Source organism: Mesorhizobium sp. B2-4-12, assembly GCF_006441575.1.
Lineage (GTDB): Bacteria > Pseudomonadota > Alphaproteobacteria > Rhizobiales > Rhizobiaceae > Mesorhizobium.
In genome coordinates, this window is record NZ_VFVC01000016.1 from 55,947 (window position 1) to 106,733 (window position 50,787).

The following is a 50,787-nucleotide window of genomic DNA, read 5'->3' on the forward strand; positions in this document are numbered from 1 at the left end:
GATCTGGCCAAGGCGGCAAAGGCGCTCGAGCAACCGATCTGGTGGCTGCGCGGCCTCATTGTCGCAGCCTTCATCGCCGGCGTGCTGATCTTCCTGTTTGTCGGCACCATCCTGCCGCTGGACCGCATTTCCGGAACCGACGATGCCGTGCAATCCATGCAAGGCATCGAGGCCTCGATCAACACCGTCATCCTCGCCGTGCTTGGTTTTCTGGCCTTGATCCGCACCGAGGAGCGCATCAAGCGCAAGAAGGTCTTTCGCCAGCTGCATGGCCTGCGCTCGCTGATCCACGTCATCGACATGCATCAGCTGACCAAGGATCCGGCGACGCTTTCGGCCAGTTTCAAGCCGACCGCTCACTCCCCGACTCGCCGTCTCACCATCGCCGCCGACCTGGCGCGTTATCTCGACTATTGCTCGGAGATGCTGTCGATCACCGGCAAGGTCGCCGCCCTGTTTGCGCAGTCGGTCAACGACGACGTGGTCATCGACGGCGTCAACGACATCGAGAATCTGAGCTCGAACCTGTCGCGCAAGATCTGGCAGAAGATCACCTTGATCGACGGCCGCCAGCTGCCGCGCTGACCAGCTCCGGCGCCAGGCCCGGCGAGCCGCGCACGCCGGTTTCCGCTTCGTGTACCAAAGCGATGACCCGCTCGACTACCGGCGCCGGCGTGCCGGCCTTTTCAGCCAGACGCAGGATGGCGCCCTGCAGGTCGTCGATCTCCGTCGGACGGCCGCGTTGCAGGTCATCCCACATCGACGACCGCGCTTGCGGGTCGATCGCCAGCATCCGCCGCGCCAGCAGTTTGAACAGCCAGTCCGGCAGCCTCAGCACCATGGGCAAAAGCGCCGGCCGCAAGCCGGCGATCCGCGCCGGCTCGATGCCGCAGGCTCTCATCGCCCGCAGCGCCTCGTCGATCTGGCTGGCCAGAATCAGCCGCCAGCGGCGATCGGCGAGCTCGCTTGCCAGTGGCAGACCCGACAGTGCCACCAGCGCGTTGTTCAGGTTCATCAAAAGCTTGCCCCACAGCACGGCCTTGATGTCGCCACGGGCTTCAACGGTAAACCCTTCGACATCGAGAAGACCGGCAAGACCGGCACCGTCCTCGATCATCACCTTGCCGTCGCTGGCGCGGCGCACCTCGAGCGGCAGTTCGCCATCGGGCGATTGCACGACATTGAACGGCACCATCCCGGCCAGCACCGTCCGCTGGGCAGGCCCGGCGCGCAGCCTGTCGGCATTGTCGACGCCGTTCTGCAGGCTGACCACGATGGCATCTGGGCGAGCATGCGCCCTGATGAGGGCTGCCATCTCCTGCGTCGCGCCGCTTTTGACCGTGACCAGGATCACGTCCGCCTGCGGCAGGGCGGCGGCGGGATCGGCGGTGATTCCAAGCGCCTCCGGCTTGACCAGGCGATCGCGGCCTTCAAGGTCGCTGATGCGCAATCCGCCCTGCCGCAACGCTGCCTCGATGCGTGGCCGGGCGAGCAGGACAACCTGACGCCCGGCAAGCGCCAGGCAGCCTCCGGCGTAGCAGCCGACGCTGCCCGCGCCGGCGACGACGATCCATTTTTCCCCACTTGCCATCCTGCCGCTCCGCGCCTGCCGGTAACGATACGACGTGAATACCATAATGTTGGCGGTATCGTCGGGCATTGGGCTGGCCCCTATGTCTGGCCGTGACAGGCCCTCAGCTTTCGACTATCGCTTTTGCCATGACGCTGCCGACCGATCCCGCCACAAACCTCGCCGCCCTTATCCGTTGCGCTTCGGTGACGCCAGCCGAAGGCGGTGCGCTGACCGCGGTGGAGATGATGCTGAAGCCGCTCGGCTTCGCGGTCGATCGGCCGGTGTTCTCCGAGGACGGCACGCCCGACATCGAGAACCTCTATGCAAGGCGGTCCGGCAACGGCCCGCATCTGATGTTCGCCGGCCATACCGACGTCGTGCCGGTCGGCGACGAAGCCGCCTGGACGCATCCGCCTTTCGGCGCCGAAATCGCCAATGGCGAGATGTTTGGCCGTGGCGCGGTCGACATGAAGGGCGGCATCGCCTGTTTCATCGCCGCCGTGGCGCGTCATGTCGAGACAAATGGCGGCCTTAAGGGCTCGGTCTCGCTGCTGATCACCGGCGACGAGGAAGGGCCCGCCATCAACGGCACGGTCAAGCTGCTCGAATGGGCCGCTTCCAGGGGCGAGACATGGGACGCCTCGATCATCGGCGAGCCGACCAATCCCGATACCCTGGGCGACATGATCAAGATCGGCCGGCGTGGCTCGCTGTCCGGCGCCATAACAGTCAACGGCCGCCAGGGCCACGCCGCCTATCCGCAGCTTGCCGACAATCCGGTGCGTGGGCTCATGAGCCTGGTCGACGCCTTGCTGCACCCTGTCTTCGACAAGGGGACCAGGGATTTCCAGCCGACCAATCTTGAAGTCACCTCCATCGATGTCGGCAACCCGGCCACCAATGTCATCCCGGCCAAAGCGACAGCGACCTTCAACATCCGTTTCAACGACACCTGGACGGCCGAGACCGTCCAGGCCGAAATCCACAACCGCCTCGATCAGGCTGCCAAGCGCAAGAAGTATCGGTCAGGCAAGAAGACGCCGGTCGACTACGATCTTGTCTGGCGCGACCGGCCGAGCCATGTCTTCCTGACCCGCGACGACAGGCTGGTCGAAACGCTGCGCGGCTCGGTCAAGGCTGTGGTCGGCAAGGAACCGGCACTGTCCACCTCGGGCGGCACATCGGATGCGCGCTTCATCAAGGATTATTGCCCGGTGGTCGAGTTCGGCCTGGTCGGCAAGACTATGCATATGGTCGACGAGCGCGTCGCCATTGCCGATCTCGAAACGCTGACCCAAATCTACCAACGCTTTATTGAAGACTGGTTCGGGCAGGGCTGAGCATGCTTTCAGCGGACGAAACCCAAGCTTCGCTGACCGGTGCCTGGCGGCTGATGCTCGGCAAGGCCGATGGCCTGCGACTGCTCGACCTGTCGGCGGACGGGTTTTGGAATTCCTTCTTCGCCATCATTGTCGCGACACCGGCGCTGATCGTCGGCTGGGTCGGCATCGCCAATGAGATCGGTGATCCCGATGCCTTCGCGGGTCGCTTCAGCATGCTGGTGCGCCTGGCGACGGTCGATATAGGCTCCTGGGTGCTGCCGCTGGTCGCGCTCGCTCTGGTCGCGCCGCGTGCCGGCATTGGCGGCCGCTTCGTCCATTATGTCGTCGCCAGCAACTGGGCCTCGGCCATCACCGCCTGGCTGATGCTGCCCTCGGCGCTGATCAGGCTTTTCCTGTCGTCGGCAAACCAGGTATCGAGCCTCGTGTCGCTGCTGTTGTTTTCCCTGTCGATGGTGCTGACCTGGCGCATGACCAATGCGACGATCGGCAGGGGCGCGGCGGTCGGCACCGCCGTTTTCGTCGGCATGTTCACCGCCTCGCTGCTGGTGCTGTTCGGGCTGCAGATGTTGCTTGGCATCACCGTACCGGACGATGTCGGTGCTCAGAGCTTGTCGGGGTTCGTTCCAGGATAGAGCCGACTTTACCCGGGGGTAAAGCCTTCCGATACCCGGGGAGAGAGAGCCTTCCAGACTCAACCGGGGGTAGAGTCTTCCGGACTCTGGTTGGGGTAGTCGACCCCGATCAGGAAAAGCCCGTCGGGCGGCGCCACCTGGCCGCAGGCGGCGCGGTCGCGTGCCTCGAGCGCCGCCTTGAGGTCGCCGACGGTCCAACCGCCCTCGCCGATCCGCTTGAGCGAGCCGACCATGGAGCGCACCTGGTTGTGCAGGAAGGAACGCGCCGAGGCCCGCACCTCGATCAGGTCGCCCGTCCGGCTCACATCGAGCCGCTCCAGCGTCCTGACCGGGCTGTTGGCCTGGCACTGCGTCGAGCGGAAGGTGGTGAAGTCGTGCCGCCCGAGCAGGATCTTCGCTGCTTCGTGCATGGCGCCGGCATCAAGCTGCTTTGGCACCCACCACACCTTGCCCTTTTCCAGCGCCGAAGGCGCACGCCGGTTGAGGATGCGGTAGAGATAGTGACGGCCGGTGGCCGAGAAGCGCGCGTCGAAATCGTCCGAGACGGCCACCGCCCTCAGGATCGCGACACGTGCGCCGGCGGCCTGCAGATGGGCGTTGACGGCATCGCGCACCTTGTCGCCAGGCCATGCCTTGGCGAGGTCGGCATGCGCCACCTGCGCGGTGGCGTGCACGCCGGCATCGGTACGGCCTGCGGCGCGCAGCCGGACTGCCTCGCCACAAAATTTTTCGATCGCCTGCTCGATCGCCTGCTGCACGGAAGGCTGATCGGCCTGGTGCTGCCAGCCGGCAAACCGGCTGCCGTCATATTCGATGTCGAGGCGAAAACGCGGCATTTGTGACCAGAGCTCTCGCCTCGAGCAATTCCAGGAAAAGTGTGAAGCGGTTTTCCGTCCGGGATTGCGTTTGAACAAAAACGCAGAGCAGTTCGCCGTTTCCGTGAAACGGTGGACTGCGCTATGCGGCGAGAGCGGTGAAGGCCGGGGCGTAGACCAGCCTGCCGGCCTCCGGAGCGTCACCCCAGGCCAGCGCCTGCAGCGCCTCGCCCTGATACTCGCTCTCGAACTTCTCGGCGCGGGCGTGGCTGTAGCCGAAACGGCCGTAATAGGCCGGATCGCCCAGCACGACGGCCAGCGTCTCGCCGGCATCCTTGAGCCGGATATGCGCCTCGCGGATCAGCGCGCCGCCAATGCCGCTGCCATGGAACGAAGGTTCCACCGCCAGCGGCGCCAGCGCCACGGCCGCGAAACGCTTGCCGCCGTTCTGGACGAACAGGCGCGAAAACAGGATGTGGCCGATAACTTGGCCATCCTCTTCCGCCACCAGTTCGGCAACGGCATCGCCGCCGGTCACCAGCGCATCGACCAGCCCTGCTTCCGACTGCTGGCCGAAAGCGTGTTCCTCGACGAGGCGGATAGCCTCGCGATCCCGCGGCGTCGCCGCGCGTATCGACATCATGCTCATGAGAACTTCATTCCTTTTTCGATCTTGGCTCCGCGCAGGAATTCCGACGCGGCGGCGGGCCTTCCGCCCGCCCGTTGAACTTCGACCAGCCTGATCGCGCCTGTCCCGCAGGCGACCGTCAGACGGTCATCGAGAATTCCTCCCGACTCGCCCAAATCTTCCGAAAGCGATACGCCTTCAGATAGCGTCGAGCGAAGCAGTTTCAGCCGCTCCGGGCGGCCGCCAATGTCAATCTCGGACCAGGCGCCGGGAAAGGGCGACAGGCCACGAAGGTGGTTGTGGACCTCGGCCGCCGGCCGAGTCCAGTCCATGCGCGTCTCGGATTTATCGATTTTTCTGGCGTAAGTCACCCCTTCCGCCGCTTGCGCGGTAAATGTAAGGGTGTTCTTTTCCAGCCGGGCCAGCGCTCCCACCATCAGGGCAGCACCGACACACATCAACCGATCATGCAGATCGCCGGCTGTCATATCGGGGTCGATGGCGCATTTTTCAACCAATCCCACCGGTCCGGTGTCCAAACCCTCTTCCATACGCATCACCATCATGCCGGTTTCCAGGTCGCCCGCCATGATGGCGCGCTGTATGGGAGCGGCACCCCGCCAGCGCGGCAGAAGCGATGCATGGCCGTTGATGCAACCAAGCCGTGGCGCCTCCAGAACCGCCTTCGGCAGCAGCAATCCATAGGCCACGACCACCGCGACATCGGCCCGCAGGTCACGGAAAGCGGCCTGCTCGGCCTCGCCCTTGAGGGACGTCGGCGTACGCACCGCGATACCCAGCCGCTCGGCCTCGCGCTGCACCGGCGACGGCGTCAACTCCAGCCCACGCCGTCCGGCGGCACGCGGCGGCTGGGTATAGACGGCTGATATTTCATGCCCGGCTTCGGCGATGGCGCGCAGCGTCGGCACCGAGAACTCCGGTGTGCCCATGAAGATGACGCGAAGGGGCATTTCCCCCTATCCCACCAACTTGCCCGGCGCCTTGTCCCTGGCGAGCTTCTTGAACTTTTTCACCACCATATCGCGCTTCAGCTTCGAGATATGGTCGATGAACAGCACGCCGTTGAGGTGGTCGATCTCGTGCTGCAGGCAGGTCGCCATCAGCCCTTCGGCCTCCATCTCCTGCAGCTTGCCGTCGCGGTCGAGATATTTCACCCGCACGGAGGCCGGGCGTTCAACCTCGGCGTAATAGTCGGGGATCGACAGGCAGCCTTCCTCGTAGACCGAGCGCTGATCGGCGCTATCCAGGATCTCTGGGTTGATGAAGACATGCGGCGCCGGCGTTTCGTCTTCCTTGGCCAGATCGATCACCAGCATGCGCAGCGGTTCGCCGACCTGGATTGCCGCCAGTCCGATGCCTGGCGCGTCATACATGGTCGCCAGCATGTCGTCGGCCAGCTTTTGCAGGGGCGCGTCGACGCGTTCCACCGGCTTGGAGACCTGGCGCAGGATCGGATCGGGAAGAATGATGAGCGGCTTGATCGGCATGGCGTTCCACCTAAGACCTCGCAGGAATGGCGTCAACCGGTGCGCCCGAGCCCCGTTCACGTTTTGATCTGTGCTATCAGGCCGAATCGGCTATGCTGTCCACATGAATGACCTGAGCACCACCCTTTCGGAGCCCGTCGCACGGCTTGGCGCCTCGACAATCACGCTCAGCCACGCGCTGGCCTTCAGCGCGTTGCTGTTTTTCGGCCTGTTCGTGGCGCTCGTCGTCGCGCTGTGGCGGTCGGCCAAGGCGCGCGCGGTCGCCGCCGCAGAAGCCGCCGACCACGCCCGCGACGCCGAGGCGCGCATGGCCGGCATATTGCAGGCCCAGGCCGAAATGCAGGGGCGCATGGGCGCCATCGCCGAAGTGTTCGGCGCGCGCCAGGCGGAGCTGACGCAGTCGATCGGCCAGAGGCTTGACGCCATGACCGGCCGCCTCGGCCAGACCATGACCGAGCAGACCAAATCAACGCATGAGAGCCTGGCGAAGCTGCAGGAGCGGCTGGCCGTCATCGACACCGCGCAAGGCAATATCCAGTCGCTCGCCGGCCAGGTCGTGCAGTTGCAGGCCATCCTCTCCAACAAGCAGACGCGCGGCGCCTTCGGCCAGTCGCGCATGGAGGCGATCGTCGCCGACGGCCTGCCGCACGGCGCCTATGAATTCCAGGCGACGCTGTCGAACGGCAGCCGGCCGGACTGCCTGGTGAAGATGCCGAACGGCGCGCCGTCGCTTGCCATCGATGCCAAATTTCCGCTGGAGGCGTGGAATGCCATCCGCGCCGCCGATGGCGCCGATTTGCAGAAGGTCGCGGCGCAGGCCTTCCGCCGCGATATCGAGATCCATGTCCGCGATATATCGGAAAAATACCTGATCCAGGGCGAGACGCAGGACACAGCCTTCATGTTCGTGCCGTCGGAATCGGTATTCGCCGAGATCCACGAGAATTTCGAGGCGATCGTCCACAAGGCGCACCGCGCCCGCGTCGTCATCGTTTCGCCGTCCCTGCTGATGCTGTCGATCCAGGTCATCCAGGCGATCCTCAAGGATGCCCGCATGCGCGAACAGGCGCATCTGATCCAGGGCGAAGTGATCCGCCTGATGGAGGATGTCGCGCGTGTCGACGAGCGCGTGCGCAAGCTGCAGGTCCATTTCGGCCAATCTGCCAAGGACATAGACGATATCCTCGTCTCGACCTCGAAAGTGACCAAACGTGGCCAGAAGATCGAGGCGCTGGAGTTCGGCGCGCAGGCCGATGGCGATGCCGGCCAGGAGACGCCGTCACGGGCGCCGGCCGCAAAACTCGACTCCGGTCCGCGCGTCGCCGATTCAAAGACCGGACAGCTCAGGCTGCGGGTCGTCGAAGGCGACGACTAAAAGCAATTCCAGGAAAAGTGCGTAGCGGTTTTCAGTCCGGAATTGCGCAAGAACACAGAGCTAAAGCAATTCCAGGAAAAGTGCATGGCGGTTGTCCGTCCCGAATTGCGTAAGAACTCGGAGCCAGAGCGGGTCAACGATTGCAGTGAACGCTGAACCGCTCGACGGCTTCATCCCGAAGTGGCGTACGGATAATTCCCGATACCTAAACCACAGCCATGACGATGTGTGCCTGGATTTTGGCGGCGACCTCGCCGCTGCCATGCCTGTCGGCAATCGCCGATGCAGCGTAATCCGTGGCGGCGTCCAGTTTTCCTGGATCCCGGGCCTCGATTTCGGTGCGAAGAACGGTTCCCTGACAATAGGCGACGGCCGGGATGCGCGGCGAGGATGCGCGGCTTTGTTCGGCTCGCGTCTCGATCACCACTTGGGAGAAACCGGCGTCCTCCAGCTCACTGCGGATCAATGCCTTATCGTGATAGCCGTGTGGCGTGCGTGCCAGAAAGCGCGGCGGATCGTCCGGAAAAATCCTTGCCAGCGCATTGGTCACATCATCGGCAAACACATTTTCCTCGATGCGATCCCAGACGTTGAACAGAAAATACCCACCGGGTTTCAGGACCCGCTTCGCCTCACGATAGGCGGACAGGCGGTTGGGAAAGAACATCGCCCCAAACTGGCAACAAACGAGATCGAAAGCCGCATTTTCAAACGGCAGCGCCAGCGCATCGGCCTGGCGCCATTGGATACGGCCGTCGGGAGCCTGTCGCGAAGCGGCATAGTCGAGCATCGGCTGGTTGAGGTCCGTCACGACATAACTGGCGCCAGGGGGCAGTTTTGGCGCCAATGCGCGGGTGACGACCCCGGTGCCCGCCGCGACTTCCAAAACGGCGCTGGGCGACAAGGCCCCCGCTCGCCGTGCAAGATCCGTGGCAAACGGCTCGAAAACCAACGGCACCATGTAGCGGTCGTAGTTTTCCGGAATCGAGCCGGAAAAAACCTTGTCGGTTTCGAGCATGACGATCACCCACCATGTCCATGGCGCACAGCCTAGCACATGCTTGCAGGTCCTTGGATACGATTTTCGAAAAGAGCGGCTACCGCTCTTCCGCGATCGTGGTCACCTTGAATTCCGGCAGCCACCGCAGGGCCGAGCGATGCCATATCTGTTGTGTCGGGACGAGATCCTCGCGTTGCCGCGCGGTTCCCACCCTGATCCCGTACACCTTCGGACCGTCGCCGACCGACGTCGCATAAAGATGCGAACCGCAGTCGCCGCAAAAGGCCTGGGCGCGCTTGGCGCCACTTGCTCCGGTCTTGATATAGATTCTTGGCGTGCCCCGAGTGATCCGGTAGTGATCCTCGGGCGCGGGAACGGTAACGCGAAAGGCGGTCCCGGTCAGTTGCTGGCAGTCCGTGCAGTGACAGATCGATGTCTTCTCCGGGTCGACCTCCGCTTCATAGGTGATGGCGCCGCAATGGCACCCGCCGTCGATCCTCATCGTCGCTCCTCCAAAGTTCAGTGATCTTAGCGGAGGAAGGTGGCGGGGCAATGGCGGAATGCTGGTGCAAGGCCAACGCACGTCGCCTAAAAGTGACCTCGCTTCTGGGAAAACGATAGGCAGGAAAGCAAAGAATCTAAAACCCGCCGCACGAATTCGTTCAACGCGACGCGCCTTAGTCGGACGCCGCCTCGATCGCCTGGCGCCGCTGCTCCCAGGTGCCGGTGGTCTGGGGTTTTACGAACAGCCGCGTGATCTCCGGCATCTCCTTCTTCAGCCGCGCCTCGATGCGTTCGACACAGGCTTCGATCTCGGGTGCGGTCAGATGGTCCTCGAACTCGATGCTGAGGCCGGCAACGATCTCTTCCGGCCCCATGTGGACGGTCAGGACTCCGTTCGCCCGTTGCACCGCGGGGTCCTGCTGGACGATCTCCAGCACGCGTCTCTGCACTTCGGGTGAAGCCGGCTCGCCGATGAGCAGCCCCTTGCTTTCACGGGCCAGGAAAATCGCCGTCGCGCCGAGGATAAGCGCGATGCCGATCGAAGCCACGCCGTCGAGTTCCGGCATCTCCAGCAGCTCCGCGGCCAATATGCCGGCAAAGGCGACGGTCAGGCCGAGAAGGGCAGCGCTGTCCTCGAACAGAACGGTATAGACGCTCGGATCCTTGCTCGATTGCGCGGCCTCCAGCCAGCCTTCTCCGCCCTTCTGCCGGCGGAATTCCCTCAGCGCCACCAGCCAGGAGCTACCCTCGAACAGGAAGGACAGGCCGAGAACGATATAGTTCACCTTGACGTTGGCGGCAGGCTCGGGCGCCATGATGTGGGTGATGCCCTCGTAGAGCGAAACGCCGGCGCCCAGCGCGAAGACCAGAAGAGCGACGATGAAGCTCCAGAAATAGAGTTCGCGGCCATGTCCGAGCGGATGCGTGCGGTCGGCCGGGCGCGCGGCACGGTGCATGCCGTAGAGCAGAAGGCTGCCATTGCCGGTATCGACCAGCGAATGCACGCCTTCCGATAGCATCGCCGAACTGCCGGTGAACAAGGCGGCGCCGAATTTGGTCAGCGCGATGGCCAGATTGCCGGCGAGCGCTGCATAGATGACCGTTTTTGAGCCGCCGTGCCCGGCCATCGTTTCCTCACCGTTGCCGATGCCTGAGCTTAGCCCCCCGTCCGCCCAAGCTCCACACCTATCCTGAACGCACGAACAGCCAATGCGTTCAGGTCCCGTCGCGGACCCTCTCAAACCGATTGAGGCATCCGCGGAGCGCAAGGCCGCAAACAGCCCTCTTGCTTAGAGGCGTTTCTCTTGTTTCACTTCACTTCCCACAATTGGAGGAACGAATCATGGCTAAAGGTGCGATGAAGGCTGGCAAGGAAGCCCGCAAGCCGAAAAAGGACGCCAAGAAACCCGCAGCCGCTCCGGCCCTCAAGGCGCCGCCGGTCAAGGCGATGCGGATCAAGGAAAAGTAGTCTCGGCTAACCGGCGCGGCGAGATCTCGCCGGCGGTATTCGACGATGCCGCCGGGCAGGTGTGATCGGGCGTCTGGACAACCCTATGTTTCCGGCGTGGGGACGACCCCGCGCCTTTCCGAAAATTCGGTCGGGACGACCCGCCCACTGTTGATCACGCATCGGCGGATCGGATCTGTTCCGGTCCGGTGCGGGATGGAGCGTCTCCGATGTCCTGGACTTTTCTGTTTTTCGCCGGCCTGTTCGAAATCGGTTGGGCGATCGGCCTCAAATACACCGACGGCTTCACAAGGCTCGTTCCGACCGTGCTCACGGTCGCGTCGATGATCGTCAGCCTCACCCTGCTCGGCCTGGCGTTGAAGGCGCTGCCCGTCGGCACCGCCTATGCGGTGTGGACCGGCATCGGCACCGTCGGCACGGCGCTGCTCGGCATCTGGCTGCTCGGCGAGCCGGCCACCGCGATCCGGCTCGCCTGCATCGCGCTGATCGTCTGCGGCATCATGGGGCTGAAATTCGCGGCCTGAGGGTGTTCCCCCGCCTCAAGGCCTGGCTCGAAAGTGAGCTCGCCTGACGGCGATGCCGGGCATCGTCCAATGACAGGGACCGACTAGCGCAAAAAAGGCCGCGCCTTGGCGCGTCCCTTTGTCCACTGCCTTCGAGGCGAATGCCGCGCTTAGCGGCCGGTAAAGCCGGGCGGGGCCCTGCCGTTGCGCGCCTTGCGCGCCGCGTAACGCGCGTCGCGCTTGGCCTTGCGTTCGGCCTCGTCGGCGAGCAGTCGGGCGATGCGCTCGGTCTCCTCGGCTTCGCGGATCTTCGCTTCAGCCGCGGCGGCTTCCTCGGCGGCGATGCGCGCCGTTTCGGCGGCGGCCTCGCGTTCAGCCTTCTCGGCCGCTTCGCGCGCCAGCTTTTCCTGCTTCAACCGGGCCTTCTCGGCCTCGCGTATTTCACGGGCCGCAAGGATCGCCTTGCGTTCGGCCTGTCGCGCCAGCACTGCGGGATCGTCTGCTGCCGGCTTTGACTTGAAGCGCTCCAGAAGCGCCTTCTTTGCCTCGTTCGCGGCATTGCGCCGCTCGAAAATGTCTTTTTCCCTGTAGATAGCCAAGTCCACTTCCCTGAAGTCAATTCGCGAGGCTTACATACGCGCGAAAACCGAGAGTTCAAGCGCCAAAACGGTATGGCAGCCATGAATTTCTGGGCTGTTGCGCGCGGGAGACGCCTTTCCTTCGGAAATCGGCATGCACTGTTCACCGTCCGCCCTCTGGCGACGGGGCTGGCGGATCGCTACCTCTGAAGCGAAACGCAAAGCGGCGCGGCGGTTCTGTCCCCGCGCCGCTTTGCACCCTCGCGAACTCCGAATTCGCCGAAAACCAGGATGACATTGACATGGAACTCGGTCTCTACACTTTTGCCGACGTCAGTCCGCAGCCCGGCCCGGGCGCCATCGGACCACATGAGCGCTTGCGCAATCTGATCGAGGAGGTCGAACTGGCCGACCAGGTCGGTCTCGACGTGTTTGGTCTTGGCGAGCATCACCGGCCTGACTACGCCGCGTCCGCGCCGGTCGTCGCCCTGGCGGCGGCAGCCGAGCACTCCAAACGCATCAAGCTCACCAGCGCGGTCACGGTGCTGTCTTCCGATGATCCGGTGCGCGTCTTTCAGCAATTTGCCACGCTCGATCTTCTCTCGGGCGGCCGCGCCGAGATCATGGCCGGGCGCGGTTCCTTCATCGAATCCTTCCCGCTGTTCGGCTACAATCTGGAGGATTATGACGAGCTCTTCGCCGAAAAGCTCGGTCTGCTGCTTGCCATCCGCGATCAGGTGAAGGTCACCTGGTCCGGCAATCTGCGCGCGCCGATCAACGATCGCGGCGTCTACCCACGGCCCTTTCAGGACAAATTGCCCGTGTGGATCGCCATCGGCGGCACGCCGCAGTCCGCCGCCCGCGCGGGCGCGCTCGGCCTGCCCCTGGCGCTCGCCATCATCGGTGGCGAGCCGGCGCGGTTCGCGCCGCTGTTCGACCTCTACCGTGAGGCTGCCAGGCGTGCCGGCAGTGATCCGGCGGGCCTTGCCACCAGCATCAACGTGCATGGCTTCATCGCGGACACGACCGAGCAGGCGGCCGATGATTTTTACGGCCCGCAGGCCGAAGTCATGAACCGCATCGGCCGCGAGCGCGGCTGGGGCCCGACATCGCGGGCGCATTTCGACCAGTCGCGCGGTCCGAACGGCGCGCTCTTCGTCGGCGATCCCGAGCAGGTAGCCGAGAAGATCGTCGCCCAGCACAAGATCTTCAACAATGACCGCTTCTTGTTGCAGATGGCGATCGGCACCATGCCGCATGCCAAGATCATGAAGGCGATCGAGCTCTACGGCACCAGGGTGGCGCCAATCGTGCGCAAGGAAACGGCGAAATCAACACCGGCGGTGGCGTCGCCCGTCGCCTGAACCGCGCCGACTCTCGCCCGGGCGGCGCCTCGCTCCGCTTGGACCCTATGTGGTTGTCGCGCGACGATCTCGAGGCTTCCGAAGCCGGCTTATGGAACCTTGCCCGTAACTCCGCGTTTTGGCAGCGCCCGCCATGCGTCCATTGCCGGGTGGCAGGCAAGGGGAAGTATGAAGACCGAGTCCGCCGCTTCGGGCGCAGGCACAGCCGCATCGGACGATCCGCGCGTCGAGGCCCGCGCCGACACGCATCTGATGCGATTGCTGCTTGTCGGCATCTTCACGTTCATGACCGTCTATGCGCTCTATTTCGCCCGCGCCTTCTTCATGCCCGTCATTCTGGCCTTCCTGCTGGCGCTGACACTGACGCCGATCGTCCGGCTTTTGCGCAAGCACGGCATTCCCGAGGTGGCCTCGGCGACCCTTCTGGTGCTGCTCTCGATCTGCGTCTTCGCCAGCGCCGGTTACCTGCTCGCCAGTCCGATCATCGACCTCATCAACAACACCTCGTCCATCGGCCAGCAACTCACCGAACGGCTGGCGCAGTTGCGCCGTCCATTCGAAAAAGTCATGCAGATCTCGCATCAGATCGAGCAATTGACCGAGACTTCCCAGGAACCCGACATACAGAAGGTCGCGGTCGCCCAGTCCGGCATTCTGTCGTCCGCCGCCAGCAACATCCTGTCGGCGGGAACCAGCCTCACCATCATCTTCGTGCTGTCGTTGTTCCTGCTCGCCTCGGGGACGATGTTCTACGAGAAGATCATCCAGTCGTTCGCCAGCCTCACCGAGAAGAAGCGGGCGCTGCGCGTCGTCTATGACGTCGAGCGCGAAATCTCGCACTATCTGCTCACCGTCACCATGATCAACGCGGGTCTCGGCACCGTCATCGGCCTTGGCCTGTGGGCACTCGGCATGCCCAACCCGCTGGTCTGGGGCGTCGCGGCGGCGCTGCTCAACTTCCTGCCCTATGTCGGCGCGCTGCTGACCATCGTGCTGGTCGCGGTGATGGCGCTGATCAGCTTCGACAGCATTTCCTACGCGCTTCTGGCGCCGGCCTTCGTGCTGCTCTGCGACATCGTCGAAGGCCAGTTCGTGACGCCGATGGTGGTCGGCCGGCGCCTGGAGATCAACGCGGTGGCGATCTTCATCGCGATCGCCTTCTGGTCGTGGCTGTGGGGCTTCGTTGGCGCCCTGATGGCTGTACCGCTGCTGGTGGTCATCAAGGTGTTCTGCGATCATTTCGAGGGGCTCGGTCATGTCGGCAATTTTCTCGCCGCGCAACAGACCGCCGTGGTGGAGGACGAACCCGTCGAGGAGGACAGCAAGGCCGCCGCATGAGCGGCGCGCCGTGTTTGCGGCATCCTGACTGAATGCCTATATCCGCTCGGACAATGGCCGGTGCCCTTCCGATGAGTGATGTTCCCTTCGACCTCGACGCCTATTTCGCACGCATCGGCCATGCCGGGTCCAGGGATGTTTCGCTGGACACGCTGAAGACGCTCCATTTCCTCCACCCGCAGGCAATCCCCTTCGAGAACATCGATCCGTTTCTTGGCCGCCCGGTCCGTCTGGATCTTGCAGCGCTGCAGGACAAGATCGTCATTGGCGGGCGCGGCGGCTATTGTTTCGAGCACAATCTCCTCTTCATGCATGCCCTGAAGGCGCTGGGTTTCGAGGTCGGCGGGCTAGCCGCGCGCGTGCTCTGGGGTCAGGACGAGGACGCCATCACGGCGCGCGGCCATATGCTTTTGCGGGTCCAGCTTGCTGGCAAGACCTACATCGCCGATGTCGGCTTCGGTGGCCTGACCCTGACGGCCCCCCTGCTGCTGGATCCCGGCACGGAACAGAAAACCCCGCATGAGACGTTCCGCATCGTCGAAGCGGACGATCATTTCCGATTGCAGGCCGCCATCGGCGGCGACTGGCGCTCGCTCTACCGCTTCGATCTGCAGCCGCAATACGAGGTCGACTATTCCGTCACCAATTACTTCCTGTCGACCAATCCGGCATCGCATTTCCTCACCTCCGTCATGGCGGCGCGCGCCGCGCCCGACCGACGTTTCGCGTTGCGCGGTGCCAAGCTGTCGATCCATCACATTGACGGCCGCAGCGAGCAGAAGGACATCGCCACCGCCGCCGAACTCGCCGACACGCTGGAAGGCCAGCTCGGCATCATCATTCCCGACCGCGAGGCCTTCGAGGCCAGGGTGCGTAAGAAGAAGATCGTGGAGATCACTGCATGACCGAACTGTCCGTTCTCGACCTGTCTCCGATCGTCGAAGGCAGCGATGCCTCGCACTCGCTGGCCAACTCGCTCGATCTCGCCCGCCATGCCGAGCGGCTGGGCTACAAGCGCTACTGGCTGGCGGAACATCACAACATGCCGGGCATCGCCAGTGCCGCCACCGCCGTGGTCATCGCCCATGTCGCCGGCGGCACCCGGACCATCCGCGTCGGCGCCGGCGGCATCATGCTGCCCAACCATGCGCCACTGGTCATCGCCGAGCAGTTCGGCACGCTGGCGGCCTTGTTTCCCGGCCGTATCGATCTCGGTCTCGGCCGGGCACCCGGCACCGACATGAATACGGCGCGCGCCTTGCGCCGCAACCTCGAGGCCGGCGTCGACAATTTCCCCCAGGATGTCGTCGAGCTTATGGGCTATTTCCTGCCCGCCGAGGAAGGCCAGCGCCTCAGGGCCGTGCCTGGCGAAGGCCAGAACGTGCCGATCTGGATTCTTGGATCGAGTCTCTACGGCGCGCAACTCGCCGCCATGCTCGGCCTGCCCTACGCCTTCGCTTCGCATTTCGCGCCGGCGGAGCTCGATCACGCACTGGACATCTACCGTTCGCGCTTCCAGCCGTCGGAGCAGCTCGACAAGCCGCATGTCATGCTCGGCCTCAATGTCTTTGCAGCACCCACCGACGCCGAGGCACGATTGCTGTTCACCTCGCTGCAGCAGGCCTTCGTCAATCTGCGCACCGGCCGGCCGGGAAGATTGCCGCCGCCGGTCGAGAACTATGACCGCGATCTCGATCCGATGGCCAAGACCATGCTCGGCCAGGCGCTGTCCTGCGCCGTCGTCGGATCTCCCGAAACGGTCCGGCAAGGCATCGATGCGTTCGTGCGTCGCACCGGCGCCGACGAACTGATGGTCACCGCGCAGATCTTCGATCATGCCGCCCGCCTGCGGTCGTTCGAAATCCTGGCCGAGGCCCACAAGTCCCTGGCGGCAGCAGCCTAACTCCTTGTTTCCGCGCAATTCCGGACGGGAGCAATTGCACTGTTTTCCCGGAACTGTTCTTGGGCACTTTTGCGGACGGCATCCTTTTGCTAAGGCAGGCTGTCTCCCTCAGGATCGAGCGCCGCCCCGTGAAAAATGACCATGACGCGCGAATGCAATTCGCCATCGAGTTGGCACGTCGCGCGGGCGAACTCGGACTGAAATACTTCCGCGATCTGGAAAGCCTGACCATCGAGAGCAAGGGCCATCAGGACCTGGTCTCGCAAGCCGACCGCGAGGTCGAGCTATTCATCCGCGCCGCCATTGCCGCCGACTATCCGCAAGACGGCATCGTCGGCGAGGAGCATGCCCCGGTCGCCGGCGCGACAGGCTACGTCTGGGTGATCGACCCCATCGACGGTACCGCCAATTTCGTGCGCGGCATTCCGGCCTGGTGCGTGGTGATCGCCTGCGCCCGCGACGGAGAGACGGTTGCCGGCGTCATCCACGAGCCTTCGACCGGCGAGACGTTTCACGGAAGCCTCGGCGGCGGCGCCTTCGTCAACGGCAGGCCGATCAAGGCCAGTGCGGCCACTAGCCTCGAAGAGGGGTCGGTGGGGACCGGATTCTCGAATCGGGCCGAGGCCGAGAACATCGCCGTGCTGATCAAGAAGATCCTCGCCGAAGGCGGCGTCTTCTTCCGCAATGCGTCCGGCGCCCTGATGCTTGCCTATGTGGCGTCGGGCCGGCTGCTTGGCTATGTGGAAGAACACATGAATGCCTGGGACTGTCTGGCCGGCATGCTGTTGATCGAGGAGGCCGGCGGCACGGCTCTGAAGGCGGATCCGAAGACGGTGCTGCGGAGCGGAACAAAGATCATCACGGGCGGCAAGGACGTCTTTTCGAAGTTGCAGGCGCTTTGTTCCGATACCTGGCCCTGATTTGCCATCGGCCGTTCAGGCACTCACGCTCTGCACAACCGCCCCCAGCGGCCGGCACGAATTGCGGATCATCAACCGGCCCTTGAGCACCAGTTTGCGCGGTGGCGCATCACGGTTGCCGGCGAGACGATCAAGCAGCAGATTGGCCGCCTGTTCGCCGATCGCCTGCACGGGTTGCGCCACCGTGGTCAGCTGCGGCTGGAACACATCGGACCACGGAAAATCGTCAAAGCAGGCAACCGAAATGTCTTCCGGGCAGGAGAGGCCGATGTCGCGGATCGCCTTCATGGTGCCGATCACCATCGGGTTGTTGGCCGAGAAGATCGCGCTTGGCCGGTCGTGCAGCGAAAGCAGCTGCATTGTCGCGTTATAGCCGTCGATCTCGTGGAAATTGCCGGAGCGGACCAGCTCTTCGGCCACAGGCAGTCCGGCGGCTTGGAGCGCCTCACGGTATCCCGTCATGCGGTCATGCATGGGCGAAATGTCCGAGGTGCCGGTGATGTAGCCGATGCGCCGGTGACCGAGATTGATCAGATAGGTGATGGCATCGAACACGGCACGCTGGTTGTCGAGAACCACCGTATCGGTGTCGACGCCCTCGCAGATGCGGTCCAGAAGCACCACCGGCACCTTGGCGTCATCGACGATCCCCTTGAGGATCGCGCCGTCGCCGACGCGCGCCACGATCAGCCCGTCGACCATGCGGTCGAGCAACAGTCTGATCTGGTCGTCCTGGGTGTTCAAATCCTCATCGGTGCAGCATAGCATGACCGCATAGCCGGCGCGGTCGAACGCCTGCTGGATGACCGAGACGACATCGGTGAAGAACGGGTTGGTGATGTGCGGCACGGTCAGCCCGATGGTGCGTGTCGTGCCCATCTTGAGGCTGCGGGCGATCGCATTGCGCTTGTAGCCGATATCACGGATCGCCTGTTCGATGCGCTGGCTGAGCTCCGGGCTGACGGTCGCCGTGCCGTTGATCAGTGCCGAAACGGTGGCGACCGAGACACGCGCGGCTTCCGCCACATGCAGCATCGTCGGTGCCGTGGATTTCCGCTGCCGCGTCCGCTTGGATGATGCCATTTTTCGAAACGTTTCGCCCGTGCCAGTTCGCTATACCTACGGAGTATCAAGGTTTTTCGCAAGAATTGAAAAGAGTCAATCCTGCCTTGTTCAGATAGCGGCTTGACATGATCGAAACGTTTAGATTAGCGTTCGGTTCGAATTTGACGAAGACGGAAGGGAGGCCGCCATTGTCATGGAGCACAGCAATTCCCTTTCCCCGGGGCATAACGCGCCAGCGGACCAGCCAGATACGGTTCTGAGCGCGGAGCATATTTCCAAGAGCTTCGGCGGCATCGCAGCGCTTAGCGATGTTCGCTTCGACCTGCGCGGCGGCGAGGTCCACGCCTTGATGGGCGAAAACGGCGCCGGCAAGTCGACGCTGATGAAAATCCTCTCCGGCGTTTATACCGGCTATGAAGGCACGGTCAGCGTCGATGGCCGGCCGGTCAGCTTCGCCGGCGTGCGCGACGCCGAGGATGCCGGCATCGCCATCATCCACCAGGAGCTCAACCTGGTGCCGGAGCTTAGCGTCGCCGACAACATCTTTCTCGGCCGCGAGAAGCTGATCGCCGGGCTGATCGTCGACCGCAAGGCGAGCAGCCGTGCCGCCGGCGCCCTGTTGCAGCGGCTCGGCATCGAACTCGATCCCGAAGCCCGCGTCGGCGCCTTGCGCGTCGGTGAACAGCAGCTGGTCGAGATCGCCAAGGCGCTGTCGATGTCGGCGCGCATCCTGATCATGGACGAGCCGACCTCCGCGCTGTCGCCGGCCGAATGCCAGCGGCTGTTCCGCATCGTCCGCCAGCTTGCCGACAGCGGTGTCGCCATCGTCTACATCTCGCACCGTATCGACGAGGTCATGCATCTGGCCAGCCGGGTCACCGTCTTCCGCGACGGGCGCCATGTGCTGACGCGACCGATGGCCGAGCTTGACGAGAATGCCATCATTTCGGCGATGGTCGGCAGGGACCTGCTCGCATCCTCCCAAGGCGAGCGGGATATCGGCGGCGGGACTGTGCTTTCGGTCAGCGATCTGTCGCTGTCGAAGCCCGACCGCCAGGGCTGGCGGCAGGTGATCGACGGCGTCAGCTTCGATCTTGCCGCTGGCGAAATCCTCGGCATTGGCGGCCTGCTGGGCTCGGGCCGCACCGAGATCATGGAGGCGATTTTTGGTTCCGGGGATGGCCGGACCGGCGGCGAGATCCGGCTCGACGGCGCTCCCGTGAACATCCGCTCGCCGCGCGACGCAAGGCGGCTGGGCATCGCGCTGGTGACCGAGGATCGCAAGACGCAAGGCCTGCACCTGCAGGCCTCGATCACTGACAATGTGGCGCTGCCGCTGGTCGGATCGCTGGCGCGCTTCGGCATCCGCTCTCTGGCCGGCGAACAGGGGCTGGCGCGGCAGGCGGTCAAGGCGCTCGGCATACGCTGCCAGGACATCGACCAGCCGGCCGGCACGCTGTCGGGCGGCAACCAGCAGAAGGTCGTCATCGGCAAGTGGCTGGCGACGAGGCCACGCGTGCTGTTGCTGGACGAACCGACGCGCGGCATCGATGTCGGCGCCAAGCGCGAAATCTACGACCTGATCTTCAGGCTGGCGCACGATGGCCTGGCCATCGCCGTCATCAGCTCCGAGCTGCCGGAACTGCTGCATCTCTCGGATCGTATCCTGGTGATGGCCGACGGCCGCCAGACCGGCATTCTTTCCCGCGAGGCGGCAAGCGAGGAGGCCATCATGCGTCTCGCTGCGCCGCGCCGTACCATTTCGAGACCAGCCGCATGACTGCCCTGAAGCTCCTGTCCCGGACCAAGCTCTACTGGGGCCTGATCGCCATCTTCCTGATCGGCGTGCTGGGCTCGCCGGTGAGTTCCAAGGGCAACAACATCTTCCTGTCCTACGGCAACCTGCTCGACGTCCTGCGCCAGGTGTCGACCACCGGGCTGATCGCCACCGGCATGACGGCGGTGATCATCACCGGCGGCATCGATCTTTCCGTTGGCTCGCTGATGGCCATCTGCTCGGTGGTCTGCGCCATGCTGCTGACGGTTCCGGGCGTGACGCCGGGTGTCGTGCTGGGCGTGCCGACCGTTGCCCTGGTGGCGCTTTGCCTTGGCTTCGTCATCACCCGCTTCATCTTCCTCAACCTGGAAAAGTCCCGCGCCGGTCCGGATGCCGCCGCGCGCGATGTCAGGCTGGACAGCGCTCGGGGGCTGATTACGCCGGCCATCGTCGGCGTGGTCCTGTGCTGCCTGTCCCTGTGGTATCTGCTGCCGCAGATCGAACCCAAATTCGGCGTGCTCGGCGTGCTGCTGGTGGCGCCCTGCGTCGGCCTGCTGTTTGGCGCCGTCAATGGCTTCATCATCGTTGGCGGGCGCCTGCAGCCCTTCATCGTCACCCTGGCGATGATGGTGACGGCACTCGGCATCGCCCGGCTCACCGCCGGCCAGAACAATGCCGTACTGCCGGTCTATACCGGCTCGAACGCCACTGCGGATTTCGAAATGCTGCGCTCGCTGGTGTTCGGCGTCATCCCGATGCCCGGGCTGTTCTTCCTCGGCGCCATCCTGATCTACGGCGCGGTGCTGCGCTTCACCCCGTTCGGCCGCTACGTCTATGCCATCGGCGGCAATGAGGAGGCGGCCCGCCTGTCGGGCATCGCCGCGGGCCGCGTCAAGATCGCCACCTATGCCGTCTCCGGCCTGCTCGCCGGCATAGCCGCCGTGCTCTACGTGGCGCAGTACCGGCAAGGCAAGCCGGATGCCGGCGCCGGGCTGGAACTCGACGCCATCGCCGCCGTGGTCATCGGCGGCACCAGCCTGATGGGCGGGCGCGGCAGCCTGACCGGCACCTTCTGCGGTGTGCTGATCTTCGGGCTGCTCTCCAATATCCTGCAACTCCACAACATCAACTCGAACCTTCAGCTGGTGCTGAAGGGGATGATCATCATCGGCACCGTGCTCGTGCAGGAGCGCAACGCCGGTGATCTCCTGGCCTATCTGCGCCTGGTACCTGCATCTGTCTGGGGCGGGCAAGCGGCGCGCAAGGAAACGGCCGCGGTCAAGCGGCCGTCGCAAGAGACCCCGTCTCTCAATCTCGGAGGAAACAAGAAATGAAACGACGTGACATTCTGAAGCTTGCCGCCCTTGGCGCGGCAATGCTGACCACCACCGCGCTGCTCTCCACCGGCCATGCCTTCGCCCAGGACAAGAAGTGGAAAATCGGCTTCTCGCAGGTGACGACCATCGAGCCCTGGCGCGCCCAGTTCAACAAGGACATCCTGGCCGAAGCCGCCAAGCACCCGGATGTCGAGCTGATCGTCACCGACGGCGAGGACAAGACCGAGAAGCAGGTCGCCGACGTCGAGAACCTGATCCGCCAGGAGGTCGACGCGCTGCTGGTGTCGCCGAAGGAATCCGCCGGCCTGACCGGCGTAGTGCAGCAGGCCATCGACGCCAAGATTCCGGTCTTCGTGCTCGACCGCAATGTCGACACCAAGGACTACACCCAGTTCGTCGGCGGCGACAATAAGCTGATCGGCCGCGCGGCCGGCGAATATGCCGTCGAACTGCTCGGCGGCAAGGGCAAGGCGGCGGGCAATGTCGTCGAGATCTGGGGCGGCATGGGCACCCAGCCGGCGCATGACCGCCATGACGGCTTCCACGAATTCACCGACAAGGAGCCGGGCATCAAGTATCTGCTCGACCAGCAGTCGGGCGACTGGAAGCAGGACCAGGCCTACAACATCATGGCGACCGCGCTACGCAACAACGAGAAGATCGACCTCGTCTACGGTCACAACGATCCGATGGCCTACGGCGCCTATCTCGCCGCCAAGGATGCCGGCCGCGAGAAGGACATCAAGTTCATCGGCATTGACGGTCTGCCCAATGAAGGCGTGCAGCTGGTCAACAAGGGCGAGCTGACCGCGACCTTCACCTATGTGACTCCCGGCGCCGAAGGCCTGCGCCAGGCGATCAAGTTCCTCAAAGGCGAGAAGGTCGAAAAGACCATCACGCTGCCCACCGAGAAGATCACCAAGGAAAACGCCGCCAAGGTGCTGAAGGACAACGGCCTGTGAGGTCGTGAGGGCTTGTGGGATGGGTTGGCGCTGCCCTCATCCTCCCGCCGGGCGTTTATCGTTCGAAAAGCCAAGCAATTGGCTTTTCGTCCGCTGCGCGGACCACTTTCTCAACTCCCCGTCACCATACGGGGAGAAGTGTCCGGTGTCCGACCGGAAATATAGGTAACAGAATAGACCGATTGCATGGGTGCACGGACGCCGACAGCATGACGCGGATGCGCCAACTGCCTCGTCCAACCAACCTCTGCAGTCTGTAAGTCTGCTCTCATGCCAGTTTCGCCAGCAGCTTCATGAAGGTGGCGATCTCCTTGGCCGAGAGCGGCGCCAGCGTTTCCCTGGTGATCTCGCGGGCCAGCGGGATCAGGCGATCGATCGCGTCGCGCCCTTCGGCGGTCAGGTTGACCAGTAGCCGCCTTTTGTCGACGTCATGCCTGGAGAGTTCGACCAGGCCGCGTGCCTTCAGCCGGTCGATGACACCCTTCACCGTCGCCGCATCCATGGCGATCAGTGTGCCGAGCTGGTTCTGCGAGGTCTCGCCGACATCGCGCAACTTGGCCAGTGCCGCGAATTGCGGCGGCGTCAGGTCTGCGATATGCGCGGCGAAGATCGAGACGTGCCGCTGATGCGCCTTGCGCAGGATGAAGCCGACCTGCTCCTGCAGGCGGTAATCGTGATCATCGGCCTCTTCGACCTCGACCAGCTTGAGCAGATTGTCCTCGCCGCTCACCGCAGCCCGTCCCAGGCCTTGATGTCTTCGGCCGCCAGGCCCCCCATACGATTGTGGACGCGCGGACCGCAGGTCATGGCGAGGCAGAACAGGATTTCGTCGGGGCGCGGCCCGTCGCTGATGCCCACTTCCATGGCGTCGAAATGGCTGCGCACATAGGCGGCGTTGATATGGCCGAGCGGCACGTCGAGCCTTGAACCGAAGGCGCCGACCTTCTTCGCCGACGGCACGATCGCCTTGGCGTCGCCGAGCCGCTCGCGCATGGCGTAGCCGCCCGGCACATGCCAGAGCGCGCCGTGCTCCAGTTCGCCCGCGGTGCCGACAATCGCCCCCTTGCCGTAGCCGTCGATCTGTTTCACGTCGCCGCCGAGGGCTGCGATCAGCCGATCGGCGAGCAGCAGCCCAAGCGGCTTCAGATCGTCCATGGCGCTCTGCAAATCCTCGACATAACGCCCGGCGAACGGGTTCTTGACCACGGCCATTGCCGCGGCACGCCGGCGCGGCACTTCGGCCACCGGGCCGCCATCATGAAAGATCTCCTCGCTCAGCACCGCGATCTTGCGGACTGGAAACTCAGGCATGGGCAACTTCCTTCCGTTCATCCTTGTTGGGTGCGGCGAGCGCGACCGAGCCACCGATACGGGCGTCACCGCCAAGAAAAAGCGCCGATCCGGCAATCAGACCGCGCCGGCGAAAATCTTCGGCGACGGCAAGACCATTGTCCAGCGCCCGCGCCACCTCGCCAGGTGCAAGCGCGCCGACGCCTTGCGTCACCAGCCGCGCGCCAAGATCGCTGTCGGGCGACAGTTCACGTGCGGGCATGCGGCTGATGGCAGGATTGCCCGGCAGGTCCACCGCGTTGGCAATGAGCGTCGCCGCCGCATCGGCCTCGGCGCCGGACCGCGCGAGCACTGTGACGGCGTCGGCAATGCCAAGCGAGAAGGAACGACCGCGCCAGCCACTGGTGGCGACGCCGTGAACGCCATCTTCCGCGCGAATGGTGATCCGGTCGGCCATGCCATTGCCGGTGCCGGCGACGGCCAAGCCTATAGACCGGCCCTTGCCTAGGTGGAGAGCGCTGTCCCCGCCATTGTTGACATAGGCGCGATCGAGCCTGCGGCCGGCAAGCAGTGCGGCGAGCATTTCGTCGGCTACCGATCCTGCAACGGCCGCCATCGGTGTTATGAAGCACTCCGCCAAGGGTATCACGGCCGCTTCCATGCGGCGTGCCGTCGGACCGTCAAAGGCGCGCGGCCGCAGGAAGAATGCTGGAAGCCGCAATTCGGGAAGCTCTCTGACCAGCTCGATCAGGATCGTCTGGAAGCGCGCGACGGCCTGCTCATAGGCCAGGCGGCATTCCTGCGCCTCACCAAACGCCTCGACGATCAGGTCGATCGGCCCGTGGTGGAGATGCAGCCGCTTGCCGTCCTGCAGCCAATGCGCTTGCGGGCCGTCCATCATCCGGTCCCGTTCGACGCGGCGCGGCGCAATTGCGCCAGCAGCGGCGGCCATGGATTGCCGGCGGGCGCGCCCGCGCCTTGGCGGGGATTGAGATATTCGCCGCCCCTGGCGACGATGTCCTCGACGCTGCGGATTTCGGCCTCGTAGCCGCCGAGCCTGATGTAATCGTCACGGCGCAAGGTGAACTCGATCGGCGCCACCAGCGCCGGCGTCGGCACATAGCCGAAGGCGCCTTCCGGCACTCTGGTGACATCGACCATCAGCGTGATGCCGCCGCCAGGCCAGACATAGACCGGCGCGCCGCCGACCGTCACATAGGTCTTCAGGCCTTGCACCGAGCGGGTGAGATTGACCGGGTTTTCGGTGACGCCGGCGCGCAGCGAACCGCCGGCGCCGCCAATGAACAGCACGGTGCACAGCGCCGGTTCGCAATTGTCCTCGATCAGTTCGACCGACTTCCGCAGTCGCTCCGGAAAGGGCTTTTCGACCGGCTTCAGATCGTCGTCGAGTTCGTAATAGGCGAACTGCTCGCCGGTGGTCGAAACCATCAGCAGCGACAGGCCGGGCCGGGCGCCCTTCCCGGCGTTCCACGCGCCGAGGATCGACAGCGGGTCGGAAATGCTGGTGCCGCCCCAGCCGAGGCCGGGCTCGGAGACCTTGAAGTAGCGGCCGGGCGTCGAACGGCGACCGATGATCTTTATCCCGGTATCCTGCCAGCCCAGCACTTTGCCGGCCTGATGCTCGGAAACGACGCCGGTGATGTGATCGTCGACCACCACAACCTCGTCGACCAGCCCGCGCCACTGCGTGGCGAACATGCCGATGGTGGCCGAGCCGCAGCCGACGCGCATGCGGTGTTCCTGCTTGCCGTCGATGACAGGTGGTCTGCCGGCTTCGACGATGATGGTGGCGCCGCCGTCGATGGTGAGTTCCACCGGTTTGCGGTTGCACAGATTGAGCAGCGCGTCACACGTGGCGCGGCCTTCCGCTTTGGAGCCGCCGGTCAAATGATGCACGCCGCCCAGCGACAGCATCTGCGAGCCGTATTCGCCCGTGGTGACATGGCCGATCGCTTCGCCTTCGGCCCGAACAGTCGCGGTTTCCGGCCCGATATGCCGGTCGGTGTCGATCTTCACCTTGACGCCGCAGTACGAAAAAATGCCTTCGGTGACGACGGTGACAAGGTCGACGCCATCGACCTCCTGGCTGACGATGAAGGGGGCCGGCTTGTAGTCGGGATAGGTGGTGCCGGCGCCGATCGCGGTGACGAAGCGGCGGCCGGTGTTGAGCAACTCGCCGTTCCATGTTTCGCCCTCGGCGACGAACGGAACCATGGCGCCGCCGGTCTCCGCCGCATGGTCGAGAATGGTCAGCGGGTCCATGCGCACGATCCGGCCGCCGACATTGCCGTAGCGATCGCAGGCGCCGGTGCGGCCCTCCGCGATGTAGCACATGACCGGGCAGGCATCACAGCGGATCTTCTCCGCCACCAGCTTCTCGCCGGGATCATGGGTTTCGAAGCGTTCGGCAAGCTCGCTCATGGGCGTGCCTCCTTTTCGCGGATGGCGGCGCGGATACGCGTCGGCGTCGCCGGAATTTTTGTGACCAGAACGCCGGTGGCGTGACGGATGGCGTTGAGGATCGCCGGCGCCGTCGGGATCAGCACATGCTCGCCCAGCCCCTTGGCGCCGAACGGCCCTTCGGGATCGGGGACCTCGACCAGGATGGTTTCGATCGGCGGCACGTCGCCGATCGTCGGGATGAGGTAATCGTGCAGATTCTCGGTGCGGCCGGGAATGTATTCCTCCATCAGCGCCATGCCGATGCCTTGCGCGATGCCGCCCTCGATCTGGCCTTCGACCAGCAGCGGGTTGATCGCCTTGCCGACATCGTGCGCGGCGGTGATCTTGATCAGCTTCACCGTACCGAGCTTGAGGTCGACCTCGAGTTCGGCGATCTGCGCGCCATAGCCGTAGACGGCGTAGGGCTTGCCCTGGCCCTTGGCATCCAGCGGCAGCGTCGGCGGATCGTAAGTTTCCTCGGCGCGGAAGACGAAGCCGTCGGCATCGACGTCGAGGGAGGCGAGGTCGATACGGCGGGCGGCGTCACCCTCGAGGATGAGGATGGCGGAACCATCCAACTGGAGCGAAGCGTTTTCGGAGACATTGGCGTAGCGCAAAATGGTTTCGCGCAAGGCGCGGCCGGCCTTTTCGGCCGCCTTGCCGGTGACGAAAGTCTGGCGCGAGGCTGAAGTCTTGCCGGCGTCGGGGCTGATCGCCGTGTCGGCGCTCTTCAGCCGGAAATTTTCCAATGGCAGGCCAAGCGCGTCGGCGCAGATCTGGGTGACGACGGTGTTCGAGCCCTGGCCGATGTCGACGGCGCCCTGGTGCAGGATGACATCGCCCGAAGCCGCGATGCCGACCCGGATGGTCGACGGATTGGGCAGCGAGGTGTTGCCGCAGCCATACCAGCAGGACGCCAAGCCAACGCCGCGCTTAATGTCCGCGTGGGTGCTGTTGAAAACGTCCGCATCAGCCTCCGCTCGCACCCAATGCGGCCGCAAGGCCTCGAGACATTCGGCAATGCCGACACCGGACTCCAGATGCTGCCCGGTAACCGTTTCGGAGCCGTTCCGAAGGCAGTTTCTCAGACGAAAATCGAGCCGGTCCATGCCGAGCTTGTCGGCCAGCTCATCATAGAGCGTCTCCTGCATGATGGTCGCCTGCGGCACGCCGAAGCCACGGAAGGCGCCGGAGATCGGGCCATGGGTGTGGATGGCACGGCCCTCGGCGCGGTAGTTGGGCGTCGTATAGGGGCCGGACGCATGCACTGGCACTCGGTTGGCCACCGTCGGCCCCCAGCTTGCATAAGGGCCGGTGTTGAAGTCGCCTTCAAAAACCATGCCGGTGACGCGGCCGTCGGCATCCGCGCCGATGGTCGCTTTCATCTCGGCCGGATGGCGCTTGGTGGTCGACATCATCGATTCGCTACGGGTGTAGGCAAGGGCTGCCGGCCGGCCCGTCCTCAGCGCCACCAGGCCGATCAGCGGCTGCAGCGAAACGTCGAGTTTCGAGCCGAAGCCACCGCCGGTCGCGGTCGGCACGATGCGCACCTTGTCGACGGCAAGGCCGAGCACCTTCGCCGTGTCGTCGCGGTCCATGTACGGCGCCTGCGTGCAGGCGACGACGACCAGCGTGTCGCCGTCCATGTAGGCATGGCCGGCCTCCGGCTCGATATAGGCGTGCTCGACATAGGAGGTGTCGATCGCGCCCGACACTGTGACCGCTGCACTGGCGAGCGCGGCTTCGGGATCGCCGCGTTCGACGAAGCCCTTGGTCAACAGGTTGGTCGGGCGGTTGTCATGGATCAACACCGCACCTTCGGCCTGCGCTTCGCCGACATCCAGCACATGCGGCAGCTCGGTCCAACGGATGGGGAAATCCGACAGGTCGAGATCGAGGATCGCCTCGCGCTCGCCCGCGACCAGCGCCACCGCCTCGCCGCGCAGCCGGGCAAAGCCTTCGGCGAGTGCCGGTTGGTCGGCGAAGGGACCAATGACGCCGAAACAGTTCTTGCCCGGAATGTCGGCTGCGGTGAAGACGCCTGATATGCCTGGATGTTTCTTCACCCAGCCATCGATGTCGCCGAAGATGAAACCGGCGTGATAGTGCGGCGAACGGACCACCAGCACGGCAAGCGCGTCGGAAGGAAAAGAATCGCCGCCGAATTTTTCGTCGCCGGTCACCTTCGGCAGGCCGTCGAGCCGGATCGGCGAGGAGCCGACGGCATGGCCCGAGACTGGCATTCTGCGATCGAGGGCGAGATCCAACGATTGATGTTGGCGCTGCCCTTCACCCTTACCCTCTCCCCGTGAAGGACGGGGAGAGGGGGTTGCCAGCGTTGCGGCTAATCCCTTCTCCCCGCCACTTAACGGGGAGGTGAGGAGTGGTCCGCGCAGCGGACGAAAGCCAATTGCTTGGCTTTCCGAGTGACGAACGCCGGCAGGCGGATGAGGGGCAGCGCCTGCATTCGAAAACTGTTCAGCATTCATCACCGCCGCGATGATCTTCCGGTAGCCGGTGCAGCGGCACAGAATGCCGCCCAGCGCATCCTGCACCTCGGTCTCGGTCGGGCTGGGTCTTTTCTCCAGCAGTGCTGTCGCCGCGACCAGCAGCGCCGGCGTGCAGATGCCGCACTGCGCCGCGCCATGCGCGAGGAAAGATGATTGCAGCGCCGACAGCCGGCCATTGGCCAGTCCTTCGACCGTCGTCACCGATGCGCCAGCGACGGATGCCGCCGGCATCAGGCAGGCGCAGACGGGATCGCCGTCGACCAGCACCGTGCAGGCGCCGCAATCGCCTGCGTCGCAGCCGACCTTTGTGCCGGTAAGCCGCAATTCGTCACGCAAAACCTGCGACAGCCGGCGCAGTGGCGGCACATTGACCGAGACGGCGGCGCCATTGACCTTGAAAGCAATGTCGGCGCGCTCAAGGCCAAGGCCGGGTGGGATAATATCCAGATCGGGCAGAGCTTCGCTGACTTGAGGCAGCACCGGGCTCATGTCAGGCTGAGCTTGTCTCATGCCGCCGCCACCGTCAGGTCGGTCATCGGTCCGGCGGCCGTCAGCACGGCCCGCGCGACGATCTCGCGCACCGCGTCGAGCCGGTACTCGGCGCTGCCGCGCACATCGGCGATTGGTGAGAGCTCGGTCATCGGCGCGGACTTGACCGCAGCCGCAAGCCCGTCATCGGCCCGTCGACCACGCAAGGCCCGCTCGACACCGGCAAGGCGCTTGGCAACCGCTGAACAGGACCCAACGGCGACCGCTGCTTCCGTGACCGTACCGTTTTCAACGACCAGGCGCGCCGCCGCCATGGCAATGGAAATGACGAGATAGCGCCGTGCGCCCAGCTTGACGAAAGCTGACGTGCCGGCCGGTTTCGGCACGCGGATGGCCGTCACCATTTCGCCGGGCTTTAGCGCCGTGCGGCGGTTGCCGAGGATGAAATCCGGCAGGGGCAGATGACGCGTCGCGGCTGTCGAACTGAGCTCGACCTCGGCGTCGAGGATCAGCAGGCCGGGTACGCCGTCGGCGGCCGGCGAGGCGTTGCAGAGATTGCCGGCGACGGAGGCAACATTCTGGATCTGCGGCGAGCCGACCTCGCGCGCGGCCTGTTTCAGCGCGTCGAAGGCCGGCGGTAAGGGATGCCTGATGATGTCGGTCCATGTCGTGCGGGCGCCGATGACAAAGTGGTCATCCGTTTCAAGGATACCGCGCAATGAAGTGAGACCGTTGATGTCGAGGACATTGTCGCGGAACGGTTTGGCGCCCTGTGCCGGATAGAAATCCGTGCCACCGGCCAGGATGCGCCACGCGCCCTCGCCAAGCAGTGCGAGAGCCTCGTCGACCGTGGTGGGTTTCGCGTAACGGATCACGCTTTGCCTTCCCAGAGAATGAGCCTTCCCGAATTTGGCCCGCCCAGGGCGTCTTGCCTGGAATTTCTTGCCGGTTCCCGAAACCGGAAAATTCATTCGTATGCAAATGATATCAAGCCGGTGGAAATTGTCAAAGCCAGAGTTTGCACCGTTGCCGGCAGCGGGTGAGCCGAAACGCATTTGTTATGGCATGGGAGGTTGACGCGGCCGGCCTTCTGGTCAAGTTTCTGCGTCCGGTCGCGTCAGCGGCATCTTTCTGCTGTAGCCTGAGCCACATGACAGAGAAGAAGGAGGCCTCATGGCCGACGAAGCGCTTGTTGTCATCGACCTGCAGAATGACTTTTGCCCGGGCGGCGCGCTGGCCGTGACCGGCGGCGACGAGATCGTGCCGCTGGTCAACGACATGATCCGGCGAGCCGACCACGTCGTGCTGACGCAGGACTGGCATCCCGCCGGCCATTCGAGCTTCGCCTCCAGCCATCCGGGCGCACAGCCCTTCACGATGATCGACATGCCCTACGGGCCGCAGACGCTGTGGCCCGACCATTGCATCCAGGGCAGCCTGGGTTCGGATTTCCACTCCGGCCTTGCCTGGACCAAGGCCGAACTCGTCATCCGCAAGGGATTTCGCCCTGACATCGACAGCTATTCGGCCTTCTTCGAGAATGACCATACGACGCCTACCGGTCTCGCCGGCTATCTCAGGGAGCGCGGCATCGACACGCTGACCCTGGTCGGCCTGGCGACCGATTTCTGTGTCGGCTTCTCGGCCCTGGATGCTGTCAGCCAGGGGTTCAAGACCACCGTCCGGCTCGATGCCTGTCGCGGTATCGACCTCGACGGATCCCTCGACGCGATGCTGCAGCGCATGCGCGATGCCGGCGTGGCGCTTGAAGACAGTTTGACGGACTGAACGGTGGGGTATCGGGGAGGCTTTTTGCGGATCACCGCAGGCGTGATGGCGGTTGCGGTGATCGCCATAGCGGTGATGATCCCGGGCGCGGCCTTCGCGGCCGAGGAACACGGGCTGCCGGGCGAAGCGATGTCGTTGTGGTGGGCGCTGCCATTCGCTGGTCTGCTTTTGTCGATTGCCACCGGGCCGCTGCTGTTCCACCATGTCTGGGACCCACATTACGGCAAGATCGCCGCCCTCTGGGCCGCCCTTGCGGTCGTACCGCTGGCGCTGGCCTTCGGCGTCCCATCGGCGACCGAGGCAGTCCTGCATGCGCTGCTCACCGAATACATGTCGTTCATCATCCTGCTGTTCGCGCTGTTCACCATTTCGGGCGGCATTCTGGTCGCCGGCAACATCCACGGCACGCCGCTGGTCAATGCCGGATTGCTGCTCACCGGCGCGCTGCTCGCTTCGGTCATCGGCACGACGGGCGCCTCGATGATCCTGATCCGGCCGGTCATCCGCGCCAACGACGCCAGGCCATTCAACGCCCATGTCGTCGTCTTCTTCATCTTCCTGGTGTCCAACATCGGCGGCTCGCTGACGCCGCTCGGCGACCCGCCGCTGTTCGTCGGCTTCCTGCGCGGCGTCGATTTCTTCTGGACGACCACGAACCTCTACCGGGAGACGCTGTTTACCGGCGGTGTCGTGCTTGCGGTATTTCTCGCCATCGACATCGTCCTGCATCGGCGCGAGGCCGGGGCGCCGAAAATCAAGGATCCGACACCGGATTCGAAAGTGCGCATTCGCGGCCTGCCCAACGTTCCGCTGCTGGCCGGCGTCATCGGTGCCATCCTGCTGTCGGCCAGCTGGAATCCTGGAGTGAGCATCTCCATTCAAGGGGTGACTCTTGAACTGCAGAACCTGGTCCGCGACGCGATCATCCTGATCCTCGCCTTCGTTTCCCTTGCCGTCTCGCGCAAGGAATACCGCCAAGCGAACGGCTTCAACTGGGGGCCGATCACGGAGGTGGCGAAATTGTTTGCCGGCATCTTCATCTGCATCGTGCCGGTCGTCGCCATCCTGAGAGCCGGCCATGACGGCGCGCTGGCGCCGTTGGTCGCGCTCGTCACCTCGGGCCATGGCACGCCCAACGATCTCGCCTATTTCTGGCTGACCGGAGCATTGTCGTCCTTCCTGGACAATGCGCCGACCTATCTGGTGTTCTTCGAGCTTGCCGGCGGCGATCCACGGCACCTGATGACCGAGCTTGCCTCTACGCTCGCCGCGATTTCGGCCGGCGCGGTGTTCATGGGCGCCAACACCTATGTCGGCAATGCACCCAACTTCATGGTCTATGCCATCGCCCGGCAGTACGGTGTGAAGATGCCTGGCTTTTTCGGTTACATACTTTGGTCCGGGCTGGTGTTGATCCCGATCTTTTTGGCTGCGGGCTTTTTGTTCTTTGGTGGGTGAATTGGTGCTTTTGAATTGGTACCGTTTGCGCCGCCCCTCATCGCCCTGTCGGGCACTTCTCCCCGTATAGTGACGGGGAGAAGAACGCCTTTGCCAATGGTTTCGCCAATCATCAACGTTGTCGAATGGGCGCCGTCGTCGCTGCCCTCTGCCTTCTCCCCGTCACTATACGGGGAGAAGGCAGGCGGATGAGGGACGGCGGCATCGTCTGGAAAGTGTTATTGCCGTTGCAGTCGCGGCAATCTCAGCCCACGCCCACATAGCGCCTGACCGCCGACCGATCGGCGCGCAGGTGCTCGACATCCACTGTCTCGCGGTTGCGGCCGTTCTCGATGAAAGAGACGCGGTCGGCCACCGACAGCACCGCATCGACGCGCTGCTCGACCAGGATGGTTGAGACGCCCAACTCGCGCAGCGTCGACACGGTCTCGCGGATTTTCGCGATCATCGACGGCATCAGGCCTTCGGTCGGTTCGTCGAGCAGCAGCACCCGCGGTTCGAGGCACAGCGCGCGCGCCATGGCCAGCATCTGCTGTTCGCCGCCGGACAAGGTGCCCGAGCGCTGCCTCAGCCGTTGGCGCAGCAAGGGAAAGAGGTCGAGCACGCGCTCTCGCGTCGCCTTGCCCTTGCCGCGCGCCATCAGCCCGATCTCGATGTTTTCCGCCACCGTCATTTCGGCGAACAGCCGCCTTCCCTGCGGCACATAGGCGACGCCGGTCTTCGGCACCTCATGCGCCGGCAGACCGGTCAATTCCCGGTCCCCAAGCCGGATCGAGCCGGCACTGGCTGGAACCAGGCCCATGATCGCCTTCAGCGTCGTCGTCTTGCCGGCGCCGTTGCGGCCGAACAGGCAGAGCACCTCGCCCTTGTTCAGCACGAGGTCGAGCCCGTAGAGCACCTGGACCTCGCCATGGAAGCAGTCCAGCCCCGAGATCACCAGGGCTTGCGTCTTGCCGGTGTCCGTCATGGGGCCGTCCCCAGATAGGCGTCCTGCACCGCCGCATTGTCGCGGATCGCCTCGGGCGTGCCTTCGGCCAGGATCTTGCCGGCATTGAAGACGGTGATGCGGTCGGCAAGCTGCATGACGACAGGCATGTTGTGCTCGATCAAAAGCACCGTGGCGTTCGTGGCGATGTCACGCACCAGCTCGACGAAATTGTCGATCTCGCTATCGGCCAACCCCTGCGTCGGCTCGTCGAGGATCAGCAAGCGTGGTTTCAGCGCCAAGCCCATCGCCACTTCCAGCAGACGCTGGTGGCCATAGGACAATTGCCCGGCCGGCATATGGGCGCGGTCGGCTAGGCCGGTGCGTTCGAGCGCCGCCATAACCGCGGCCTGTATCGCGCTCTTGGAATGGCCATGCCGCAGCGTCAGCTGCACGGGCAGCGCGACGTTGGCGTAGACGGTAAGGTTGGCATAGATGCTGGTGATCTGGAACGTATAGGCTATACCCTGGCGGACGCGGGCATAGGCGGGCAGGTCAGTGATGTCGGCGCCGTCGAAGATGATCGTGCCGGATGTCGGCTGGATGCGCCCGCTGACCAGGCTGACGAAAGTTGTCTTGCCGGCGCCGTTCGGGCCGATGAGCGCGCGGATCTCGCCCGCCATCAGGCCGAAGTCGACATTGTCGACGGCGCGCAGGCCGCCGAAATGGCGCGACAGGCCCCTGGTCGTCAGAAGCGGCGTCATGGCAGCCAGCCGAGCCAGCGCTGCCGGGCGCTGCCGAGAATGCCCTTCGGAAAAAACAGCACCAAAAGGATGAGTGCGCCCCCGACGATCAGTAGATAGGCCGATGTGTAGCCGCTGGTGGCGTCGATGACATAGTACATGAACAGCGTGCCGAGCAGCGGCCCGAGCGTCGTGGCGGCACCCCCGAGCAGCACCCACAGCAGCGGCAGGATCGAATATTGCACCGATGCAAAGCTCGAGCCGACATAGCCGAACAGCAGCGCATAGGCGGCGCCCGAGGCCGCGCAGATCGTGCCGGAGACGACGACTGCCAGGAGTTTGTTGGAGAAGGTGTCGTAACCCAGCATCTTGGTCCGCTCCTCATTCTCGCGGATGGCGACCAGCACGCGGCCATATCGGGAGCGGACGACGGCCAAAGTGATCAGCAGCACGATCGTGAATAGCGCCAGCGCACTCATGTAGCGCACGGTCGGGTTGGTGAGGTCGAGCGAGGTCGCGCCGAAATTGAGGACGCGCGCCGGCTGCGGCACGACCTGGCCCTGATCGCCCCCGGTCCACGCCGCGAAGTAGAGGATGAGCAGATAAAAGACCTGCGCGAACATCATGGTGACGATCATGAAGGCAACGCCAGTGGTGCGCAACGCCAGCAGGCCGATGATCAGGGAAACAACGACACCGCAGCCGAGGCCAGCGGCGAAAGCCGCCGGCACGCTCCAGCCGAGCTGGATGATTGCGAGCCCGGCGCCATAGAGGCCGGCGCCGAAGAACATGGCGTGGCCGAGGCTGAGCAGGCCGGCATAGCCGAACAGCATGTTGTAGCCCATGGCGAACACCGCCAGCACCATGATGCGGGCGAGCAGGCCGTGATAATAGTCCGGCAGCAGGAAGCTCAGCGCGAGAAGCAGCGCGATGACGCCGAGATGCAGCGCGTAGGCCTTTGCCGGCGAAGCTTCGCTCATCGTGATGCCGTTCCGAACAGGCCCTGCGGCCGGAACACCAGCACCATGGCGACCAGCAGCGTGGCGATGATCTTGGCCAAGGTCGGCGAGAAGAACATCGAAATGATGCCGTCCGACAGGCCGATCAGCACGGCGGCGACGACGGTGCCGCGCAGCGAGCCGAGGCCGCCGATGATAACGACGATGAAGGAGAGCAGCAGCGGATCCTGCCCCATCAGATAGTGCGCCTGGCTGATCGGTACGATCAGCACCGCGGCGATGGCCGCCAGCATGGCGCCGAGCGCGAAGACGCCGCCATAGACGCGGTCGACGGGGATGCCGAAGGCCTGCGCCGTTTCGCTGTCATACTGCGTGGCGCGCATGATGAGGCCGGTTTTCGTGCGCGTCAGCACCAGCCACGTGGCGATCAGCAGCAGCGCGGAGGCGGCGATGATGGACAGCTTGTAGCCGGAATAGCCGAACCAGGGTAGCAGGATGCGGTAGCTGAACGGCGGCTCGACGGGCCGTGCCCCGGGGCCGTAGAAGGTCAGTGCCAGCTGCTGGATGATGTAGAGCATACCGATAGTGGCGACGATCGTGGCTTCCGGATTGTAATCGAGCCGGCGCAGCACCAGCCGCTCGGCGACCAAGGCAATGGCGCCGACGATCAGCGGCCCGATCACCAGCGCCGCCAGGAAGCCGAGCGCCGGATGGCCCGGTATCGCCGTCGAGATCGCCCACGCCAGCACCGCGCCAAGCATGAAGAATTCGCCATGCGCGACGTTGACGACGCGCATGACGCCAAACACCAGCGATAGGCCGAGAGCCGTCAGCGCCAGCACGGCCGAGGTGACGAGGCCTTCGAGGGTGGCAAGGAGGAGGTGGGGACCGAAGTGCATGGACTAGACGCCTGCGGATGCGCGAGGCACCCCCCTCTGTCCTGCCGGACATCTCCCCCGCAAGGGGGGAGATTGGCGGTGCCTGCGGCGGCGCTTTTCTGACGTTGGCAGCTGGCGAAACCCGTCGCGAGATCCGATCTCCCCCCTTGCGGGGGAGATGTCCGGCAGGACAGAGGGGGTGGCTGGGCGCTCACGCTGCTAAGCTAAAGCGCCTGCGTCGTGTAATCCCCTTCGGGCTCGTAAAGCCCGTCCTCGATCTTGGTCTTGTGCACGACGTTGAGCTTGCCGCCCTCGACCTTGGAGATGTTCTGGATGCCGAAACACTGGTGGATCTTGCCGTTGAAGGTTTTTGCACCCTGCGGGTGCTCAGGGCCTTCGGCGAAGGCGGTCAGCGCCTCGGTCGCCTCGACCAGCTTGGCGCGGTCGTCCGGCCCATTGTAGCCGGCGTCTTCCATCGCCTTCTTGACGACGTAGAGTGTTTCCCAGCAGCCGAACATATGCGCGGCGGTGGACACGTCCTTGGGGTCGCCGACCGCAGCGCCATTGTCGTCGATGCCGACGGCGGCGCGGTAGGCTTTCTGCGCGGCGGAATCGTCGGGTTGTGCGTAGCGCGGCGAACCTTCCCAGAAATGGCTGCCGTCGAGGAATTCGAGCCCTGGGCTGTTGATGTCGACGGCTTCCAGCGAATCGATGAAGCCGAACAGCTGCGGTCGGTTGGAGCCGTAGAACTCGCCGAGTTCCTTGACGAAGGTGAGCACCGCCGGGCCGACCATGACGTGGTAGATCACCTCGGTCTCGGCCGGGATCTGCGGAAAGTATTTGGTGAAGGAGGATTCCGTCGGCGGGATGGCGATCTGCGCGATCACCTCGGCGCCCTGCGCCTTCAGCGCCGGCGGCAGGTAGTCCCGATGGTCGTAGCCGAAGGCGAAATCGGGGAAGATCTGCGTCACCTTCTTGCCGGCATTGGCCGCGATCCACGGCGCCATCGACTGGATCTGGCTCTTCACATCGGTGATGCCGGGCTGGAAGACGTAGCGATTGAGCTTGGTCGAGGCGACGTGGTGGCCTTCGCTGACGACGAAATAGGGCATCTTGTTTTCGCCGGCGGCAGGCGCCGAGCCGATGACGACATGCGAGAACAGCGTGCCGAAGACGATTTCGGTCTTGTGCTGGGTGGCGAACTTGCCGACCACTTCGGCGCCGCGGCCGGGATCGGTGCCGTCATCCTCGATAATGACCTCGACCGGACGGCCATTGATGCCACCGGCGGCGTTGATCGCCTTGATTGCCGCGGCGGTGGTCTTTTCGTACCAGCGGCCATAGGCAGCGCCAATGCCGGTGCGGTGCGACTGGAAGCCGATCTTGATCGGCGCCGAACTCTGCGCCTGGGAATAGCGGACGAAACCGGGCGCCATGGCGAGGCCGGCGCCGGCGGCCAGACCTTTCAGCGCCGTGCGGCGGCTGAGACCGGTTTTCGGGAGGTTGAAGCTCTTGCTCTTGTCCATGATGCCGTTCCCCTTGTTCAGCGTTAGGAGCGCAAAGTCCGCTCATGTCCGGAAGTCGAAAAATTGCATGTGTACAAACTAAATCACCAAAGTCTGGACACGGCAATGCCGCTTCCCTAGGGGAATCCCGGTTTATTTTCCAGCGCCAATGGCCTCAAGGCATGTCGCCCGAAGGTGGTACGCACCTTAACCGACCGTCGGCGTCGCGAGCAGCCAGAGGCCGAAGACGGTGTAGGCGATCATCAGCACGGTCAGCGGGAACTGGCTGAGCGCGGCGCGGGCAGGTCGCGGATGCAGGCGCCAGGCAAATCCATGCGCGACGAGAACCGCAAGCACATGGCCTGCTATGATGGTGCCGGCCTGGACGTTCCACAGCCACCATGCCGACTCCGCGCCGGCAACGATCCCGGCCTCGATCTGCATGTCGGCGGTGCCGAACAGGTTCCAGCCCAGCGCGAACGGATCGGAAAGGGAGGCCAGCGCATACTGGCCGTCGACCAGCAGCGCCGTCAGATAGTGGGCGACATGATAGGCGAGCGCGATCGGCACGATCGACCACACCAGAAGGCCAATTGGCTGGCTGAGGCGCTGATCGCCACCGGCAAGGCGCTGGCCGAGGAAAACGGCAAAAAGAAACACCGCCGCGAGCAGCACGAATGTCAGAATCAGTCCGAAGGTGCCGCTGCCGATCACCGCCGTGCGTCCCGGGAAATCGAGCGGATTGACGCCGAACAGGCCGAGCCAGAAAAAGGTTTTCGACAGGCCGTCGAAGGAAACCGAGGACAGCGCCAGCAGCAGGAAGGCCACGCCGCTTGGCGGCAACGGCTCGGCCGCCAGCAGCTTGGCCCCTGGCCAGCACAGAGCAAGCCGGCCTTCGCCGTCGCGCTCGACCGGCGCGAAGCGCGCCACCATCGAGAAGAAGATGCTGAGGAACTCGCCGCTCCGGCTCCACTGGGGATAGCCGAACCCCAACATGGCGAGGAAGGTGAGCAGCCAGTACAAACCGGCGGCCCAAGCGAGACGAGCCGGGTCGTCGGGAGCCGGATCGATGAGTTCGAACCAGGCAAAGACGAGGAACAGGATGACGGCCGGCCAGCGGCCGAGCCATCCAGGGAGGCGCCACGATCCCTCATCCCTTGCGCCGAGCAGCCGCGAAACCAGACGCCAAGGCCCATACCAGGGGTTGAGCCCTGACCAGAGGTCGCCGAAGACGCCTTGCAGCAGCGTGACGCCGGCCCATAGCAGCGTCCAGATCACGAGCGGCAAAGGGTTGGAGAGTGGGTCGCGGCTGCCAAAAAGGCCGGCGGCGATGAGGATTGCAAAGCCGGCAAAGGAGATCAGGCTGATGGCCGTGCGAGCGCCGTCGCCGAAGGCGAAAAGCGGCAGGCGCCGGCGCCAGAATTTATCCAGAGCCGCCGGCGGCAGCAGCGCCAGCACGAGGAAGCTGACAGCCACAGCGAAAGCGCCGCCAATCAGATAGTAGCCGGTCGGGAGAAGCAGGACGTGGCCGCGGTCGGAGGCGTGGGCGTAGGTGGGGGTGGGCGAGGCGCAGATGAGGGCCAAAAGAATGAAGACGGGAGCACATTTTCGCCAGTCGAGATCCTTCCCACCCCCCTCTGTCCTGTCGGACATCTCCCCCGCAAGGGGGGAGATCGGATGTCGCCGCGGCTTTCGCCAAACTTCTACACCGCAGAAAAACGCGGAGCGGCAGAAGCTGCCAATCTCCCCCCTTGCGGGGGAGATGTCCGGCAGGACAGAGGGGGGCGCGAAGGAACTCGAACTATCCAAGAGCCCCGCCACCTCTCACACCTTGACCAGCTGCTCCACGCGATCCTTCTCGCCAAAGATCCGCAGATAACGCTGGATCTCCTTCTCGTCGCCGGTCGCCTTGGCCGGATTGTCGGATAGCTTGACCGCCGGCCGGCCATTGGCCTCGGTGACCTTGCAGACCAGCGATATGGCATCCAGGCTGTTGGTTTCCGTTGGCGCGCAGCCTTCGAAGTCGTTGGTCAGATTGGTGCCCCAGCCGAAGGACATGCGCACCTTGCCTTCGAAGTGGCGGTAGGTCTCCTCGATGGTTTCAACTTCGAGCCCGTCGGAAAAGATCAGCAACTTCTGCTTGGGATCCTTGCCCTTCTCGCGCCACCAGGACAGGATCTTTTCGCCGCCCTCGATCGGCGGCGCGCTGTCGGGGCGGAAGCCGGTCCAGTCGGCCACCCAGTCCGGCGCGTCGCGCAGGAACGACGCCGTTCCGAAAGCATCGGGCAGCACGATCAGCAGATTGCCGCCATAGTAGCGCTGCCAGTCCTGCAGCACTTTATAGGGCGCTTGCCGCAATTCCTTTTCCGAGTTGGCGAGGGCCGCGAACACCATCGGCAATTCATGTGCGTTGGTGCCGAGCGCTTCGAGGTCATTGTCCATGGCCAGCAGCACGTTGGAGGTGCCGGTGAAGGCCTCGCCAATGCCTTCCTTCAAGGCTTCGACGCACCAGCGCTGCCACAGGAAGGAATGCCGCCGGCGCGTGCCGAAGTCGGATATGCGGATGCCGGGCAGCGCCTTCAGCCGCTCGGTCTTATCCCACATCTTGGCTTTGGCGCGGGCATAGAGCACGTCGAGCGTGAACGGCCCGAACGCCCGCATCGCGGCCCGCGAACGCAATTCGTTGATGATGGCGAGCGCGGGAATTTCCCACAGCGTCGTGTACATCCAGGGACCGGGGAAGGTCAGTTCGTACTGTCCGTCGTGCTTGGCAAGCTCGTAGTCGGGCAACCTGAAGCCTTCCAGCCAGGCGAGGAATTCCGGCTCGAAGATCTGCTTGCGGCCATAGAAATTGTTGCCGCCGAGCCAGATCATCTCCTTCTTGGAGAAGCGCAAGGTGCGGGCATGATCGAGCTGTTCGCGCAACTCGCCCTCGTCGATCTCGTCGGCAAGCCGCACCGAGGTGGTGCGGTTGATCAGCGAGAAGGTGGCGTCGACCTTGGGGTACATGCCCCAGATCATCTGCAACATCAGAAGCTTGTAGAAGTCGGTGTCGAGCAGGCTGCGCACGATCGGGTCGAGCTTCCAGGTATGGTTATAGACGCGCCGCGCAATATCGGTCCTGGCCATGTCTCGTTGTCGCCTTCGCTGCCTGCCATCCACAATCGCGACAGGCCTCATAGCATCGAATCAGCCAAAACGCTGCCCGCTTTCAGGCTGGCCCGACAAAAAGAAGGGCCTGAATGCGGCCGGGCCTAGGCTGCATCAGCTCGCGGGTTTGCCGCCCATCACCTTGAGCGCCGGACGTTTGCGTCGGGTCACGAGGCGGCCCGCGACCGGGGCGTCGGCGCGGCTGTCATCCCCGGCCTTCTCGGCGAACAGCCAGTCGATAAACACCTGTACGATCGGCGTCGCCCGCATCTCGTTGCGGCAGACGACGTAGAAATCATCGACCGCCGGCACCGACAGGCTGAACGGCGCAACCAGCATGCCCCTGGCCAGCAGCGCGCTTGCCGTCACAGAATCGCCCAGCGCCACGCCGTGACCGTGCACCGCGGCCTCGGCCGCCATGCGCGCATCACCCAGATGATGGCGACGGCCGCGTTCTAGGTCCAGCGCATCGGCTGCCGCCAGCCAGGTGTGCCATTCGCGGCCGTCGTCGCCATGCAGGAACACATGGTCGGCGAGGTCGCGAACAGTGCGGATCGGGCGGTTGTTGATCAGTGTCGGGCTGACCACCGGGAACAGTTCGAGGCCCGACCATTTGCGCATCCAGCAATCGGCCCAGCTGCCATTGCCATAGTGCACACAGACATCGATATGCGGCGCCCGGATATCCCTGGGGTCGTTGGAAGGGATGAGCGTCAGCTGGATGTCGGGATACTGCGCGGTGAAGCTGCCGAGCCTTGGCGTCATCCACAAAAGCAGCAACGCCGGCACGCAGGACACCGACAGCGCGCCGCTGCTTGCCGGCCGCGTCAGCCGCTGCGTGGCGGCGGCGATGCCGTCGAAAGCCGTCGACACCGCCGGCAAAAGCTCGGCGCCGTGCGGCGTCAGCTTGACCCGCTGGCCTGATCGTTCGAACAGCTTGACCCCAAGCGACTGCTCGAGCGCCTTGATCTGGTGGCTGACGGCGCCATGCGTGACATTGAGCTCACTCGCCGCCTTGGTCAGCGAGCCATGGCGCGCGGTTGCCTCGAAGGCACGCAGCGGGTTGAGAGGGGGCAGGCGCTTGGCCATGGATGCTCGGCTCATTGTGAGATTTTCTCACAGAAAACACCTTAACAATATCAATTGCTTTTTCAATGCGGCTGCCGGACACTTTGCCGCAATCGCATCAAGACCTGAAATCTGCGGGCAGCGAGCGGGGCAAGCGACCCGGCCGGATGATGGTCGGTTCGCCCGAGGTCCCACTGGTCGGCGGCACCAATCGAGGAGGAATGGATATGGGTTATAACAGCGGCAAGCTCGACACGTTGCGTCGCAAATATGGCGAGAGCCATGGCGGCGAGATGTTCGACCCGAAATTCCGCAAGGTCGCCGACAAGATCTTCTCCAAGAGTGGCACGCGGCTGGCGCCCTATTCGGGCATCCCGACCTTCCTCGCCGCGCCCTACCGCGAAATATCAGCGGAGAACCCGGATTTCGGCGACCTGCAGGTGGCCATGATCGGCGTGCCGATGGACCTCGGCGTCACCAACCGGCCGGGCTCGCGCTTTGGGCCGAGGGCGCTGCGCGCCATCGAGCGCATCGGCCCCTACAATCACGTGCTGGAATGCGCGCCGACGCACGAGCTGCGCGTGGCCGACATCGGCGACACGCCGTTCCGCAGCCGCTACCGGCTGGAGGCCAGCCATGAGGACATCGAGCGCCGCACCAACCAGATGGTCGATGCCGGTGTCATCCCTCTATCGGTCGGCGGCGACCATTCGATCAGCCACCCGATCCTGAAGGCCGTCGGCAAGAAGGCTCCGGTCGGCCTGATCCACATCGATGCCCATTGCGACACCAGCGGTCTGTTCGACATGACCAAATTCCACCACGGCGGGCCGTTCCGCAACGCGGTGCTCGATGGCGTGCTCGACCCGACGCGCACCATCCAGATCGGCATCCGCGGCTCGGCCGAATATCTCTGGGAGTTCACCTACGAGTCCGGCATGACCGTGGTGCATGCCGAAGAGGTGACCGGGCTCGGCATTCCCGCCATCATCGAGAAGGCGCGCAAAATCGTCGGCGACGGCCCGACCTATGTGTCCTTCGACATCGACAGCGTCGATCCGGCCTTCGCGCCCGGCACAGGCACGCCAGAAGTCGGCGGCCTGACCACGCGCGAAGTGCTTGAACTGCTGCGCGGCCTCAAGGGCCTCAACATCGTCGGCGGCGACGTCGTCGAGGTGGCGCCGCAATATGACGCGACCACCAACACCGCGCATGCCGGCGCCCAGGTGCTGTTCGAGATCCTGAGCCTGATGGTGTTCAGCCCGGCCGTGATCAGCAAGGGAGCCTGACGCCTGAAATCCAAGGCGACCGCCGTGCTGGAGCCGGCGGCCGCCTCAAACAACCAAAAGCTTCCAGAAGGGGAATGACAATGACAATCCACTCGACACTGAAATCATCCATCGCCGCCGTCCTGATGCTGGGCGCCAGCCTTGGTATCGCCACGCAGCAAGCCAACGCCGACGCGCTCGCCGATATCACCAAGGCCGGCACCATCAATGTCGGCGTCTTCGCCGACTTCCCGCCCTTCTCCTCGGCCAGCGCCGATATGAGCCTCAAGGGCTACGATATGGATGTCGCGCAGTACATTGCCGACACGCTCAAGGTGAAGCTCAATCCCGTCGCCGTCACCGGCCAGAACCGCATTCCCTATCTGAACGACCATCGCGTCGATATCCTGATGAGCGTCGGCTACTCGAAGGAGCGCGAACAGGTGATCGACTTCGCCGCCGCCTACGCGCCCTACTACATCGCGGTAATCGGCCCCGCCGCAATGTCGGTCAAAGGCAAGGAAGACCTTGCCGGTAAGTCGATCGCCGTCAATCGCGGCACGCTCGAGGATACCTCGCTCACCGAGGCGGCACCGGCGTCGGCCGACATCAAGCGCTTCGACAACTACAATGCCGTGATCCAGGCCTTCATCTCCGGCCAGACGCAGCTGATGGTCGTCGGCAATGATGTCGGCGCGCAGGTGCTGGCGCGCCAGGAAGCGCTCAAGCCCGAGCAGAAGTTCCAGCTTCTGACCTCGCCCTCGCATATCGGCCTCAACAAGAATGAGGATGCCCTCAAGAAAGCGGTCAATGACGCTGTCGCCAAGATGCTGGCTGACGGCAAGCTCGACGAAAGCTCGAAGGCCTGGCTGAAGACGCCGCTCAACCCCGACAACCTCAAGGATTGAGCCTCCGTGGCCTTCAGCTGGCTTCCGGGTGCCCTGGGCGATATCGCGCACGGCGCGGCCACGACGATCCTGCTGATCGCCGTGACCACGCTGGCGGGAACGCTGCTCAGCATCCTGGGTGCCGCCGGACGGCGAAACGGCCCTGTGCTGCTTCGCCGGGCCATCGCCTGGTATGTCGAGGTGATGCGCAACACGCCGTTCCTGGTGCAGCTGTTCTTCATCTTCTTCGGCCTGCCGAGCCTCGGCATCAGGCTCGACCCGATCCTGGCCGCCATGCTGGCGATGACGCTCAACATGGCGGCCTATACGATCGAGATCGTCGGCGCCGGGCTTGATGCCGTCCCGCTCGGGCAGACGGAAGCAGCGCTCGCGCTTGGTCTGCGGCCCCGCCAGGTGTTCATTAAGATCGTGCTGCCGCAGGCGCTCAAGATTATCTATCCCGCGCTCACCAGCCAGATCGTCATCATGATGCTGGAGTCCGCCGTGGTCTCGCAGATCGCGGTGCGCGAGCTCACCTATGAGGCCGACATGCTGCAGGCGCGCACCTTTCGTTCCTTCGAGACCTATTTCGTCGTGACGCTGGTCTATCTCCTGATGTCGATGGCCTTGCGCCGGCTTCTGGTCACCGGCGGGCGCCGCGTCCTCGGGGCTGGCGTGTCATGATCGAATTCACCCTCTGGGATATCGTGCGCAACCTCCTGCTGGCCACACGCTGGACAGTGCTGTTGTCGTTGGCCGCCTTCGTCGGCGGCGCCGCGGTTGGAATGGCGGTGCTGTTCTTCAGGATCGCTAAGAATAAATGGAGCCGGCGCCTTGCCTCCGGCTACATCGCCCTGTTCCAGGGAACGCCGCTGTTGATGCAGCTCTTCCTGATGTTCTTCGGCCTGCCGATGCTGGGCATGCGTATCGAGCCCTGGACCGCGGCGGTGCTCGGCCTCACCTTCTTCGCCAGCGCCTACCTCGCCGAGATATGGCGCTCCGGCGTCGACGCCTTGCCGTTAGGCCAATGGGATGCCGGCGCCAGCCTCGGCCTGCACTATCTGCAGGAGCTGCGGCTGATCATCCTGCCGCAGGCGTTCTCGATCACCCGCGCGCCGACGGTCGGCTTCCTGGTGCAGCTCATCAAGTCGACCGCGCTGACCTCGATCATCGGCTTCGAGGAACTGGTGCGGACCTCCAACGCCATCAACAACGCCACCTTCGAGCCTTTCAAGGTCTACGGGTTGGTAGCGCTGATCTTCTTCCTCATGTGCTTCCCGCTGACGCAATACGCCCGCCGGCTGGAGAAGCGCACGGCGACGCGCTGACAGCTAAGAAACAACGGCTCCCGGAGGCCGTGTGGTTTTAATGCCCGAAGGCGAGCGGCGGTGCCAGGCGGTCCCGTCGCAGCCAGCGTGCCAAAAGCAGCGCTGCCACCACCGCCAGCCCGCTGGACAGACCCATCCAGATGCCGACGCCGTGGAAGCCGAAATGGAAGGCGAGCAGCACGCCGAGCGGCAGGCCGACGCCCCAATAGCCGATCGCGGCATAGATCATCGGCACCTTGGTGTCGTGCAGGCCGCGCAGCATGCCGGCCGCAACCGCCTGGGCGCCGTCGAAGACCTGGAACAGGGCGGCAAAAACCAGGAACGACACGGCAAGCGCGATCACCCTGGCATTGGCCGGGTTGGCGAGATCGATGAAAGCGCTGATCAGGAGATGCGGCCACAGGGTCATAACCAGCCCCATCAGTGCCATGAATGAGACGCCGATGACGAAGGCGGTCCAGCCGGCACGCGACACCCCCTCCGGATCGCCCGCGCCATGCGCAAGCCCGACGCGCACCGTCACCGCCTGGTTGAGGCCGAGCGGCACCATAAAGGAGATCGAGGCGATCTGGATGGCAATGGCGTGTGCCGCCAGCGAATCCGCGTCGATCAGGCCCATCAGCAGCGCCGCGGCATTAAAGATCGTCACCTCGAAGGCCAGGATGCCGGCAATCGGCAGGCCGAGCCGCAGCAGGCCCTTGAAGCGCGGCCAGTCGGACCGCCAGAAGCGGCCGAACAGGCGGTAGCGCCGGAACTTCTTCTCCCACATCACTACTACGGCCATGCCGACGAACATCAGCGTGCTGGAGAGCGTCGTGGCAAGGCCGGAGCCGGCGATGCCCATGGCAGGAACGCCGAGATTGCCGAACATGAACACCCAGTTGAAGACGGCGTTGCAGGCGACGGCGACGAAGACGATGATCAACGCCCAGCCGGGCCGCTCCAGCGCCGAGATGAACGAGCGCAGCACGATATAGCCGTAGAAGGGCAGCACCGCCCACTCCAGCCAGCGCAGATAGATGCCTGCCTGGTGCGCCAGTGCAGGCTCCTGGCCCATGGCCAGCAGAATGGCCTCGCCGTGCCACAGCACGAGCCAGATCGGGATCGAGATCAGGATCGCCAGCCACAGGCCCTGGCGCACGGTGCGGCGCAAATCGCGCACGGAATAGCGGCGGCGGCCAAGCTCGGTCGCCATCATCGGCGAGGTCGCCAGCATCAGGCCGAGACCAAAGATGAGCGGCATGAAATAGAGGTTGGCGCCAAGCGCGCCGCTGGCCAGCGTATCGGCCCCCAGCCGTCCCATCATCATGACGTCGGTTGCCGTCATCGCGGTCTGGCCGAGATTTGTCAGCACCATCGGCCAGGCGAGCGCCAGCGTCGCCCTGATCTCCTGACGCCAAAGATTTTCCGGCGCGCGAGCGCTGGCTTCGATCGCAGACATTGTTCCGCTCTTTCCAGGCGCGGCACGTCGGCGAAAAGCCGGAAGCCGCATGTCAAACCGCAAAACCTTTGGTTTCGCTGTGTTTGCGTCGTCTATTGAACGAAATGCGACATGAAGGCAAGGGAGGAGGTGCCGGAACAGATTGAGCCAGGCAGTTGGCCTTCTATCCAATCGCGTCGAGCGCTTGCCGCTGCCGGTGCATCTCCAGGAAAATCCGGTAGTCGCGATCGAAGCGCGCGCTGGCGGCCGGGTTGGCGGCGCGTGTCTTGCCGCCCTGCTGCATGGCAAGACAGGCGGCGTTGAGATCGGGGAAAAGCCCTGCGGCGGTGGCGGCGACCATGCCGGTGCCGAGCAGCACCGCCTCGTCGGCCAGCGGCTCGACCATCGTGCAGCCGGTCGCGTCGGCATAGAGCTCCATCAGAAGCGGGTTCTTGGTGTGGCCGCCGGTGACATGCAGCGTGTCGATCAGATAGCCGTTCTCGTTCAACGCCTCCAGCACGTGGCGCACGCCGAGCGCGACGCCGACGGCGGTGCGCCAGTAGAGCTTGCACAGGCTGTCGAAGGAGGAATCCAGCGTCAGCCCGCTGATGACGCCGACAGCGTGCGGGTCTGCCAGCGGCGAGCGGTTGCCGTGGAAATCCGGCAAAACGTGCAGCCTTTCGGCCAGCTTCTCGCCCTCGGCGGCGCGCAATTCGGCGACACGCTTGGCGATCCTGGCGTGCATGGCGGCGTCCGGCTCGCCTCCGGCCCCGTGCCAGCGGATGATGTGGTCGAGCAGCGCGCCGGTGGCCGACTGGCCGCCTTCCGACAGCCACAGCTTCGGCAGCGCCGCGCCATAATAGGGGCCCCAGACGCCGGCGAAAGGCTGTGGATCGGGCGACATCGCCATGACGCAGCTCGACGTGCCGGCGATCAGCGCCAGATGCCGGCCGATATCCTGCTCGTCGCCGGCAAAGCCACCGAGCACGCCAAGCGCGCCGGCATAGGCGTCGATGACCCCGGCGCCGACACGGCATTTTTCCGTCAGGCCGAGCTCGGCCGCCGCTTGCGGTGTCAGCTGGCCGATATCCGCGCCGACCGGGCTTGCCTTTTCAGGGAGATTGCCGTGGTCGAAAAGATCGTCGAGGCCGACGATTTCAAAGAAATCGCGCTGCCATGCGATTTCCTCATGCGCCAGATAGGTCCATTTGGCTGTCAGCGTGCATTGCGAGCGGGCCAGCGAGCCCGTCGCCTGCCATGTGAGGAAATCGGTCAGGTCGAATAGATAGCCGGCTTCATTCCATGTCCTGGGCAGGTTGCGCTTCAGCCACATCAGCTTCGGCGTGGCCATTTCCGGCGACATGACACCGCCAATATAGTTGAGCACCTCGTGGCCGCTCGCCGTGCATTCGTCCGCTTCGGCGATGGCGCGGTGGTCGAGCCAGACGATGGTGTCCCAGCGCCTGTCGCCCGACACCGAGGCACTGAGCTGTTCGCCCTGACGGTCGCGCACGACCAGCGAACAAGTCGCATCAAAGGAGATGCCGACGACATCTTCAGCCGCAACGCCGGCTTTTTGCCGGGCGGCGTGCACGGCGGTGCAGACGGCGGACCAGATATCGCGCGAATCATGTTCGGCGTGATCGGGCTTTGGCTGGTTCATGGCGATCGGCCGTTCGGCGCGGCCAAGCAAGGTGCCACTGGTGTCGAGAATGCCCGCGCGAGCGCTCCCGGTGCCGACATCGACCGCGCAGATAAACTGTTTCGTCAAGATGCTCTAACTCTCGCTCCCAGGCCTGCAATCAGATCGGGCAATTGCAGCATGTCAGCGAATATAAAGTCAGGTTCGGTCGACGCAAGCCGCGCTTTCAGGGCCGGGTTGCCGGCATGCGAGCCGCCGGTGAAGGCGAAGACATGCATATCAGCCGCGCGCGCCGCCGCGATGCCGGCCGGACTGTCCTCGATGACGAGGCATTTGCGCGGCTGCGCCCGCATGCTGGCGGCGGCATGCAGGAAAAGATCGGGCGCCGGCTTGCCCCTGGCGACCATGGCAGCGCTGAACAGATGCGGCTCCATGAACCCGAGCAGGCCGGTGACGTCCAGCGCATAACGGATCCGTTCCAGCGTGCCGGAGGACGCGACACAGAATGGTTGGCCGAGCTTGGGCAGCATCTCCTTGACGCCGGGGATCGGTTTCAGCTCTTCACGGAACTTGCGCATGAGATCGACACGCATGGCGGTGAGATGCTGATCGGTGATCTCAAGCCCGAAGTCGCGGCCGAGGATCTCGCGCACGCTTTTCATGCTCTTGCCGAGGAAATGCTCGTAGGCGGCATCCTCGCCGATGCTTCCGCCGGCAAGTTCGATCATGCCGAGCAGCGCCGAGACGGAGAGCGCTTCGCTGTCGACCAGCACGCCATCGCAGTCGAAGATGACCAGTTCAGGCGTCATGGCATCGAATGGCTCTCAGAGCTTGCCATCGAGATAGCGTGTCAGCGTGGCGCGGGCGCCATTCGCCCACAGCACGTTGAGCGCATGGGCAAACGCCTCGACGAATGCCGTGGCGCGGCCGACATCGCCATAGATGTCGTCCATGGCCAGCCAGGCGGCGGGTGCGTCCTTTGCCGCCTTTGCCGTCGCCTGCAGCCGGTCCCAACTCGGGTCGTTCGGCTCGATGACGGCGCCGCTATCGGTCGTGCCGAAGCAGTAGCGGCACCAGAGCGCCGATTCCAGCGCCAGGCCGGCGACGCTTTTTCCCGCCTTCAGGCGGTCGGCGATGGTCGGGATGATGAATTTCGGCTGGCGGTTGGAGCCGTCCAGGCAAAGCCGGCGCACCGTGTCGCCGATCTTGGGGTTGGAAAAGCGCTTCTCGATGAGTTGATAGTAATCCTCCAGCACCGTGTCCGGCACCGGCGGCACGGTCGGAATGATCTCGTCATGTTCGAGCTTGTCGAGAAAGGCGCGAACCAGCGGCTCCTGCATCGCCTCATGAACGAAATGGATGTCCATCAGCCCGGCGGGATAGGCAATGGTGGCATGGCCGCCATTGAGGATGCGGATCTTCATCAATTCATAGGGAGCGACATCCCTGACGAACTGCACGCCGACCTTCTCCAGCGCTGGGCGACCGGCGGTGAAATGATCCTCCAGCACCCATTGCTTGAACGGTTCGCAGAATACCGGCCAATTGTCCTCTACGCCAAAGTCCTTGGCCAGGATGTCGCGCTCGCGATCCGTGGTGGCCGGCGTGATGCGGTCGACCATGGCGTTCGGAAAGGCGACATTGTCGCTGACCCAGGTCGCCAGGTCCTCGTCGATCAGGCGGGCGAGCCCAATGACCCCATCCGAGGTGACATGGCCGTTGTGAGGGATGTTGTCGCAGGACATCACGGTGAACGGCACGATGCCGTCGCCGCGGCGGCGCATCAGGCCGGCGATGATGATGCCGAACACCGTCTTCGGCACAGCGCCCGGCTGGGCGTCGGCGATGATGTCGGGATGGGTCGGATTGAAGACGCCGGAGGCCGGATCGATGAAATAGCCGCCTTCGGTGATGGTCAGCGAAACGATCTTGATCGCCGGGTCGGCCAGCCGTTCGATGATTCCGGCCGCATCGCCCGGCATCAGGAAATCGATCATCGCGCCGGTGACGCGGGCGCTCATATGGCCTTCATCCTGCTCGACCACGGTGGTCAGCCAGTCCTGCTCTTCCAGCTTACCGCGGCCGATCTTCTCGCCGGCGAAAACGCCGGCGCCGACCAGCGCCCAATCTTGGCCGAGCCCCGCATTGAACAGGTCGTCGAGATAGACGGCCTGATGCGAGCGATGAAAGTTGCCGACGCCGAAATGCACGATGCCGGCCTTCAATTTGGAACGGTCGTATTTCGGTCCCGCGACATTGGCGGGAAGCTTGGCGAGATTGGAAGAAGAGAGTTTCACGGTCATCTGCTTTACCCTTCGGCCGGGCTGCGGCCTTGATCATTCTCCCTCTCCCCGTCCTTCACGGGAGAGGATGCCGGCAGGCAGATGAGGGGCATCGCAGCCATCGGAAGCGTTGGCGCTGCC

General features: G+C 64.3%; 48 protein-coding genes (1 of these 48 cut by a window edge). 20 read left to right on the forward strand and 28 right to left on the reverse strand.

Annotated elements, in window-relative coordinates:
* Positions 1-585, forward strand: the 3' portion of a protein-coding gene (locus tag FJ934_RS12200) for a hypothetical protein (protein ID WP_140609872.1). It extends 129 nt beyond the left edge of the window; only the last 585 of its 714 coding nucleotides appear in the window; the start codon falls outside the window, past its left edge; its stop codon occupies positions 583-585.
* On the opposite strand, the gene FJ934_RS12205 is transcribed toward FJ934_RS12200, so the two are convergent.
* The gene (locus FJ934_RS12205; protein WP_140609873.1) at positions 551-1,591 is read right to left on the reverse strand and encodes a 2-dehydropantoate 2-reductase; all 1,041 of its coding nucleotides are present in this window, start codon (positions 1,589-1,591) and stop codon (positions 551-553) included. The two genes, FJ934_RS12200 and FJ934_RS12205, sit on opposite strands and share 35 nt — an antisense overlap.
* A 128-nt stretch (positions 1,592-1,719) precedes the next feature.
* Here FJ934_RS12205 and dapE point away from each other — a divergent pair, with 128 nt between their 5' ends.
* Positions 1,720-2,913, forward strand: a complete 1,194-nt coding sequence (gene dapE, locus FJ934_RS12210) for a succinyl-diaminopimelate desuccinylase (RefSeq protein ID WP_140609874.1) — start codon at positions 1,720-1,722, stop codon at positions 2,911-2,913.
* Between the two features lie 2 nt (positions 2,914-2,915).
* Positions 2,916-3,548 (forward strand): transporter, encoded by a 633-nt coding sequence (locus tag FJ934_RS12215; protein WP_140609875.1) that lies wholly within the window; start codon positions 2,916-2,918, stop codon positions 3,546-3,548.
* A gap of 59 nt (positions 3,549-3,607) precedes the next feature.
* On the opposite strand, the gene truA is transcribed toward FJ934_RS12215, so the two are convergent.
* The 4 genes from truA to def all read right to left on the reverse strand — a co-directional run bounded on the left by truA (position 3,608) and on the right by def (position 6,499).
* On the reverse strand, positions 3,608-4,384 hold the full coding sequence (gene truA / locus FJ934_RS12220) for a tRNA pseudouridine(38-40) synthase TruA (protein ID WP_140609876.1): 777 nt from the start codon (positions 4,382-4,384) through the stop codon (positions 3,608-3,610).
* A 121-nt stretch (positions 4,385-4,505) separates the two neighbouring features.
* On the reverse strand, positions 4,506-5,012 hold the full coding sequence (locus tag FJ934_RS12225) for an N-acetyltransferase (RefSeq protein WP_140609877.1): 507 nt from the start codon (positions 5,010-5,012) through the stop codon (positions 4,506-4,508).
* Positions 5,009-5,962 carry a methionyl-tRNA formyltransferase gene (fmt, locus tag FJ934_RS12230; RefSeq protein WP_140609878.1) on the reverse strand — a complete coding sequence of 318 codons (954 nt, stop codon included), beginning with the start codon at positions 5,960-5,962 and terminating at the stop codon, positions 5,009-5,011. Before fmt ends, FJ934_RS12225 begins: the two co-directional genes overlap by 4 nt.
* Positions 5,963-5,968: 6 nt before the next feature.
* Positions 5,969-6,499 carry a peptide deformylase gene (gene def, locus FJ934_RS12235; protein ID WP_140609879.1) on the reverse strand — a complete coding sequence of 177 codons (531 nt, stop codon included), beginning with the start codon at positions 6,497-6,499 and terminating at the stop codon, positions 5,969-5,971.
* Positions 6,500-6,602: 103 nt separating this feature from the next.
* On the opposite strand from def, the gene FJ934_RS12240 reads away from it, so the two are divergent.
* A complete protein-coding gene (locus FJ934_RS12240) occupies positions 6,603-7,874 on the forward strand; it encodes a DNA recombination protein RmuC (RefSeq protein ID WP_140609880.1) in 1,272 nt (423 codons plus the stop codon).
* 205 nt (positions 7,875-8,079) lie between these two features.
* Here the strand turns inward: FJ934_RS12240 and FJ934_RS12245 are convergent, their stop codons facing one another.
* The 3 genes from FJ934_RS12245 to FJ934_RS12255 form a co-directional block, all read right to left on the reverse strand.
* Positions 8,080-8,892 carry a methyltransferase domain-containing protein gene (locus FJ934_RS12245; protein ID WP_140609881.1) on the reverse strand — a complete coding sequence of 271 codons (813 nt, stop codon included), beginning with the start codon at positions 8,890-8,892 and terminating at the stop codon, positions 8,080-8,082.
* A 79-nt stretch (positions 8,893-8,971) separates the two neighbouring features.
* Positions 8,972-9,376, reverse strand: coding sequence for a GFA family protein (locus FJ934_RS12250; RefSeq protein WP_140609882.1), 405 nt, complete (start codon positions 9,374-9,376; stop codon positions 8,972-8,974).
* 175 nt (positions 9,377-9,551) lie between these two features.
* Complete coding sequence (locus FJ934_RS12255; RefSeq protein WP_140609883.1) at positions 9,552-10,505, reverse strand: cation diffusion facilitator family transporter; 954 nt, start codon at positions 10,503-10,505, stop codon at positions 9,552-9,554.
* Between the two features lie 215 nt (positions 10,506-10,720).
* Between FJ934_RS12255 and FJ934_RS28655 the strand changes: the two genes are divergently transcribed.
* Together FJ934_RS28655 and sugE are read left to right on the forward strand one after the other, a co-directional pair.
* Positions 10,721-10,846 carry a hypothetical protein gene (locus tag FJ934_RS28655; RefSeq protein ID WP_081294138.1) on the forward strand — a complete coding sequence of 42 codons (126 nt, stop codon included), beginning with the start codon at positions 10,721-10,723 and terminating at the stop codon, positions 10,844-10,846.
* A gap of 209 nt (positions 10,847-11,055) precedes the next feature.
* The gene (gene sugE, locus FJ934_RS12265; protein WP_010912766.1) at positions 11,056-11,370 is read left to right on the forward strand and encodes a quaternary ammonium compound efflux SMR transporter SugE; all 315 of its coding nucleotides are present in this window, start codon (positions 11,056-11,058) and stop codon (positions 11,368-11,370) included.
* 149 nt (positions 11,371-11,519) lie between these two features.
* On the opposite strand, the gene FJ934_RS12270 is transcribed toward sugE, so the two are convergent.
* Entirely contained in the window at positions 11,520-11,948 is a 429-nt protein-coding gene (locus tag FJ934_RS12270; RefSeq protein ID WP_140609884.1) for a DUF6481 family protein, read from the reverse strand.
* 281 nt (positions 11,949-12,229) lie between these two features.
* On the opposite strand from FJ934_RS12270, the gene FJ934_RS12275 reads away from it, so the two are divergent.
* From FJ934_RS12275 to FJ934_RS12295, 5 genes are all read left to right on the forward strand, one after another.
* Positions 12,230-13,291 carry an LLM class flavin-dependent oxidoreductase gene (locus tag FJ934_RS12275; protein ID WP_140609885.1) on the forward strand — a complete coding sequence of 354 codons (1,062 nt, stop codon included), beginning with the start codon at positions 12,230-12,232 and terminating at the stop codon, positions 13,289-13,291.
* Between the two features lie 168 nt (positions 13,292-13,459).
* Positions 13,460-14,629: an AI-2E family transporter gene (locus tag FJ934_RS12280; protein ID WP_140609886.1), complete on the forward strand. Its 1,170-nt coding sequence runs from the start codon at positions 13,460-13,462 to the stop codon at positions 14,627-14,629.
* A gap of 71 nt (positions 14,630-14,700) precedes the next feature.
* Positions 14,701-15,534 (forward strand): arylamine N-acetyltransferase, encoded by an 834-nt coding sequence (locus tag FJ934_RS12285; RefSeq protein ID WP_140609887.1) that lies wholly within the window; start codon positions 14,701-14,703, stop codon positions 15,532-15,534.
* Complete coding sequence (locus tag FJ934_RS12290; protein WP_140609888.1) at positions 15,531-16,532, forward strand: LLM class flavin-dependent oxidoreductase; 1,002 nt, start codon at positions 15,531-15,533, stop codon at positions 16,530-16,532. The genes FJ934_RS12285 and FJ934_RS12290 overlap by 4 nt, the downstream gene beginning before the upstream one ends.
* A gap of 128 nt (positions 16,533-16,660) precedes the next feature.
* Complete coding sequence (locus FJ934_RS12295; protein WP_140609889.1) at positions 16,661-17,452, forward strand: inositol monophosphatase family protein; 792 nt, start codon at positions 16,661-16,663, stop codon at positions 17,450-17,452.
* Positions 17,453-17,467: 15 nt separating this feature from the next.
* On the opposite strand, the gene FJ934_RS12300 is transcribed toward FJ934_RS12295, so the two are convergent.
* Positions 17,468-18,487, reverse strand: coding sequence for a LacI family DNA-binding transcriptional regulator (locus tag FJ934_RS12300; RefSeq protein ID WP_140609916.1), 1,020 nt, complete (start codon positions 18,485-18,487; stop codon positions 17,468-17,470).
* 223 nt (positions 18,488-18,710) lie between these two features.
* Between FJ934_RS12300 and FJ934_RS12305 the strand changes: the two genes are divergently transcribed.
* The 3 genes from FJ934_RS12305 to FJ934_RS12315 are packed head-to-tail and all read left to right on the forward strand — an operon-like array spanning position 18,711 to position 22,593.
* Positions 18,711-20,297 (forward strand): sugar ABC transporter ATP-binding protein, encoded by a 1,587-nt coding sequence (locus tag FJ934_RS12305; protein ID WP_140609890.1) that lies wholly within the window; start codon positions 18,711-18,713, stop codon positions 20,295-20,297.
* Positions 20,294-21,628: an ABC transporter permease gene (locus FJ934_RS12310; protein WP_140609891.1), complete on the forward strand. Its 1,335-nt coding sequence runs from the start codon at positions 20,294-20,296 to the stop codon at positions 21,626-21,628. The genes FJ934_RS12305 and FJ934_RS12310 overlap by 4 nt, the downstream gene beginning before the upstream one ends.
* Positions 21,625-22,593, forward strand: coding sequence for a substrate-binding domain-containing protein (locus tag FJ934_RS12315; protein ID WP_140609892.1), 969 nt, complete (start codon positions 21,625-21,627; stop codon positions 22,591-22,593). Before FJ934_RS12310 ends, FJ934_RS12315 begins: the two co-directional genes overlap by 4 nt.
* 268 nt (positions 22,594-22,861) lie before the next feature.
* On the opposite strand, the gene FJ934_RS12320 is transcribed toward FJ934_RS12315, so the two are convergent.
* From FJ934_RS12320 to FJ934_RS12345, 6 genes are read right to left on the reverse strand one after another with little or no spacing between them, the layout of a single operon-like run.
* Positions 22,862-23,323, reverse strand: coding sequence for a MarR family transcriptional regulator (locus FJ934_RS12320; protein ID WP_140609893.1), 462 nt, complete (start codon positions 23,321-23,323; stop codon positions 22,862-22,864).
* Complete coding sequence (locus FJ934_RS12325; protein WP_140609894.1) at positions 23,320-23,904, reverse strand: amino acid synthesis family protein; 585 nt, start codon at positions 23,902-23,904, stop codon at positions 23,320-23,322. The genes FJ934_RS12320 and FJ934_RS12325 overlap by 4 nt, the downstream gene beginning before the upstream one ends.
* Positions 23,897-24,781 (reverse strand): UPF0280 family protein, encoded by an 885-nt coding sequence (locus FJ934_RS12330; protein ID WP_140609917.1) that lies wholly within the window; start codon positions 24,779-24,781, stop codon positions 23,897-23,899. The genes FJ934_RS12325 and FJ934_RS12330 overlap by 8 nt, the downstream gene beginning before the upstream one ends.
* A complete protein-coding gene (locus FJ934_RS12335) occupies positions 24,781-26,325 on the reverse strand; it encodes a 6-hydroxynicotinate reductase (protein WP_140609895.1) in 1,545 nt (514 codons plus the stop codon). The genes FJ934_RS12330 and FJ934_RS12335 overlap by 1 nt, the downstream gene beginning before the upstream one ends.
* Positions 26,322-29,345, reverse strand: a complete 3,024-nt coding sequence (locus FJ934_RS12340) for a molybdopterin-dependent oxidoreductase (protein WP_140609918.1) — start codon at positions 29,343-29,345, stop codon at positions 26,322-26,324. Before FJ934_RS12340 ends, FJ934_RS12335 begins: the two co-directional genes overlap by 4 nt.
* Before the next feature lie 17 nt (positions 29,346-29,362).
* The gene (locus FJ934_RS12345) at positions 29,363-30,220 is read right to left on the reverse strand and encodes a xanthine dehydrogenase family protein subunit M (RefSeq protein WP_140609896.1); all 858 of its coding nucleotides are present in this window, start codon (positions 30,218-30,220) and stop codon (positions 29,363-29,365) included.
* Between the two features lie 298 nt (positions 30,221-30,518).
* Here FJ934_RS12345 and pncA point away from each other — a divergent pair, with 298 nt between their 5' ends.
* Positions 30,519-31,133, forward strand: coding sequence for a bifunctional nicotinamidase/pyrazinamidase (pncA, locus tag FJ934_RS12350; RefSeq protein WP_140609897.1), 615 nt, complete (start codon positions 30,519-30,521; stop codon positions 31,131-31,133).
* A 45-nt stretch (positions 31,134-31,178) separates the two neighbouring features.
* Entirely contained in the window at positions 31,179-32,591 is a 1,413-nt protein-coding gene (locus tag FJ934_RS12355) for a sodium:proton antiporter (RefSeq protein WP_140609919.1), read from the forward strand.
* A 244-nt stretch (positions 32,592-32,835) separates the two neighbouring features.
* On the opposite strand, the gene FJ934_RS12365 is transcribed toward FJ934_RS12355, so the two are convergent.
* The 8 genes from FJ934_RS12365 to gcvA form a co-directional block, all read right to left on the reverse strand.
* Positions 32,836-33,558, reverse strand: coding sequence for an ABC transporter ATP-binding protein (locus tag FJ934_RS12365; protein WP_140609898.1), 723 nt, complete (start codon positions 33,556-33,558; stop codon positions 32,836-32,838).
* Entirely contained in the window at positions 33,555-34,280 is a 726-nt protein-coding gene (locus FJ934_RS12370; protein ID WP_140609899.1) for an ABC transporter ATP-binding protein, read from the reverse strand. The genes FJ934_RS12365 and FJ934_RS12370 overlap by 4 nt, the downstream gene beginning before the upstream one ends.
* The gene (locus tag FJ934_RS12375; protein ID WP_140609900.1) at positions 34,277-35,239 is read right to left on the reverse strand and encodes a branched-chain amino acid ABC transporter permease; all 963 of its coding nucleotides are present in this window, start codon (positions 35,237-35,239) and stop codon (positions 34,277-34,279) included. Before FJ934_RS12375 ends, FJ934_RS12370 begins: the two co-directional genes overlap by 4 nt.
* Positions 35,236-36,117, reverse strand: a complete 882-nt coding sequence (locus tag FJ934_RS12380; RefSeq protein WP_140609901.1) for a branched-chain amino acid ABC transporter permease — start codon at positions 36,115-36,117, stop codon at positions 35,236-35,238. The genes FJ934_RS12375 and FJ934_RS12380 overlap by 4 nt, the downstream gene beginning before the upstream one ends.
* A 203-nt stretch (positions 36,118-36,320) precedes the next feature.
* The gene (locus FJ934_RS12390) at positions 36,321-37,625 is read right to left on the reverse strand and encodes an ABC transporter substrate-binding protein (protein WP_140609902.1); all 1,305 of its coding nucleotides are present in this window, start codon (positions 37,623-37,625) and stop codon (positions 36,321-36,323) included.
* A 183-nt stretch (positions 37,626-37,808) separates the two neighbouring features.
* Positions 37,809-39,254: a hypothetical protein gene (locus FJ934_RS12395; RefSeq protein ID WP_246671498.1), complete on the reverse strand. Its 1,446-nt coding sequence runs from the start codon at positions 39,252-39,254 to the stop codon at positions 37,809-37,811.
* 171 nt (positions 39,255-39,425) lie between these two features.
* Positions 39,426-40,730 (reverse strand): nicotinate phosphoribosyltransferase, encoded by a 1,305-nt coding sequence (gene pncB, locus FJ934_RS12400; RefSeq protein ID WP_140609904.1) that lies wholly within the window; start codon positions 40,728-40,730, stop codon positions 39,426-39,428.
* A gap of 135 nt (positions 40,731-40,865) precedes the next feature.
* Positions 40,866-41,840, reverse strand: coding sequence for a transcriptional regulator GcvA (gene gcvA, locus FJ934_RS12405; RefSeq protein ID WP_140609920.1), 975 nt, complete (start codon positions 41,838-41,840; stop codon positions 40,866-40,868).
* 206 nt (positions 41,841-42,046) lie between these two features.
* Here gcvA and speB point away from each other — a divergent pair, with 206 nt between their 5' ends.
* The 4 genes from speB (at position 42,047) to FJ934_RS12425 (ending at position 45,302) form a co-directional block, all read left to right on the forward strand.
* Entirely contained in the window at positions 42,047-43,108 is a 1,062-nt protein-coding gene (gene speB, locus FJ934_RS12410) for an agmatinase (RefSeq protein WP_140609905.1), read from the forward strand.
* Between the two features lie 80 nt (positions 43,109-43,188).
* Positions 43,189-43,995: a transporter substrate-binding domain-containing protein gene (locus tag FJ934_RS12415; protein WP_140609906.1), complete on the forward strand. Its 807-nt coding sequence runs from the start codon at positions 43,189-43,191 to the stop codon at positions 43,993-43,995.
* A gap of 6 nt (positions 43,996-44,001) precedes the next feature.
* A complete protein-coding gene (locus tag FJ934_RS12420) occupies positions 44,002-44,658 on the forward strand; it encodes an amino acid ABC transporter permease (protein ID WP_140609907.1) in 657 nt (218 codons plus the stop codon).
* Positions 44,655-45,302: an amino acid ABC transporter permease gene (locus tag FJ934_RS12425; RefSeq protein WP_140609908.1), complete on the forward strand. Its 648-nt coding sequence runs from the start codon at positions 44,655-44,657 to the stop codon at positions 45,300-45,302. The genes FJ934_RS12420 and FJ934_RS12425 overlap by 4 nt, the downstream gene beginning before the upstream one ends.
* A gap of 37 nt (positions 45,303-45,339) precedes the next feature.
* Here the strand turns inward: FJ934_RS12425 and FJ934_RS12430 are convergent, their stop codons facing one another.
* From FJ934_RS12430 to FJ934_RS12445, 4 genes are all read right to left on the reverse strand, one after another.
* Positions 45,340-46,743 (reverse strand): MATE family efflux transporter, encoded by a 1,404-nt coding sequence (locus FJ934_RS12430; RefSeq protein ID WP_140609909.1) that lies wholly within the window; start codon positions 46,741-46,743, stop codon positions 45,340-45,342.
* 163 nt (positions 46,744-46,906) lie between these two features.
* Positions 46,907-48,493: an FGGY-family carbohydrate kinase gene (locus FJ934_RS12435; RefSeq protein WP_140609910.1), complete on the reverse strand. Its 1,587-nt coding sequence runs from the start codon at positions 48,491-48,493 to the stop codon at positions 46,907-46,909.
* Positions 48,490-49,173: an HAD-IA family hydrolase gene (locus FJ934_RS12440; RefSeq protein WP_140609911.1), complete on the reverse strand. Its 684-nt coding sequence runs from the start codon at positions 49,171-49,173 to the stop codon at positions 48,490-48,492. The genes FJ934_RS12435 and FJ934_RS12440 overlap by 4 nt, the downstream gene beginning before the upstream one ends.
* 15 nt (positions 49,174-49,188) lie before the next feature.
* On the reverse strand, positions 49,189-50,667 hold the full coding sequence (locus FJ934_RS12445; protein ID WP_140609912.1) for a mannitol dehydrogenase family protein: 1,479 nt from the start codon (positions 50,665-50,667) through the stop codon (positions 49,189-49,191).
* Positions 50,668-50,787: the final 120 nt, after the last annotated feature.

Coding starts and splice junctions, on each gene's coding strand:
- FJ934_RS12205 (WP_140609873.1), bottom strand. CDS start 1,591: ATGGCAAGTGGGGAAAAATGGATCGTCGTCGCCGGCGCGGGCAGCGTC.
- dapE (WP_140609874.1), top strand. CDS start 1,720: ATGACGCTGCCGACCGATCCCGCCACAAACCTCGCCGCCCTTATCCGT.
- FJ934_RS12215 (WP_140609875.1), top strand. CDS start 2,916: ATGCTTTCAGCGGACGAAACCCAAGCTTCGCTGACCGGTGCCTGGCGG.
- truA (WP_140609876.1), bottom strand. CDS start 4,384: ATGCCGCGTTTTCGCCTCGACATCGAATATGACGGCAGCCGGTTTGCC.
- FJ934_RS12225 (WP_140609877.1), bottom strand. CDS start 5,012: ATGAGCATGATGTCGATACGCGCGGCGACGCCGCGGGATCGCGAGGCT.
- fmt (WP_140609878.1), bottom strand. CDS start 5,962: ATGCCCCTTCGCGTCATCTTCATGGGCACACCGGAGTTCTCGGTGCCG.
- def (WP_140609879.1), bottom strand. CDS start 6,499: ATGCCGATCAAGCCGCTCATCATTCTTCCCGATCCGATCCTGCGCCAG.
- FJ934_RS12240 (WP_140609880.1), top strand. CDS start 6,603: ATGAATGACCTGAGCACCACCCTTTCGGAGCCCGTCGCACGGCTTGGC.
- FJ934_RS12245 (WP_140609881.1), bottom strand. CDS start 8,892: ATGCTCGAAACCGACAAGGTTTTTTCCGGCTCGATTCCGGAAAACTAC.
- FJ934_RS12250 (WP_140609882.1), bottom strand. CDS start 9,376: ATGAGGATCGACGGCGGGTGCCATTGCGGCGCCATCACCTATGAAGCG.
- FJ934_RS12255 (WP_140609883.1), bottom strand. CDS start 10,505: ATGGCCGGGCACGGCGGCTCAAAAACGGTCATCTATGCAGCGCTCGCC.
- FJ934_RS28655 (WP_081294138.1), top strand. CDS start 10,721: ATGGCTAAAGGTGCGATGAAGGCTGGCAAGGAAGCCCGCAAGCCGAAA.
- sugE (WP_010912766.1), top strand. CDS start 11,056: ATGTCCTGGACTTTTCTGTTTTTCGCCGGCCTGTTCGAAATCGGTTGG.
- FJ934_RS12275 (WP_140609885.1), top strand. CDS start 12,230: ATGGAACTCGGTCTCTACACTTTTGCCGACGTCAGTCCGCAGCCCGGC.
- FJ934_RS12280 (WP_140609886.1), top strand. CDS start 13,460: ATGAAGACCGAGTCCGCCGCTTCGGGCGCAGGCACAGCCGCATCGGAC.
- FJ934_RS12285 (WP_140609887.1), top strand. CDS start 14,701: ATGAGTGATGTTCCCTTCGACCTCGACGCCTATTTCGCACGCATCGGC.
- FJ934_RS12290 (WP_140609888.1), top strand. CDS start 15,531: ATGACCGAACTGTCCGTTCTCGACCTGTCTCCGATCGTCGAAGGCAGC.
- FJ934_RS12300 (WP_140609916.1), bottom strand. CDS start 18,487: ATGCTGCATGTGGCGGAAGCCGCGCGTGTCTCGGTCGCCACCGTTTCG.
- FJ934_RS12305 (WP_140609890.1), top strand. CDS start 18,711: ATGGAGCACAGCAATTCCCTTTCCCCGGGGCATAACGCGCCAGCGGAC.
- FJ934_RS12310 (WP_140609891.1), top strand. CDS start 20,294: ATGACTGCCCTGAAGCTCCTGTCCCGGACCAAGCTCTACTGGGGCCTG.
- FJ934_RS12315 (WP_140609892.1), top strand. CDS start 21,625: ATGAAACGACGTGACATTCTGAAGCTTGCCGCCCTTGGCGCGGCAATG.
- FJ934_RS12325 (WP_140609894.1), bottom strand. CDS start 23,904: ATGCCTGAGTTTCCAGTCCGCAAGATCGCGGTGCTGAGCGAGGAGATC.
- FJ934_RS12330 (WP_140609917.1), bottom strand. CDS start 24,781: ATGGACGGCCCGCAAGCGCATTGGCTGCAGGACGGCAAGCGGCTGCAT.
- FJ934_RS12335 (WP_140609895.1), bottom strand. CDS start 26,325: ATGAGCGAGCTTGCCGAACGCTTCGAAACCCATGATCCCGGCGAGAAG.
- FJ934_RS12340 (WP_140609918.1), bottom strand. CDS start 29,345: ATGAGCCCGGTGCTGCCTCAAGTCAGCGAAGCTCTGCCCGATCTGGAT.
- pncA (WP_140609897.1), top strand. CDS start 30,519: ATGGCCGACGAAGCGCTTGTTGTCATCGACCTGCAGAATGACTTTTGC.
- FJ934_RS12355 (WP_140609919.1), top strand. CDS start 31,179: ATGGCGGTTGCGGTGATCGCCATAGCGGTGATGATCCCGGGCGCGGCC.
- FJ934_RS12365 (WP_140609898.1), bottom strand. CDS start 33,558: ATGACGGACACCGGCAAGACGCAAGCCCTGGTGATCTCGGGGCTGGAC.
- FJ934_RS12370 (WP_140609899.1), bottom strand. CDS start 34,280: ATGACGCCGCTTCTGACGACCAGGGGCCTGTCGCGCCATTTCGGCGGC.
- FJ934_RS12375 (WP_140609900.1), bottom strand. CDS start 35,239: ATGAGCGAAGCTTCGCCGGCAAAGGCCTACGCGCTGCATCTCGGCGTC.
- FJ934_RS12380 (WP_140609901.1), bottom strand. CDS start 36,117: ATGCACTTCGGTCCCCACCTCCTCCTTGCCACCCTCGAAGGCCTCGTC.
- FJ934_RS12395 (WP_246671498.1), bottom strand. CDS start 39,254: ATGTCCGACAGGACAGAGGGGGGTGGGAAGGATCTCGACTGGCGAAAA.
- pncB (WP_140609904.1), bottom strand. CDS start 40,730: ATGGCCAGGACCGATATTGCGCGGCGCGTCTATAACCATACCTGGAAG.
- gcvA (WP_140609920.1), bottom strand. CDS start 41,840: ATGGCCAAGCGCCTGCCCCCTCTCAACCCGCTGCGTGCCTTCGAGGCA.
- speB (WP_140609905.1), top strand. CDS start 42,047: ATGGGTTATAACAGCGGCAAGCTCGACACGTTGCGTCGCAAATATGGC.
- FJ934_RS12415 (WP_140609906.1), top strand. CDS start 43,189: ATGACAATCCACTCGACACTGAAATCATCCATCGCCGCCGTCCTGATG.
- FJ934_RS12425 (WP_140609908.1), top strand. CDS start 44,655: ATGATCGAATTCACCCTCTGGGATATCGTGCGCAACCTCCTGCTGGCC.
- FJ934_RS12430 (WP_140609909.1), bottom strand. CDS start 46,743: ATGTCTGCGATCGAAGCCAGCGCTCGCGCGCCGGAAAATCTTTGGCGT.
- FJ934_RS12440 (WP_140609911.1), bottom strand. CDS start 49,173: ATGACGCCTGAACTGGTCATCTTCGACTGCGATGGCGTGCTGGTCGAC.
- FJ934_RS12445 (WP_140609912.1), bottom strand. CDS start 50,667: ATGACCGTGAAACTCTCTTCTTCCAATCTCGCCAAGCTTCCCGCCAAT.